The sequence below is a fragment of the Epibacterium sp. MM17-32 genome, from assembly GCF_022348205.1.
Taxonomy (GTDB): Bacteria; Pseudomonadota; Alphaproteobacteria; order Rhodobacterales; family Rhodobacteraceae; genus Epibacterium.
In genome coordinates this window covers 394820-449855 of sequence record NZ_JAKRFC010000001.1, presented here as the reverse complement: position 1 = coordinate 449855, position 55036 = coordinate 394820, and the positions used below count along the sequence as shown (strand labels likewise).

Annotated in this window: 56 protein-coding genes and 3 tRNA genes (2 of these 59 cut by a window edge); 32 read left to right on the top strand and 27 right to left on the bottom strand. The window is 62.7% G+C overall.

What is annotated here, in order from left to right:
• The 4 genes from MHM88_RS02170 to fabI form a co-directional block, all read right to left on the bottom strand.
• A protein-coding gene (locus MHM88_RS02170) for a peptidylprolyl isomerase (protein WP_239359493.1) crosses the window boundary here: on the bottom strand, positions 1 to 1834 show its 5' portion. It extends 2 nt beyond the left edge of the window; only the first 1834 of its 1836 coding nucleotides appear in the window; its start codon is at positions 1832 to 1834; its stop codon straddles the left edge of the window (only 1 of its three bases is visible, at position 1).
• A 158-nt stretch (positions 1835 to 1992) separates the two neighbouring features.
• Positions 1993 to 3168, bottom strand: coding sequence for an aminotransferase (locus MHM88_RS02165; protein ID WP_239359492.1), 1176 nt, complete (start codon positions 3166 to 3168; stop codon positions 1993 to 1995).
• 150 nt (positions 3169 to 3318) lie between these two features.
• A complete protein-coding gene (gene gpt / locus MHM88_RS02160; RefSeq protein WP_239359491.1) occupies positions 3319 to 3849 on the bottom strand; it encodes a xanthine phosphoribosyltransferase in 531 nt (176 codons plus the stop codon).
• Between the two features lie 5 nt (positions 3850 to 3854).
• Positions 3855 to 4661: an enoyl-ACP reductase FabI gene (gene fabI / locus MHM88_RS02155; RefSeq protein ID WP_009179101.1), complete on the bottom strand. Its 807-nt coding sequence runs from the start codon at positions 4659 to 4661 to the stop codon at positions 3855 to 3857.
• Positions 4662 to 4805: 144 nt separating this feature from the next.
• Between fabI and pdxH the strand changes: the two genes are divergently transcribed.
• The 4 genes from pdxH to MHM88_RS02135 all read left to right on the top strand — a co-directional run bounded on the left by pdxH (position 4806) and on the right by MHM88_RS02135 (position 6673).
• Positions 4806 to 5411, top strand: a complete 606-nt coding sequence (pdxH, locus tag MHM88_RS02150) for a pyridoxamine 5'-phosphate oxidase (protein ID WP_239359490.1) — start codon at positions 4806 to 4808, stop codon at positions 5409 to 5411.
• Positions 5412 to 5540: 129 nt separating this feature from the next.
• Positions 5541 to 6083: a cold-shock protein gene (locus MHM88_RS02145; protein WP_239320007.1), complete on the top strand. Its 543-nt coding sequence runs from the start codon at positions 5541 to 5543 to the stop codon at positions 6081 to 6083.
• Positions 6080 to 6553: a DUF192 domain-containing protein gene (locus tag MHM88_RS02140; RefSeq protein WP_239359488.1), complete on the top strand. Its 474-nt coding sequence runs from the start codon at positions 6080 to 6082 to the stop codon at positions 6551 to 6553. Before MHM88_RS02145 ends, MHM88_RS02140 begins: the two co-directional genes overlap by 4 nt.
• Before the next feature lie 43 nt (positions 6554 to 6596).
• Positions 6597 to 6673 (top strand) — tRNA-Pro (locus MHM88_RS02135).
• Positions 6674 to 6967: 294 nt separating this feature from the next.
• Here the strand turns inward: MHM88_RS02135 and MHM88_RS23090 are convergent.
• A complete protein-coding gene (locus tag MHM88_RS23090) occupies positions 6968 to 7102 on the bottom strand; it encodes a hypothetical protein (RefSeq protein ID WP_255734115.1) in 135 nt (44 codons plus the stop codon).
• Positions 7103 to 7482: 380 nt separating this feature from the next.
• Between MHM88_RS23090 and MHM88_RS02130 the strand changes: the two genes are divergently transcribed.
• Positions 7483 to 11136 carry a vitamin B12-dependent ribonucleotide reductase gene (locus tag MHM88_RS02130; RefSeq protein ID WP_239359486.1) on the top strand — a complete coding sequence of 1218 codons (3654 nt, stop codon included), beginning with the start codon at positions 7483 to 7485 and terminating at the stop codon, positions 11134 to 11136.
• 322 nt (positions 11137 to 11458) lie between these two features.
• On the opposite strand, the gene MHM88_RS02125 is transcribed toward MHM88_RS02130, so the two are convergent.
• Complete coding sequence (locus tag MHM88_RS02125) at positions 11459 to 13006, bottom strand: trimethylamine methyltransferase family protein (protein ID WP_239359484.1); 1548 nt, start codon at positions 13004 to 13006, stop codon at positions 11459 to 11461.
• A gap of 469 nt (positions 13007 to 13475) precedes the next feature.
• Between MHM88_RS02125 and MHM88_RS02120 the strand changes: the two genes are divergently transcribed.
• From MHM88_RS02120 to MHM88_RS02105, 4 genes are all read left to right on the top strand, one after another.
• Positions 13476 to 14012, top strand: coding sequence for a hypothetical protein (locus MHM88_RS02120; protein WP_239359482.1), 537 nt, complete (start codon positions 13476 to 13478; stop codon positions 14010 to 14012).
• A gap of 291 nt (positions 14013 to 14303) precedes the next feature.
• Positions 14304 to 15677 carry a cysteine--tRNA ligase gene (gene cysS, locus MHM88_RS02115; protein WP_239359480.1) on the top strand — a complete coding sequence of 458 codons (1374 nt, stop codon included), beginning with the start codon at positions 14304 to 14306 and terminating at the stop codon, positions 15675 to 15677.
• On the top strand, positions 15674 to 17302 hold the full coding sequence (gene cimA, locus MHM88_RS02110; RefSeq protein WP_239359477.1) for a citramalate synthase: 1629 nt from the start codon (positions 15674 to 15676) through the stop codon (positions 17300 to 17302). Before cysS ends, cimA begins: the two co-directional genes overlap by 4 nt.
• Positions 17292 to 18068 carry a squalene/phytoene synthase family protein gene (locus MHM88_RS02105; protein WP_239359475.1) on the top strand — a complete coding sequence of 259 codons (777 nt, stop codon included), beginning with the start codon at positions 17292 to 17294 and terminating at the stop codon, positions 18066 to 18068. Before cimA ends, MHM88_RS02105 begins: the two co-directional genes overlap by 11 nt.
• 22 nt (positions 18069 to 18090) lie before the next feature.
• Here MHM88_RS02105 and MHM88_RS02100 read toward each other — a convergent pair whose 3' ends face one another.
• Entirely contained in the window at positions 18091 to 19314 is a 1224-nt protein-coding gene (locus MHM88_RS02100; protein WP_239359473.1) for an MFS transporter, read from the bottom strand.
• 78 nt (positions 19315 to 19392) lie between these two features.
• On the opposite strand from MHM88_RS02100, the gene MHM88_RS02095 reads away from it, so the two are divergent.
• Both MHM88_RS02095 and MHM88_RS02090 read left to right on the top strand, forming a co-directional pair.
• Positions 19393 to 20025: a DNA-3-methyladenine glycosylase gene (locus tag MHM88_RS02095; protein WP_239359795.1), complete on the top strand. Its 633-nt coding sequence runs from the start codon at positions 19393 to 19395 to the stop codon at positions 20023 to 20025.
• Complete coding sequence (locus tag MHM88_RS02090; protein WP_005659799.1) at positions 20022 to 20687, top strand: alpha/beta hydrolase; 666 nt, start codon at positions 20022 to 20024, stop codon at positions 20685 to 20687. The genes MHM88_RS02095 and MHM88_RS02090 overlap by 4 nt, the downstream gene beginning before the upstream one ends.
• 7 nt (positions 20688 to 20694) lie before the next feature.
• Here the strand turns inward: MHM88_RS02090 and MHM88_RS02085 are convergent, their stop codons facing one another.
• The gene (locus MHM88_RS02085) at positions 20695 to 21114 is read right to left on the bottom strand and encodes an Lrp/AsnC family transcriptional regulator (protein ID WP_239359471.1); all 420 of its coding nucleotides are present in this window, start codon (positions 21112 to 21114) and stop codon (positions 20695 to 20697) included.
• Positions 21115 to 21238: 124 nt separating this feature from the next.
• Between MHM88_RS02085 and MHM88_RS02080 the strand changes: the two genes are divergently transcribed.
• Positions 21239 to 21553: a cupin gene (locus MHM88_RS02080; protein ID WP_239359469.1), complete on the top strand. Its 315-nt coding sequence runs from the start codon at positions 21239 to 21241 to the stop codon at positions 21551 to 21553.
• A 5-nt stretch (positions 21554 to 21558) separates the two neighbouring features.
• Here MHM88_RS02080 and MHM88_RS02075 read toward each other — a convergent pair whose 3' ends face one another.
• Positions 21559 to 22224, bottom strand: coding sequence for a pseudouridine synthase (locus MHM88_RS02075; protein ID WP_239359467.1), 666 nt, complete (start codon positions 22222 to 22224; stop codon positions 21559 to 21561).
• Between the two features lie 245 nt (positions 22225 to 22469).
• Between MHM88_RS02075 and MHM88_RS02070 the strand changes: the two genes are divergently transcribed.
• Positions 22470 to 23054: an HNH endonuclease gene (locus tag MHM88_RS02070; RefSeq protein WP_239359465.1), complete on the top strand. Its 585-nt coding sequence runs from the start codon at positions 22470 to 22472 to the stop codon at positions 23052 to 23054.
• 50 nt (positions 23055 to 23104) lie between these two features.
• On the opposite strand, the gene MHM88_RS02065 is transcribed toward MHM88_RS02070, so the two are convergent.
• From MHM88_RS02065 to rocF, 3 genes are read right to left on the bottom strand one after another with little or no spacing between them, the layout of a single operon-like run.
• Positions 23105 to 24151 (bottom strand): ornithine cyclodeaminase, encoded by a 1047-nt coding sequence (locus tag MHM88_RS02065; RefSeq protein ID WP_239359463.1) that lies wholly within the window; start codon positions 24149 to 24151, stop codon positions 23105 to 23107.
• On the bottom strand, positions 24148 to 25077 hold the full coding sequence (gene ctlX, locus MHM88_RS02060; protein ID WP_239359462.1) for a citrulline utilization hydrolase CtlX: 930 nt from the start codon (positions 25075 to 25077) through the stop codon (positions 24148 to 24150). The genes MHM88_RS02065 and ctlX overlap by 4 nt, the downstream gene beginning before the upstream one ends.
• Positions 25074 to 26003, bottom strand: coding sequence for an arginase (gene rocF, locus MHM88_RS02055; RefSeq protein WP_239359461.1), 930 nt, complete (start codon positions 26001 to 26003; stop codon positions 25074 to 25076). Before rocF ends, ctlX begins: the two co-directional genes overlap by 4 nt.
• A gap of 109 nt (positions 26004 to 26112) precedes the next feature.
• Here rocF and MHM88_RS02050 point away from each other — a divergent pair, with 109 nt between their 5' ends.
• A complete protein-coding gene (locus MHM88_RS02050) occupies positions 26113 to 26544 on the top strand; it encodes an Lrp/AsnC family transcriptional regulator (RefSeq protein ID WP_239320041.1) in 432 nt (143 codons plus the stop codon).
• A 19-nt stretch (positions 26545 to 26563) separates the two neighbouring features.
• Here MHM88_RS02050 and MHM88_RS02045 read toward each other — a convergent pair whose 3' ends face one another.
• Both MHM88_RS02045 and MHM88_RS02040 read right to left on the bottom strand, forming a co-directional pair.
• Positions 26564 to 27028, bottom strand: a complete 465-nt coding sequence (locus tag MHM88_RS02045; protein WP_239359460.1) for a disulfide bond formation protein B — start codon at positions 27026 to 27028, stop codon at positions 26564 to 26566.
• Entirely contained in the window at positions 27025 to 27603 is a 579-nt protein-coding gene (locus MHM88_RS02040; protein WP_239320044.1) for a YqaA family protein, read from the bottom strand. The genes MHM88_RS02045 and MHM88_RS02040 overlap by 4 nt, the downstream gene beginning before the upstream one ends.
• Before the next feature lie 166 nt (positions 27604 to 27769).
• Between MHM88_RS02040 and MHM88_RS02035 the strand changes: the two genes are divergently transcribed.
• Positions 27770 to 27855 (top strand) — tRNA-Leu (locus MHM88_RS02035).
• Between the two features lie 209 nt (positions 27856 to 28064).
• On the opposite strand, the gene MHM88_RS02030 is transcribed toward MHM88_RS02035, so the two are convergent.
• Positions 28065 to 28730: a class II aldolase/adducin family protein gene (locus tag MHM88_RS02030; RefSeq protein WP_239359459.1), complete on the bottom strand. Its 666-nt coding sequence runs from the start codon at positions 28728 to 28730 to the stop codon at positions 28065 to 28067.
• Between the two features lie 247 nt (positions 28731 to 28977).
• Between MHM88_RS02030 and MHM88_RS02025 the strand changes: the two genes are divergently transcribed.
• Positions 28978 to 29814, top strand: a complete 837-nt coding sequence (locus MHM88_RS02025; RefSeq protein ID WP_239359454.1) for a hypothetical protein — start codon at positions 28978 to 28980, stop codon at positions 29812 to 29814.
• Between the two features lie 110 nt (positions 29815 to 29924).
• Here the strand turns inward: MHM88_RS02025 and ugpC are convergent, their stop codons facing one another.
• From ugpC to MHM88_RS02005, 4 genes are all read right to left on the bottom strand, one after another.
• Positions 29925 to 30974, bottom strand: a complete 1050-nt coding sequence (ugpC, locus tag MHM88_RS02020) for a sn-glycerol-3-phosphate ABC transporter ATP-binding protein UgpC (RefSeq protein WP_239320051.1) — start codon at positions 30972 to 30974, stop codon at positions 29925 to 29927.
• A 12-nt stretch (positions 30975 to 30986) separates the two neighbouring features.
• Complete coding sequence (locus MHM88_RS02015) at positions 30987 to 31895, bottom strand: ABC transporter permease subunit (RefSeq protein WP_239359452.1); 909 nt, start codon at positions 31893 to 31895, stop codon at positions 30987 to 30989.
• Positions 31896 to 31908: 13 nt separating this feature from the next.
• Positions 31909 to 32790: an ABC transporter permease subunit gene (locus MHM88_RS02010; RefSeq protein ID WP_239359450.1), complete on the bottom strand. Its 882-nt coding sequence runs from the start codon at positions 32788 to 32790 to the stop codon at positions 31909 to 31911.
• Positions 32791 to 32865: 75 nt separating this feature from the next.
• The gene (locus tag MHM88_RS02005) at positions 32866 to 34173 is read right to left on the bottom strand and encodes an extracellular solute-binding protein (RefSeq protein ID WP_239320059.1); all 1308 of its coding nucleotides are present in this window, start codon (positions 34171 to 34173) and stop codon (positions 32866 to 32868) included.
• A 359-nt stretch (positions 34174 to 34532) separates the two neighbouring features.
• Between MHM88_RS02005 and MHM88_RS02000 the strand changes: the two genes are divergently transcribed.
• Positions 34533 to 35525, top strand: a complete 993-nt coding sequence (locus tag MHM88_RS02000; RefSeq protein WP_239359448.1) for a TAXI family TRAP transporter solute-binding subunit — start codon at positions 34533 to 34535, stop codon at positions 35523 to 35525.
• A gap of 17 nt (positions 35526 to 35542) precedes the next feature.
• Here MHM88_RS02000 and MHM88_RS01995 read toward each other — a convergent pair whose 3' ends face one another.
• From MHM88_RS01995 to MHM88_RS01985, 3 genes are read right to left on the bottom strand one after another with little or no spacing between them, the layout of a single operon-like run.
• Positions 35543 to 36613 (bottom strand): lipocalin-like domain-containing protein, encoded by a 1071-nt coding sequence (locus tag MHM88_RS01995; protein WP_239359446.1) that lies wholly within the window; start codon positions 36611 to 36613, stop codon positions 35543 to 35545.
• A complete protein-coding gene (locus MHM88_RS01990) occupies positions 36603 to 39023 on the bottom strand; it encodes an ABC transporter permease (RefSeq protein ID WP_239359444.1) in 2421 nt (806 codons plus the stop codon). The genes MHM88_RS01995 and MHM88_RS01990 overlap by 11 nt, the downstream gene beginning before the upstream one ends.
• Entirely contained in the window at positions 39020 to 39685 is a 666-nt protein-coding gene (locus MHM88_RS01985; protein ID WP_239359442.1) for an ABC transporter ATP-binding protein, read from the bottom strand. The genes MHM88_RS01990 and MHM88_RS01985 overlap by 4 nt, the downstream gene beginning before the upstream one ends.
• Positions 39686 to 39806: 121 nt before the next feature.
• On the opposite strand from MHM88_RS01985, the gene MHM88_RS01980 reads away from it, so the two are divergent.
• The 3 genes from MHM88_RS01980 (at position 39807) to MHM88_RS01970 (ending at position 41485) form a co-directional block, all read left to right on the top strand.
• Positions 39807 to 40262: a potassium channel family protein gene (locus tag MHM88_RS01980; RefSeq protein WP_239320073.1), complete on the top strand. Its 456-nt coding sequence runs from the start codon at positions 39807 to 39809 to the stop codon at positions 40260 to 40262.
• Between the two features lie 25 nt (positions 40263 to 40287).
• On the top strand, positions 40288 to 41151 hold the full coding sequence (locus MHM88_RS01975) for a YihY/virulence factor BrkB family protein (RefSeq protein WP_239320076.1): 864 nt from the start codon (positions 40288 to 40290) through the stop codon (positions 41149 to 41151).
• Positions 41152 to 41275: 124 nt separating this feature from the next.
• Positions 41276 to 41485 carry a hypothetical protein gene (locus MHM88_RS01970; protein ID WP_239359440.1) on the top strand — a complete coding sequence of 70 codons (210 nt, stop codon included), beginning with the start codon at positions 41276 to 41278 and terminating at the stop codon, positions 41483 to 41485.
• Positions 41486 to 41488: 3 nt separating this feature from the next.
• On the opposite strand, the gene MHM88_RS01965 is transcribed toward MHM88_RS01970, so the two are convergent.
• Complete coding sequence (locus tag MHM88_RS01965; protein WP_239359438.1) at positions 41489 to 42205, bottom strand: RlmE family RNA methyltransferase; 717 nt, start codon at positions 42203 to 42205, stop codon at positions 41489 to 41491.
• Positions 42206 to 42286: 81 nt separating this feature from the next.
• Positions 42287 to 43399: a Ppx/GppA phosphatase family protein gene (locus MHM88_RS01960; RefSeq protein WP_239320108.1), complete on the bottom strand. Its 1113-nt coding sequence runs from the start codon at positions 43397 to 43399 to the stop codon at positions 42287 to 42289.
• A gap of 299 nt (positions 43400 to 43698) precedes the next feature.
• Between MHM88_RS01960 and MHM88_RS01955 the strand changes: the two genes are divergently transcribed.
• From MHM88_RS01955 to MHM88_RS01945, 3 genes are read left to right on the top strand one after another with little or no spacing between them, the layout of a single operon-like run.
• Positions 43699 to 43995 (top strand): virulence factor, encoded by a 297-nt coding sequence (locus tag MHM88_RS01955; protein WP_239320110.1) that lies wholly within the window; start codon positions 43699 to 43701, stop codon positions 43993 to 43995.
• A gap of 29 nt (positions 43996 to 44024) precedes the next feature.
• A complete protein-coding gene (locus MHM88_RS01950) occupies positions 44025 to 44957 on the top strand; it encodes a methylenetetrahydrofolate reductase (RefSeq protein ID WP_239359436.1) in 933 nt (310 codons plus the stop codon).
• A gap of 3 nt (positions 44958 to 44960) precedes the next feature.
• The gene (locus MHM88_RS01945) at positions 44961 to 46022 is read left to right on the top strand and encodes a methyltetrahydrofolate cobalamin methyltransferase (protein WP_239359434.1); all 1062 of its coding nucleotides are present in this window, start codon (positions 44961 to 44963) and stop codon (positions 46020 to 46022) included.
• 94 nt (positions 46023 to 46116) lie between these two features.
• Here MHM88_RS01945 and MHM88_RS01940 read toward each other — a convergent pair whose 3' ends face one another.
• Both MHM88_RS01940 and MHM88_RS01935 read right to left on the bottom strand, forming a co-directional pair.
• On the bottom strand, positions 46117 to 46527 hold the full coding sequence (locus MHM88_RS01940; RefSeq protein ID WP_239359432.1) for a DUF1801 domain-containing protein: 411 nt from the start codon (positions 46525 to 46527) through the stop codon (positions 46117 to 46119).
• A 131-nt stretch (positions 46528 to 46658) separates the two neighbouring features.
• Positions 46659 to 46748 (bottom strand) — tRNA-Ser (locus MHM88_RS01935).
• A 120-nt stretch (positions 46749 to 46868) separates the two neighbouring features.
• Here MHM88_RS01935 and MHM88_RS01930 point away from each other — a divergent pair.
• From MHM88_RS01930 to MHM88_RS01900, 7 genes are all read left to right on the top strand, one after another.
• On the top strand, positions 46869 to 47744 hold the full coding sequence (locus MHM88_RS01930; RefSeq protein ID WP_239359431.1) for a DUF2059 domain-containing protein: 876 nt from the start codon (positions 46869 to 46871) through the stop codon (positions 47742 to 47744).
• Between the two features lie 233 nt (positions 47745 to 47977).
• Positions 47978 to 48586: a 50S ribosomal protein L21 gene (locus MHM88_RS01925; RefSeq protein ID WP_239320121.1), complete on the top strand. Its 609-nt coding sequence runs from the start codon at positions 47978 to 47980 to the stop codon at positions 48584 to 48586.
• 12 nt (positions 48587 to 48598) lie between these two features.
• Positions 48599 to 48868: a 50S ribosomal protein L27 gene (gene rpmA, locus MHM88_RS01920; RefSeq protein ID WP_005611266.1), complete on the top strand. Its 270-nt coding sequence runs from the start codon at positions 48599 to 48601 to the stop codon at positions 48866 to 48868.
• A gap of 213 nt (positions 48869 to 49081) precedes the next feature.
• Positions 49082 to 49618 (top strand): GNAT family N-acetyltransferase, encoded by a 537-nt coding sequence (locus MHM88_RS01915; protein WP_239320123.1) that lies wholly within the window; start codon positions 49082 to 49084, stop codon positions 49616 to 49618.
• 170 nt (positions 49619 to 49788) lie between these two features.
• Positions 49789 to 50835, top strand: a complete 1047-nt coding sequence (gene obgE, locus MHM88_RS01910; protein WP_239359430.1) for a GTPase ObgE — start codon at positions 49789 to 49791, stop codon at positions 50833 to 50835.
• The gene (gene proB, locus MHM88_RS01905; protein ID WP_239359429.1) at positions 50823 to 51929 is read left to right on the top strand and encodes a glutamate 5-kinase; all 1107 of its coding nucleotides are present in this window, start codon (positions 50823 to 50825) and stop codon (positions 51927 to 51929) included. The genes obgE and proB overlap by 13 nt, the downstream gene beginning before the upstream one ends.
• 90 nt (positions 51930 to 52019) lie before the next feature.
• The gene (locus tag MHM88_RS01900; RefSeq protein ID WP_239359427.1) at positions 52020 to 53285 is read left to right on the top strand and encodes a glutamate-5-semialdehyde dehydrogenase; all 1266 of its coding nucleotides are present in this window, start codon (positions 52020 to 52022) and stop codon (positions 53283 to 53285) included.
• Between the two features lie 99 nt (positions 53286 to 53384).
• On the opposite strand, the gene MHM88_RS01895 is transcribed toward MHM88_RS01900, so the two are convergent.
• Entirely contained in the window at positions 53385 to 53981 is a 597-nt protein-coding gene (locus MHM88_RS01895; protein WP_239320130.1) for a histidine phosphotransferase family protein, read from the bottom strand.
• Positions 53982 to 54009: 28 nt separating this feature from the next.
• Here MHM88_RS01895 and MHM88_RS01890 point away from each other — a divergent pair, with 28 nt between their 5' ends.
• Together MHM88_RS01890 and MHM88_RS01885 are read left to right on the top strand one after the other, a co-directional pair.
• Positions 54010 to 54192 carry a DUF3553 domain-containing protein gene (locus MHM88_RS01890; protein ID WP_239320132.1) on the top strand — a complete coding sequence of 61 codons (183 nt, stop codon included), beginning with the start codon at positions 54010 to 54012 and terminating at the stop codon, positions 54190 to 54192.
• Between the two features lie 108 nt (positions 54193 to 54300).
• Positions 54301 to 55036, top strand: the 5' portion of a protein-coding gene (locus MHM88_RS01885) for a GNAT family N-acetyltransferase (protein ID WP_239359426.1). 26 nt of this gene lie beyond the right edge of the window; only the first 736 of its 762 coding nucleotides appear in the window; the start codon lies at positions 54301 to 54303; its stop codon lies off the right edge, out of view.

Below are 55036 nucleotides of genomic sequence, written 5' to 3'. Positions count from 1 at the left end.
ATTGAAAGCTGGCGTGAACGGAATTCACGGCCTGCTGGTTGACCTGGGGCTGGGCGCGCGTCTGCACCGCCTGCATGTAGATCTGGAAGATCTCGTTGGACAGCGACTGGTCCAGCTGCTCGCTCAGGGCCTGCGACAGAAACTGCATGTCCTCGCTGTCATCCGGCGGCAGTGTGTCATCCAGGCGCACGACCACGGTGCCCTCGGCATCGGAGACCACGCGCAGCTCTCCCGCTTCCATCTCGAACACCTGGTTCATGAGATCAACCGGGGTCTGATCGAGGTAGGCCGTGCGGGTCAGGCCGGTCTGTTCGATCACCTCGCGCTCCTCGGGGAATTGACCGTCGGCTGCCTCTGTTGCGGCCATGATCTCTTCGGCCTGGGTGCGCAGCGCCTGCGCGATCCGGTCCTGCTTGAAGGCCGCGGCAACTGCCGGACGCGCGGCGTCGAACGGTTGCGGACGCGGGGCCAGAACCTCGTTGAGGCGCAGGGCAAACAGGCTGCCGTCCTCCAGGAAGCCAACCTCCGGGAAATCCTCCAGCGTCACCGCCTCTGCCGCGTTGCGGAAGGTGTCATAGGCGGCGATGTCATCGGTGGTGTCGGCGGTCCAGTCGATCTGTCCCAGAACCAGGCCGGTTTCCTCTTCGGCCAGCTCTTCCAGCGTGGCACCGCCGGCAAGCGCGTCGTCGATCCCTTCGGACCGGGTCTCGATCACGCGGCGGGCGCGGTCCAGTGCCAGTTCTTCGCGCAGCACCGGCAGCGCGTCTTCAAAGCTGGTGTATTTTGCCTCCAGCATGCCGTTCACGCGATAGAGCGCGGGACCGAGGTCGGAGGGCAGGGGGCCGGCGACATCGCCGATCTCCACCGCAAACACGCCTTCACCCGCGTCCCCCAGATCGCTCTGTGCCACGTCGCCCATGTCGATGTCCGACAGCGACAGGCCCCGGTCCTCGACCAGGGATTCGAAGGTGGTGCCGCCAATGTCCAGTTGCGCCTTTGCGGTTTCGGCGGCGTCCTGATCGGCAAATACGAGACGCTCGACCAGGCGGCGTTCGGGCACGTTGAATTCGGCGTCGCGTTCTTCGTACAGCGCGCGCAGGGCGGTTTCATCCACCTCGACCTCGTCCACCAGCGCATCGGGGCGCAGGGCGACATAGGTGATGACCTTGGTGCGCGGCAGGGTGAAATCCTCGATATTGCTTTCGTAAAAGGCTTTGAGCTCCGCTTCGGTGGGTTCCACCGTGGTCAGGACCACATCGGCCTCGGTCAATTGCACGTAGGAGAAGCTGCGGCGCGCGCCGATGTAATCGGTGAGGGTCTCGCCCAGAACGGCGGGCATGCGGGTGCCGCCGACGATCGCGCCCTGCAACAGGGTGCGGGCGGTTTCGGCACGCATGTCCTCTTCGAACTCGGTTTCGGACAGGCCGGCATTGTCCAGCGCAAAGCTGTAATTGTCGCGGCTGAAGCTGCCGTCGGAGCCCTGGAAGGCGCCAATCTGCGTGATTTCCTGAAGCAGCACCTCATCGCCGACCGACAGGCCGAGGGTCTGGAGCTCATTGTCGAGCGCGGCCGAGGCCACCAGACCGGAGAGAACACCGCGATCAACGCCCATGGAGATCAGCTGCGACAGCGGGATGGACTGGCCCGACTGGGCCTGAATGGCGCGCTGTTCCTGCTGCAGCGCACGGGCGTAATCATCGACGCTGACCTTGGCCTCGCCAACGGTGGCCAGCGTGCGGGTGGTGCCGGATACGTTGATCGCGCCAAAGCCGGCAAGCCCCACGAACAACAGACCCATGAGGATCCAAACGAAGGTCTTTGAAAGGTTTTTCATGCCTGCGGCCCTTTATGTCGTCTTTTGGCGGCGCGCTGCGGCATCGCATGCCGGGCGGCCTTTAGGTCTGCCGAGCGGATCGGCTCATGTCTGTTGCGGCCCTGAATACGCGTCTGCCCGCTGAGGAGCAAGCATGCATGGCGCCGCCCGGATCGCACTTAGCCGGAGAACCCGGCGAGGCGATCAATCATCTCGGATATGCCGCTGCGATCCACATTGGCAAAGGCGATGCGGAACTGACGCTGCCCCTCTGGTGATCCGTCCGGTGTGAACATGCTGCCCGGCAGCATCAGAACACCGATCTCCTGCAACATCTTTTGCGCGAGCTGGTCCGAGGCGGTGTCGAACGGGTGCTGCACATAGGCAAAATAAGCGCCCAGTCCCAACAACTGCCAACCCTGCGCGGCCAGGGGCGCGAATCCCTCCGCGATGGCAGCGCGGCGGTCGAGGATCTCTTGCCGCTCCGCCGCCAGCCACGGGGCGAGGTTCTCGATACCCCAGGCCGCGCCGATCTGACCGACCTGAGCGGGGCAGATGGTGACGGTGTCGAGGAATTTCTCCATCTCCAGCAGTCGTGCGGGGCTGGTGGCAATGGCGCCGACGCGGTGTCCGGTCAGGCGATAGGCCTTGGAGAAGGAATAGAGATGCACCAGCGTGTCCGGCCAGTCCGGGCGCTGAAACAGCCCGTGCGGCGCGCCGGTGCGGCTGTCGAAATCGCGGTAGGTTTCATCCACGATCAACGTCAGCCCGTGCCGCTGTGCCAGGTCGTAGAAGGCATCGAGCAGCTCTGCCGGGTATTCCACGCCACAGGGATTGTTGGGCGTCACCAGCGCGATGGCGCGGGTGCGATCCGTGATCAGCGACTCGGCATGGGCGACATCGGGCAGCATGCCCGTCCCGACCGGCAAGGGCTGGGTCTCCACCCCCTGCATGTCGAGCCACATCTTGTGGTTGAAGTACCAGGGCGTCGGCAGGATCACCGCGTCGCCCTCGGCGCAGAGACTCTGAATGGTAGCGGCAAAGGCCTGGTTGCAGCCGGAGGTGATGGCGACCTCCTCGGCGCTGACCTGCGCCGCGTAGTGGTGGCTGATCTGCGCCGCCAGCGCCGCGCGCAGATCCGGGTTGCCCAGCACCGGACCATAAAGATGGGCGCTGTCCTGATGCAGGACGGCCTCTGCCATGGCGCGGCGCAACCCTTCCGGCGGCGGATCCGCGGGCGCGGCCTGGCTGAGGTTCAACAAGGGCTGGTCGTCCGAGAACTCCACCCCCGACAGCCAGCGGCGGGACTCCACGATCGGCGAGACGAAAGTGGCGGCGGTTCTGGCCAGCGGCATGGGATCATCCTTCACGGTCAAAGCGTCCGCGGCATTAGCGCGATTTCGCAGGGCAGTTGCAAGGGGTGGGCAGAGGTCGGCACCAAAGAAAAAACGCGCCCCGAAAGGCGCGCTTTGTCAACAGTGGCGGGGCCGCCTGGGTCAACCGGATCAATCGGTGCCGCGATAGGGCTCGACATATTGCAGCGCCATATCCCAGGGGAAAAAGATCCAGGTGTCCTGGCTGACGCCGGTGATGAAGGTATCGACCTGCGGCTCACCCTGCGGTTTTGCATAGACGGTTGCCAGATGCGCCTTGGGATAACGGCTGCGCACCAGTTCCAGGGTTTTGCCGGAATCAACCAGATCGTCGACGATCAGGATGCCGGTGCCGTCGCCCATGATGTCAGGATCCGGGCTCTTCAGCACTTCGGCCTCGCGGCGCTGATCGGCCTTGCCGCCGCCGGAGTGATAGGATTTGACGCTGATGGTATCGACGGTGCGAATGTCGAGTTCGCGCGCCACGATCATCGCCGGCGCCATGCCGCCGCGGGTGATCGCCACAACCGCGCGCCAGTGGCCCTCATCGGGCCCGAGCCCGTCCAGACGCCACGCCAGCGCGCGGCTGTCACGGTGGATCTGGTCCCAGGAGATGTGAAACCCCTTTTCATGGGGCAGGCGGTTCGGGTCCTTGGTGCTCATCTGGGTCAGCCTTTCTCGATGTCCGGGGCGTCCACGGCCTTCATGCCGACCACGTGATAGCCCGCATCCACATGCAGGTTCTCGCCGGTCACACCAGAGGCCAGATCCGACAGGAGATACAGCGCGGATTTGCCCACGTCATCGGTGGTCACGTTACGGCGCAGGGGCGAGTTGTACTCGTTCCACTTCATGATGTAGCGGAAGTCGCCGATGCCGGAGGCCGCAAGCGTCTTGATCGGGCCGGCAGAGATCGCGTTGACGCGGATGCCGTCCTTGCCCAGATCCTCGGCCAGGTATTTCACCGACGCCTCCAGGGCCGCCTTGGCGACACCCATGACATTATAGTGCGGCATCACCTGTTCGGCGCCATAGTAGGTCAGCGTCAGCATGGAGCCGCCCGCGTCCATCATCTTCTCCGCGCGCTTCGCAACGGCGGTGAAGGAATAGACCGAGATGTCCATGGTCATCTGGAAGTTGGCGCGGCTGGTGTCGACATAGCGGCCACGCAGCTCGCTCTTGTCGGAAAAGCCGATGGCATGCACGATAAAGTCGAGCTTGCCCCATTTTTCCTCAAGCGCGGCAAACAGCGCGTCGATCGACGCCTCATCCGCCACATCGCAGGGCAGCACGATGTCGCTGCCCAACTGGCCCGCCAAAGGGTCGACCCGCTTCTTCAGCGCTTCACCCTGATAGGAGAACGCAAGTTCCGCTCCGGCCTCGGCGCAGGCTTTGGCAATGCCCCACGCGATGGATTTGTCATTGGCCAGGCCCATGATGAGGCCTCGTTTTCCGGCCATCAGTTGACTAGACATGCAGGTTCTCCGCCTGTGATCGGTTAATGGAACGTCCTTTAGCCCGCTGCGTCAAAGGCATCAAGGGCGGACACTGCTGTCCAGTCTTTCAATCGGGCACAAAGGTCACTAAGTTGACGCGCAACCACGCAGACAGGAACCAAGATGTCAGACCGAGAAGGACTCTTCGCGGGGGAAGACCCGTTTGAAATCGCGCGCCGCTGGTTGGCGGAGGCCGAAACCACCGAACCCAACGATCCCAATGCGATCGCGCTGGCCACCGTGGATGCCAACGGCATGCCCAATTCGCGCATGGTGTTGCTTAAGGAAATCGAAAGCTCCGCCTTCGTGTTCTACACCAATTACGAGAGTGCCAAGGCCCAGGAGATCGCCGCCACAGGCACCGCCGCCTTTGTGATGCACTGGAAGTCCCTGCGGCGCCAGATCCGGGTGCGCGGACATGTGGAAAAAGAAGAAGGCCCGCAGGCGGATGCCTATTTTGAATCGCGCTCTCTGAAGAGCAGGCTGGGCGCCTGGGCCTCGCAGCAATCACGTCCATTGGCCTCTCGAAGCGCTTTGATGGCGGAGGTTGCAAAGGTGACCGCCACCAAGGGGCCGAATCCCAAACGTCCCCATTTCTGGGGAGGTTTCCGACTCACCCCGATCGAGATCGAATTCTGGGCCGATGGCGCGTTCCGACTGCACGATCGCTTTGTCTGGAGACGCGAAGATAGCGCAAACGACTGGAATATAACCCGCTTGAGCCCATGACGTCATTTGGCGTCATGACTTTACATTCCCTGTAACTTCGGAATTTTTTTGCACTTGAATTCTGGTGCCGAAATCGCGCAGTTAGTTGGGCAGCACGGAAATAAACAAACAAACCGGTGGAATTCGCAAATGGCCGAAGATTTGAGCAGTTTGCAACAGGTCCGTGGACTAGTGAAATGGTTTGACCCGACCAAAGGGTACGGCTTCATCGTCTGTCCAAATGGCGGCCCCGACATTCTCTTGCACGTCAATGTTCTGCGGAACTTTGGCCAGAGTTCCGTTGCCGATGGCGCCGGGATCGAGGTTGTCACGCATCGCACGGACCGTGGCGTTCAGGCCGTCGAGGTCATCTCCATCACCCCGCCCGAGCGTGACGACACGCCGGTGCTGAGTGATCTGGCGGAGCTGGATGCGGGCGATATCTCCGCGCATCTGCTGGAGCCCGCGCGGGTGAAATGGTTCGACAAGGCCAAGGGATTTGGCTTTGCCAATGTCTTTGGGCGTGACGAGGATGTCTTCCTCCACGTCGAGATCTTGCGCCAGTCCGGCCTGTCCGATCTGCAATCGGGCGAGGCGCTGGCGATGCGGGTGATCGAGGGCAAGCGCGGCCGCATGGCGGTCGAGGTTCTGGCCTGGGAAGCCGCCGCGTCAGAGCTGAAGGACGATCAGTGATACGCGGAGCGATCACCGCCCTCGGGATCGCTCTGCTCACCAGCGGCGCTGCGCGCGCCGACAGGGCCTGCGCGCCGGACCGTGTGGATCTGCGCGGCGAATGGGGGCAGGCAAGCTTTACCGTTGAACTGGCCGAAACCCCGGATGCGCGGGCGCAGGGGCTGATGCATCGCGCTGAGATGCCGCCGCGCGCTGGCATGCTGTTTGTTTACGAGCATCCGCAACGGGTTGCGTTCTGGATGAAGAACACGCTGATCTCGCTCGACATGATCTTTGTCGGTGCCGATGGGGTCGTCGATCACATCCATGAGAACGCCATTCCGGGCGATCTGACACCGATCCCCGGCGGGGATGAGGTCATGGTCGTGCTGGAAGTGAACGCCGGGGTTGTGGCCGCATATGGCATTTCCGTCGGCAGCCAGATGCGGCACGAAGTTTTTTCATCAGAAACGGCAAAATGGCCCTGTTAGGGCTTTTCAAATCCGAACAGCATCGCTAGGAAGGCGCACGGTCCGGGGCGTGGCGCAGTCTGGTAGCGCACCTGTTTTGGGTACAGGGGGTCGTGAGTTCGAATCTCGCCGCCCCGACCATTTTCTTTCTTTCCCATATCCCATCTGTCCCGCGGTTCTCTCCGCGGGAACGGCGGCGTGCTGGCGCGACAGGCGCAGCCGCGCGCCTGCAGCCGGCACCAGTCAGGGCAGGCGCTGGCGACAGGGGCGGCGCGATTCCAGAATCACCTCACCACCTCGACAGCTGCTCCTGGGCGCCTCGCTAGATTTGGTGTTTACGCTTTGTTAGGGATCTGACGCGAGGGCGCGTCAGTTGCTGCTGTTTTCGGCGGCAGTGTCTTGCGATCCGACAGCGCTTGGCCGGATACCGGTGTTTCACAGCCACAGCGTGTCGCGGATGTTCATCACCGCGCTGAGGCAGGCCCGCGACGCGGATGGTGCGGGCATCGGTTCATCGGTCTGGATGATGTGCTGCGAGCAACCCTCTCGCATCGCGACAGAATTCACCATCCGTTAACCACGACACGCAGCAGGGGGTGTTGGTGTGGCGTCATGTGTGAATCACACCGGGGCGCATGACCCGTGAAACCGTAAAAAGGGTCAACTAAATTCTGTTCCGTTAAAAGTGAAATTTTGCGTTGACCCTCTGGGCCATCTTACGCGAGATTGTGGGTGTCGCTGGGGGCGCCACTAAATCTTGTAGATATTAGGCCGTGTCCCCCACCTCAGTGCTTCGTGCAAAACCGTTAAATTCGGGCCGGTGAAGGGCCTGCGAGTGCGGGGAGACCCCGTGCCGCAATGCGATATTTGCATGCGCCAGAGGGCGACGAACGGGGCCGGTGCAACAGCACCAGATCTTTGACAACGGGACTATTGGGACAGGTGTAGCCATGAAAATCGAACGTCGTTTCACAGAGGCAGGGCAGGATGCTTACGCGTCTTTGGATTTCATCGGAGCGACGTCCGAGATCCGCAATCCGGACGGCACCATCGTGTTCCGCCTGGAGGGCATCGAGGTGCCATCGACCTGGAGCCAGGTGGCCAGTGACGTCATCGCGCAGAAGTACTTTCGCAAGGCCGGTGTCCCGTCCCGCCTGAAGAGGGTCCGCGAGAAGGGCGTGCCGGAATTCCTGTGGCGCTCGGTCCCGGCGGATGACGATGTGGAACTCGGCGGCGAGACCTCCTCCAAACAGGTGTTTGACCGTCTGGCCGGGGCCTGGACCTATTGGGGCTGGAAAGGCGGCTATTTCTCCTCGGAGGAAGACGCGCGCGCCTATTTCGACGAGATGCGCTATATGCTGGCGACCCAGCGCGCGGCACCGAACAGCCCGCAGTGGTTCAACACCGGTCTGCACTGGGCCTATGGCATCGACGGCCCGGCGCAGGGCCACCACAATGTGGATTACAAGACCGGCAAGCTGACCAAATCCAACAGCGCCTACGAACACCCGCAGCCGCATGCCTGCTTTATCCAGTCCGTGTCCGACGATCTGGTGCAGGACGGTGGCATCATGGATCTCTGGGTGCGTGAGGCGCGGCTGTTCAAATATGGCTCCGGCACCGGCACCAACTTCAGCCACCTGCGGGCCGAGGGCGAGAAACTCTCCGGCGGGGGCAAATCCTCGGGCCTCATGGGCTTTTTGAAAATCGGGGATCGTGCCGCTGGCGCGATCAAATCAGGCGGGACAACCCGTCGAGCAGCGAAGATGGTGATCGTGGATGCCGATCACCCGGATATCGAGCAGTTCATCGAATGGAAGGTGATCGAGGAACAGAAAGTCGCCTCCATCGTGGCGGGTTCCAAAATGCACGAAAAGATGCTGAACGGCATTTTTGAGGCTCTGCGCACCTGGGATGGTCTCGCTGAGGATGCCTATGATCCAGCCGAAAATACCGCTCTGAAATCAGCGATCCGCGAGGCCAAGAAGGTCGCGATTCCAGAGACTTATATCAAACGCGTGCTGGATTACGCCCGTCAGGGGTACGACAGCATCGAGTTCCCGACCTACGACACCGATTGGGACTCCGAGGCCTATTCGTCCGTGTCGGGCCAGAACTCCAACAACTCCATCCGCGTCACCAATGCATTCCTGCATGCGGTCGAAAAGGACGCCGATTGGGAGTTGATCAACCGCACCGACGGCAAGGTCGCCAAGACCGTGAAGGCGCGCGATCTATGGGAAAAGGTCGGTCACGCAGCCTGGGCCTGCGCCGATCCGGGCATCCAGTTTCACGACACCGTCAACGAGTGGCACACTTGCCCCGAAGACGGTGAAATCCGGGGCTCAAACCCTTGTTCCGAATACATGTTCCTCGACGACACCGCCTGCAACCTGGCGTCGCTGAACCTGTTGACCTTCTATCAGGGCGGCGTGTTTCAGGCCGAGGATTTCATGCACGCCAGCCGTCTGTGGACGCTGACGCTGGAAATCTCGGTGATGATGGCGCAGTTCCCATCGAAGGAAATCGCGCAGCTATCTTATGACTTCCGCACGCTGGGTCTGGGCTATGCCAACATCGGCGGGCTGCTGATGAACATGGGCTACGGCTACGACAGCGACGAGGGCCGCGCGCTCTGCGGGTCGCTGACCGCGATCATGACCGGCGTGGCCTATGCCACCTCTGCCGAGATTGCCTCCGAACTGGGGCCGTTCCCGAGCTACGCCCGCAATGCCGACCATATGCTGCGGGTGATGCGCAACCACCGCAATGCCGCTTATGGCGCGACCGAGGGCTATGACAAGCTCACCGTGAAGCCGGTACCGCTGGATCTGCAGAACTGCCCCGATGCGCGCCTCACGGAACTGGCGATGAGCGCCTGGGACGAGGCGGTGAGCCTTGGTGAGAAACACGGCTATCGCAACGCGCAATCCACCGTGATCGCGCCCACCGGTACTATCGGGCTGGTGATGGATTGCGACACCACCGGGATTGAGCCGGACTTTGCGCTGGTGAAGTTCAAGAAACTTGCCGGCGGTGGGTATTTCAAGATCATCAACCGCTCGGTGCCCTCGGCGCTGGAAGGCCTCGGCTATTCCTCGGCGCAGATCGAAGAGATCGTCTCTTATGCGGTCGGACATGGCTCCATCGGCAATGCGCCGGGGATCAACCATACTTCGCTGACCGGACATGGCTTTGGCCCCAATGAGCTGGCGAAGGTCGATGCCGCACTCGAAAGCGCCTTTGACATCCGGTTCGTGTTCAACCAGTGGACATTGGGCGAGGAGTTCTGCACCGGCGTGCTGGGCATTCCGGCGGACAAGCTGAATGACACCGCCTTTGATCTGCTGCGCCATCTCGGGTTCACCAAAGCCGACATTGATGCCGCGAACGATCACGTCTGCGGCACCATGACCCTGGAGGGCGCGCCGCACCTCAAGGAAGAGCATTATTCGATCTTTGATTGCGCCAACCCCTGCGGCAAAAAAGGCAAGCGTTATCTGGGCGTTGACAGCCACATCAAGATGATGGCCGCCGCACAGAGCTTTATCTCCGGCGCGATCTCCAAGACCATCAACATGCCCAATGACGCCACCATCGAGGACTGCCAGCGGGCCTATGAGCTGAGCTGGTCGCTGGGTGTAAAAGCAAATGCGCTCTATCGTGACGGGTCGAAACTGAGCCAGCCGCTGGCTGCGGCCCTGGTTGAGGATGACGATGAGGCCGCCGAGATTCTGGAAACAGGCTCGGTGCCGGAAAAGGCGGCAACCCTCGCCGAGAAGATCGTCGAGAAAGTGGTCATCAAGGAGGTGATGAAATCGCATCGCACCAAGATGCCGCAACGCCGCAAGGGCTACACGCAAAAGGCGGTTGTCGGCGGGCACAAGGTATACCTCCGCACCGGTGAGTATGAGGACGGCAACCTCGGCGAGATCTTCATCGACATGCACAAGGAAGGCGCGGGCTTCCGGGCGATGATGAACAACTTCGCCATCGCGGTGTCGGTCGGTCTGCAATATGGCGTGCCGCTTGAAGAATTTGTCGATGCCTTCACTTTCACAAAATTCGAACCCGCCGGCATGGTGCAAGGCAACGACTCGATCAAGAACGCCACCTCGATCCTCGACTATGTGTTCCGCGAACTGGCGGTGAGCTACCTCGACCGCACCGATCTGGCGCATGTGAAGCCCGAAGGCGCGAGTTTTGATGATCTGGGTCGTGGCGAAGCGGAAGAAGGGGTCTCCAACCTCTCCGAGCTGAGCGATGGCGCGGCCTCGAAATCGCTGGAGGTTCTGAAACAGATTTCCTCCAGTGGCTATCTGCGCAAACGTCTGCCGCAGGAACTGGTGGTGCTGCAAGGTGGCCAGACCAGCGTCGCGGTAACCGCGCTGGATGGCAGCGCCGATCCCGTGGCGGCCTTGCAGAAACTGGTGCCGGAGACCTCCGACGCCCCCGCGCCAACGGGCGGCATGGATGCACGCACCAAGGCCAGGATGCAGGGCTACGAAGGCGACCCATGCGGCGAATGCGGCAATTACACGCTGGTGCGCAACGGCACCTGCATGAAATGCAACACCTGCGGCTCCACCTCGGGCTGTAGCTGAAACAACGGGTCGGGCGTGGAACGCGCGCCGGATCCAGGTACCGCATCCGAGGGCACACACCACCTGGGGGATGCGCAGGGGACAGGGCGTCGCAACCGCCGCCACGTCCCCGACGAAACAGGGCAGGTCACAAAGCGTGACTGCCCCCTAGGATCGAAGGCGCGTTCCGGGCCTTTGACCCCTGTCTGGAGTGGGTGCGCTCACTCCACACGCCGAGAAGGACCAGGCAAGAAAAAAACCGGGCGGTCAATGAGAAGAGCCTGATCGGCGAAACTGCCCCCCTCTGAACCGGAGGGGGGCTTTTTGCTTTTGAACCGGGGGCTCAGGCGGGCAGGTGGATCTTGAACCGTGCCCGGATCGCCTGATCGACATCCGGCGGGAACCGGGCTGCGGCGCGCTCCGCCAGGATGCGCTCCTTGCGGGTGGTGGCACTGGCGATCAGATCGGGCTTTTCGCGCTCGACCCATTCCTTGGGCGAGGTCCGGTCCCCAAGCGCGGGGTAGACATAGTCCTTCTGCATGCGGCTCAGGGTCTGGCCGGTGCCGAGGTAGTGGCCCGCGCCGCCGAGACAGACTTCGGCAATCTGGTCCAGTGCGAGGGTTTCATCGGTCACCTCGATGCCGCGCACGCAGCGCATCGCCTGACCGATCAGATCCTCGCCGAGGATCAGGCTTTCGTGGCAGAACCCCAGCAGGGAGGCATGCATGCCGGCGGATTCATAGACCATATTGAGCCCCGACAGACCCGCCATCACGTTGGAGCACATCTGCTCCCACCCCGCTTGCATGTCCGGCAGCTTGCTGTCGGCAATCCCCGCCGCAGCGCCGCCGGGCAGATCGTAGAACCGGTGCATCTGGGCACAGCCCGCGGTCAGCAGCGCCTGTTCGCCCGAGCCGCCGGTCATCGCCCCGGTGCGCAAGTCCAGGCCAAAGGGCCAAGTGCCAAAAATCGCGGGATGTCCGGGGCTTAGCGTGTTGACATAAACCATCCCGGCGAGGCACTCGGCCACCGCCTGCACGATCGCCCCCGCCACGGTGGAGGGCGCGGTGGCCCCGGCCATGCCCGCCGACAGCAGCAGCACCGGCATGCCGGCGCGGATACATTCCTCCATCACCAGACAGGCTTCGGTGGCGAACTTCATCGGCGGCACGACAAAACAGTTGGAGTTCGACACGAAGGGGCGGGCGCGCCACTTGTCCTCGCCGCCGGCAATCATGTGCAGAAGCTCCATCGCCGGGGCGACGTAGGACGGATCGGTGAAGGAGGTGCCCACATGTTTGAAAGTGCCGGAACAACAGGCGTAGATGGTGTTGAGATCCATCTCCAGATTGTCGGCGATGTCGCGGCAGACCATCGGCCGCTGCACAAAGCTGATATTGTCCAGCTGCGCGCAGATCCGCGCCGCATCATGCAGATCCTGAACGGTGCTGTCGCGATAGGCGCGGCCCTGCGCGTCCACCAGATGCACGGCTGCCCCCGCGGTGCCGTAGTGGACCCGCGTGCCCCGCAGGTCGAGATCGCTCTGCCCGTCGCGGCTGAACAGGGTGACAGCGCGATTGGCAACGGCCAGCTTGTCCTCGACCAGGGCGCGCGGAAACCGCAGACGCCCGTCGTCGCCCAGCTGGCACCCGGCCTGGCACAGGAGGTCGATGCCGCTTTGCGGCGCATCCGCAAGCCCGATCTGTTCCAGCGCATCAAGGGCGGCGTGGTGGATGCGCAGGAGTTCGGCATCGGACAGGAGGTTCAACCGGCCGCCCTCCAGACCGGGGTGAATGGCGCGCATCTCCGCGCTGAGCGGTGCCGCGCGGACAGCGCGGCGGGCCGCACGGCCACCGGCGCGCGCAGCAGGTCGTGTTTGAGCTTGTGTCATGGTGTTTTCTCTGTGTGCTGAAGGTGAAACCCGTCGGGTGAAAGCATCACAGACCAGAGGGGCGCCCCCGTGCCGCAAGGCCGCGCGCCGCACCGATGGTGCGCAACACAAGCTGGATCATGCACAGTGGTTCCTGCATGCGCGGCCTCCCTTTGGATCAGGCTAGCCGGGGATTTGCGGGCGATTCTGTCTCGGCAACGACGCATGGCGCAAAAACGACAGGATTCTCGACCGTGCCGACCTCCGTCCCGGGGGGGCGATCAGGGGCGATCGGAAAAACCGCATCAAATTAAGAAAAACCCCGCAGAAGAACGCGACGCATGGGCCGGAAACCCGTCGGACACGGCCGTCGCGCGCGAGACTTGAACGAAGTGTTAAGCATAATGTGGGAGGCTCAAGACAAGGGAGACCAGCGCAAAACGATGCGTTTACTACCGGCGCCAGTGGCGCTGATCGAAAGGGCACCGCCATGGGGAACCATGTACCCACCCGCCACCGAAGTGGCCGCTTCCAACACCTCTGCGGGTGTCTGGTGCTCGCCTGTACACCCGCCACGGCGGGAGAGGCGGACAGCAACTGGTCGGGTAGGTTTCTGGGTGGTTTTGCCCTCTCGCAGCAGGCCATCGTCGCCGCACCTGTCATGCAGCCCGGCTTTGCCGCCCCGTTACCTGCGCCGCAGCCCTTGCCGTCGCCTCAGGCCGGCACGGCGGCTTCGCGCAGCGCCGGCACCGCGCGTCTGTGGCAACATGCGCCCGCCATCGACCTGTCGCTGTCGCCACAAGTGGGCGCACCGTCCCTTGCTCCTGCAGGCCAGAGCGGCCTGCACCTGCTTGCACCGCTCCCCGAGGGCGGCCCGGAGACCGGATTTGGCCTCGGGTGGGGCGTCGAGGTCTCGCCGCGGGTCTATGTGCAGGGCGGTGTTCTGGGCAGTGAGGATCCGGGCGGCAGCTACTCGCTCTCCCGGGAAAACCGCTATCTGTCGCTGAGCGCATCCTTCCGGTTCTGACCCGGTGCGGAGCTTGCCTTTGCAATCTGCGCGGGGCCCCAAAAGTCCATCCTTTCGACCAAAGACAGATCCGGACGGGATAAGGCTTGGCCAATGGGGATCGCTGTGCTATCGGAATGCCATGGCACGTATCGAAACCATCATTACCATTTGTATTGCCTGCTGATCTTCAGCGGGCTGGTTTCTGTCGTTCTCTTTCATGTGACAAGTTGCTAAGCCCGCGCTGCGCGCAGTGCGCATGCTGAGGTATGTGGGGGTCGCCCAAGCCGAGGTGTTGTCGAAGGAGCTGATATGACGACGATCAAATTGCACAACTCAAAGACCCGCAAAAAAGAGGTCTTTACCCCGATTGATCCGGACAATGTGCAGATGTACGTCTGTGGCCCCACGGTCTATGATCGGGCGCATCTGGGCAATGCACGGCCCGTGGTGGTGTTTGACGTGCTGTTCCGGCTGCTGCGCCATGTCTACGGCGCTGAGCATGTCACCTATGCGCGCAACTTCACCGATGTCGATGACAAGATCAACGCGCGCGCAGCCGAAAGCGGGCGCGAGATCGGCGAGATCACCGCGGAGACCACCCAGTGGTTTCTGGACGATATGGGCGCGCTTGGCGCGCTGGAGCCCACGCATATGCCGCGGGCGACGCAGTATATCCCGCAGATGATCGCGATGATCGAGGACCTGATCGCGCGGGGGCACGCCTATGCTGCCGAAGGCCATGTGCTGTTTGCCGTGGACTCCTGGCGCGAGGGCTACGGTCAGCTTTCGGGCCGCTCCGTTGACGACATGATCGCGGGGGCCCGGGTTGAGGTCGCACCTTACAAGAAAAACCCGATGGATTTTGTGCTCTGGAAGCCTTCTGATGCAGCGCAGCCGGGCTGGGACAGCCCCTGGGGGCGTGGGCGTCCGGGCTGGCATATCGAATGTTCCGCCATGAGCCATGATCTCTTGGGCGAGAGTTTTGACATTCACGGCGGTGGCAACGATCTGATGTTCCCGCACCATGAAAACGAGATCGCCCAGAGCTGCTGCGCCAACCCCGAAGGCGAGTTCGCGCGCTATTGGCTGCACAATGAGATGTTGCAGGTCGAGGGCAAGAAGATGTCCAAATCGCTGGGCAATTTCTTCACCGTGCGCGATCTGCTGGAGCAGGGCATTCCGGGCGAAGTGGTGCGGTTTGTGTTCCTGCAAACCCATTACCGCAAGCCGATGGACTGGACCGAGAAGAAGGCCGCCGAGGCGGAGGCGACGTTGCGCAAGTGGCGGGCGCTGACAGCGGGCATCGAGCCCGCCGCCACCGCTGCTGCCGCGGTCGTGGACGCACTGGCGGATGATCTCAATACCGCCGGGGCAATTGCCGAGATGCACAAGCTGGCAGCGGCTGGAGATGCGGCTGGTTTGCTGGCGGCGGGGCAGTTGGTGGGCCTCTTGAGTGATGAGATGGGTGACTGGGCCGCAGCGCCGTCGGTTGATCTCTCGGCGCATGAGGCGCGACTGTTCGCGGCGCGCCAGACGGCCATGGAAACCAAGGATTTTGCCGAGGTAGATCGCCTCAAATCGGCCTACACGGAGGCGGGGCTGGAGGTGCGCATGTCGAAAACCGGTGTGGAACTTGTGCCCGGCACAGGGTATGACGCGGCCAAGCTGGAGGGGCTGGAATGACGGAGCGGCTCTACCTCTATGACACCACCCTGCGCGACGGGCAGCAGACGCAGGGTGTGCAGTTCTCCACGTTAGAAAAAAAGCAGATCGCCCAAGCGCTTGACGACCTAGGTGTAGACTACATTGAGGGCGGCTGGCCCGGTGCCAACCCGACCGACAGCGCCTTTTTCGACGCGGCGCCCGAGACCCGCGCGACGCTGACAGCCTTTGGCATGACCAAGCGGGCAGGGCGCTCGGCAGAGAATGACGATGTGCTGGCGGCGGTGATGAACGCGGGCACCAAGAGCGTCTGTCTGGTGGGCAAGTCGCATGACTACCACGTGACTGCGGCGCTGGGGATCACACTTGAAGAGAACCTCGACAATATCGCCCAGTCGGTGGCGCATATCGCGGCGCAGGGGCGCGAGGCGCTGTTTGATGCCGAGCATTTCTTTGACGGCTACAAGGCCAACCCAGACTATGCGCTGGCGGCCTGTCGCGCGGCGCTCGATGCGGGCGCGCGTTGGGTTGTGCTGTGCGACACCAATGGCGGGACGCTGCCGCATGAGGTTCATCGCATCGTATCCGAGGTGATCGCTGCGGGACTGCCGGGCGATCATCTCGGCATTCACACCCATAACGACACCGAAAATGCAGTTGCCTGTTCGCTGGCGGCGGTGGATGCGGGCGTGCGCCAGATTCAAGGCACGCTCAACGGTCTGGGCGAGCGCTGCGGCAATGCCAACCTCACCACCCTGATCCCTACGCTTTTGCTGAAGGAACCCTATGCCAGCGCGTATGAGACCGGCGTGCCGCAAGGGGCGCTGGCGCAGCTGACCAAGGTGAGCCGGATGCTGGATGAGATCCTCAACCGGGTGCCGCAAAAGCAGGCAGCCTATGTGGGGGCCTCGGCCTTTGCGCATAAGGCGGGGCTGCATGCGAGTGCGATCCTCAAGGACCCCTCGACCTACGAGCATATTGACCCCGCGCTGGTGGGCAACGGCCGCGTTATCCCGATGTCCAATCAGGCGGGGCAGTCGAACCTGCGCCGTCGTCTGGCAGAGGCGGGCCTGACGGTCGAAAAGGGCGACCCCGCGCTTGGCCGGATTCTGGAGCGGGTGAAGGAACGCGAAACCGAAGGCTATTCCTACGACACCGCGCAGGCGTCCTTTGAGCTGCTGGCGCGCGAAGAACTGGGCCAGATGCCGCAGTTCTTTGAAGTCAAGCGCTACAAGGTCACCGTGGAGCGACGCAAGAACAAGTACAACCGGATGGTGAGCCTGTCCGAGGCCGTGGTGGTGGTCAAGGTCGACGGAGAAAAGCTGCTCTCCGTCAGTGAATCCCTCGACGAGACCGGCAGCGACCGTGGCCCGGTGAACGCCTTGGCCAAAGCGCTGCGCAAGGATTTGGGGCGCTATTCCAAGGTGTTGGACGACATGCGGCTGGTCGACTTTAAGGTGCGTATCACCCAGGGCGGCACCGAGGCTGTGACTCGCGTCATCATCGACAGCGAAGACGGCAAGGGGCGGCGCTGGTCCACTGTTGGCGTCAGTCCGAACATATTGGATGCGTCTTTTGACGCGCTGCTCGATGCAATGAACTGGAAGCTGCTGCGCGATGCGGCCGAGGCGGCGGATGCAGTTTGACGATGACCTGATCGCCTGCGCCGAGGCGGTTCAGAAGGGCGATCCGGATCGTTTTCTGGCCGCAATGGCCGCCCCTGTCGAGGCGCGGCCGCTGCTGTTTGCGCTCTACGCCTTTAACATCGAGATGTCGCGTGCCCCCTGGGCCAGTCAGGAGAGCATGATCGCCGAGATGCGGGTGCAGTGGTGGCGCGATGTCGGTGCGGAGATTGCGTCCGGCGGCCAGGTGCGCCGGCATTATGTGGCGACACCATTGGCGCGGCTGGTCAACCATGAGGCCGCGCAGGTGATTGACGCAATGGCCGAGGCGCGGCGTTGGGACATCTACCGCGATCCGTTTGAGGATGAGGCAGCCTTTGACACCTATATCGATGCCACCTCGGGCGGTCTGATGTGGATGGCAGCTGCCTCGCTGGGGCCAGCGGACGAAGGTGTTGTGCGCGACTATGCCTATGCGGCGGGGCTTGCGGCCTATCTGCGTGCCATCCCGGAGCTTGAGGCCCAGAAACGGGTGCCGCTGTTGGATGGCACCAACGCCGGGCTGATCCAACTGGCGGAACGGGGATTGGACCGGCTTGCCGCTGCCAGACGAGGGCGGCAGGCGATCTCCTCTGCGGCAAGCAGTGCCTTGCTGCCCGGCTGGCAGGCGGGTGCCATATTGCGACAGGTCCGGGCAGAACCTGCGCGGGTGGCGGCAGGCGCGCTTGGCCTGAGCGAGTTTCGCAGGCGGGTCTCGCTGATGTGGCAGGCGGGCACCGGGCGCTGGTAGCGCGCCACGGTGCAGCCCGCGATCAGGCGGTGGCGGATTTGGGTTTCAGCACCAGCCAGATCAAGGCACCGCCCGCCAGCACCAGGAAGGGGGCCATGGCCATATTGACGGCGGCCCAACCCTCGACCGGATTGCCGCCCGAGCAGTTCATCAATCCACCGGATGCAACGGAGGCGACGGTCACACCGCCAAAGACCAGCAGGTCGTTGAGACCCTGCATCCGACCGCGCTCATGCGCCTCATGCGCGCCGGCAAGCATGGTGGTCGCGCCGATAAAGCCGAAGTTCCAGCCAACGCCCAGAAGGATCAGCGCGATAAAGAAGTTGCCCAGATCCACGCCCTGCAACGCGACAGCGCCAGCACCTGCGAGGATCACCAACCCGGCGCCAACGACCTTTTCCACGCCGAAACGCGCAATCAGATGCCCGGTAAAGAACGACGGCACATACATCGCCAGAACATGCGAGGTGACCACATCCGCAGCGGTGTTCTGGCTGAACCCACAGCCGACAACCGCCAACGGCGTGGACGTCATCACCAGGTTCATCAGCGCATAAGACACCATGGCGCAGATCACTGCCACGGCGATCGTCGGTGTTTTCAGCAGCTCCCAACGGCTGCGCCCCATGGGGGCGTCTTCCTTCGGTGCGGGCGGGCGCGGAATGCGCAGGAAGGCAAAGAGGCCGACACCCAGCACGTTCACTGCGATCACCGCCAAATAGGTGCCAAGGAAGGGAATGACGAACGCATCGCTGGTGGCCTTGACCAGCTGCGGGCCAACAATCGCCGACAACAGGCCCCCGGCCATCACATAGGAAATCGCCTTGGGGCGAAAGCTGTCAGATGCGGTATCGGCGGCGGCAAAGCGGTAGAATCCTTGCGCGCTCATATAGATACCAGTCAGGGCGCTGCCCACCAGAAACACCGGGAACGAGCCAAGGTAGAGACCATAGCCGCCGATCAGCCCCCCCAGCGCACCGCCGGTGGCGCCTATGGCAAAACCGGCGCGGCGTCCGTACCGCTGCATGATCGCCGAGATCGGTGTGGCCGAGAGCATCGAGCCTGCAACGATCAGCGAAATCGGTAGGGTCGCCAGACAGGGGTTGGTCGCCAGGGATTGACCGGCCAGTCCGCCCACGATGAAGATCATCGGCATCTGCGCGCCCAGAAAGGCCTGCGCGAGCACAAGAATCAGAACATTGCGCTTTGCAATATGGTCGTCGGGGGCGGGAGCGGTCATAGTCATGGCAATGGCGTAGCCCTGAACAGGTGAAGGAACAAGCAGCGTGCAGTGCACCAATACAATTTTCGCGCGGGGCACCAGATGACGGTTGGCCGCATCATCGAGACCCCGGCCTGCGTGGCTGAAGGCGCCGCGTGGCTCTCTGCGCAGGATCCACGCTTTGCCGATGCGCTGAGACTCACGGGGCCGCTGCCGCTCCGGCGCAAGCCCGATGGGTTTGCGCAGCTTCTGAGCGCCATTGTCAGCCAGCAGGTCTCGGTGGCGTCGGCCAATGCGATCTGGAACCGCCTGCGCGCGGCGAAACTGACCGGGCCGCGCAAGATCCTCTGGGCCAGTGATGAGGATCTGCGCGCGGCGGGCCTGAGCCGCCAGAAGATCCGGTATGCCCGCGCATTGGCGGAGGCGCGCATAGATTTCAAGTCCTTACGGGATGCTCCTACAGCAGATGTGGTGGCGGAACTGACACAGGTTTCGGGCATCGGCATCTGGACGGCCGAGATCTACGCGATGTTCTCCCTTGGCCGCGCGGATGTCTTCGCGCCCGGCGATCTGGCCCTGCAGGAAAGCGCGCGGCTGTTGTTTGACCTGCCGGAGCGCCCCAAAGAGCGTGCCCTGCGCGACATGGCCGCGGCGTGGTCGCCGTGGCGGTCGGTTGCGGCGCGGCTTTTGTGGGCCTATTACCATGTGGCAAAGGACAGGGAAGGGATCCGATGACTCGCGTTTTGACTGCCGGCCGCAAAGAGCCGCTCTCCGGTGACACCCGCTCGGCCGTGGTGTTTTTGCATGGCTATGGGGCCAATGGGGCGGATCTCCTTGGTCTCGCTGACCCGCTTGCCGAACATCTGCCGGACACTTTGTTTGTCGCCCCCGATGCGCCCGAGGCCTGCGCCGGTGCGCCGATGGGGTTCCAGTGGTTCCCGATCCCTTGGATTGACGGCTCGTCTGAAGAAGAATCCATGCGCGGCATGATGGCAGCGGTGGATGACCTCAACGCGTTTCTGGATGCTTTCATGGTGGATGAGGATCTGCTGCCGGAGCAGGTGGTTCTGCTGGGTTTCTCGCAAGGCACGATGATGGCGCTGCATGTGGCTCCGCGTCGCGAAGACCCCGTGGCGGGGATCGTGGCGTTTTCCGGTCGTCTGCTGTCGCCGGACACCTTCAGCGATGAGGTCGTAAGCCGGATGCCGGTACTGCTGGTGCATGGGGACGAGGACGACGTGGTGCCGCCGCAATCGCTGCCGCAGGCTGCCGAAGCCCTGCAAGAAGCGGGCTTTCAGGATGTGTTCGCCCATGTGATGAAGGGCACCGGCCACGGGATCGCGCCCGATGGGCTGAGCGTGGCGCTGGCCTTCATGCGCGACAAACTGAGCCTGTGACGCGCGGTCAGCGCTGTTCCTTCAGGACGATCTGAGACTGAGCCCGCTCGATGAGCGGGCTCTTTGCGATCTGGTCGTTGAGTTGCGTCAGCGCATCGGTATCCGCAACCGCAACCATCGCCATCGCGTCCCATTCCCCCGCCAGTGACGCCACATAAGTAATGCCCGGCGCAGCCGCCAACCACTCCAGCGCCGGCGCACAGGGGCGCGTTGCAAATCGCAACAGGATCATCGCCCGCAACGGCGCGGCCGACTCGGTGACGGCAACGTGGTAGCCGGTGATGAGGTTCTGATCCTCCATCGCCCGAATTCGGTCCTGCACCGCCTGACGCGAGAGATTCACCGCACGCCCGATGGCGGCGGTGCTCTGCCGGGCGTTGCGGGTGAGCTCTGCCAGAATGCGTCGGTTTGTCGGGTCCAGATCCACGGTTCAGGTCCTCTTGCGGTTCCCCGGAGCAAAGCGGCGAAACGCCGGTTTCTTCCGGCGGTCTGCGGGCTGTTCGTGCGTCGTTTGATGTCAGATCATGCGCATAATCAGAACGGAGCGAAAGATGAAACTGATTTCACCGCAAGAGTTTACCGCCTCGCGCGCCTGGGAGGCCCTGGACATCGAACGATTTACCGGAGCGACCACGGTGCGGCTGCACTGGACGGATCAGCCCTATGTCTGGCACGTCAATGACGGGGCCGAGGTCTTTGTGGTCCTGAAGGGCGCGGTCGACATGCATGTGCGCGAGAACGGCCAAGTAGAGGTGCACGCCCTGTCCGAGGGGGATATTATCCACGCAGAGGTGGGCGATGAGCATGTGGCGCATCCGCGCGGGGCGGCGCGGGTCCTGGTGATCGAGGCCGAGGGCAGTATCTGAGCGGATCAGCCGTCGCGGCGCTGTCGGGGTTTGCGGGCAGATGTCGCACCGGCGCGCCGTTTTGCAGCATGTTTGCGGTTGGGTTTAGCGGCGGGTTTTGGCGGGCCGGGCACGCGCGGTGGGTCCAGGTCCTGCCATTTGCCCTGCGCCAGCCCCTCCAGTGTCCAAGCGCCAATGGCGTAGCGGATCAGCCGCAAGGTTGGATGCCCGACGGCGGCTGTCATGCGCCGGACCTGCCGGTTCTTGCCTTCGGTGATCTTCAACTCGAGCCACGCGGTGGGCACGGATTTGCGTTCCCGGATCGGCGGCGTGCGGGCCCAGAGCTGAGCAGGCTCATTGATCAGGCGTGCCTTGGCAGGGCGGGTCATTCCGTCTTTTAGTTCAACCCCTTGGCGGAGTAAGTTCAGAGCGTCCTCATCGGGGATACCCTCGACCTGCACCCAATAGGTTTTTTCCAGCTTGTGCTTGGGGTCGCTGATCCAGGCCTGCAGACGGCCATTGTCGGTGAGCAGCATCAACCCTTCACTGTTGCGGTCCAGACGCCCGGCGGGATAGACGCCGGGGCAATCGACATAGTCGCTCAGCGTGGCGCGCGGACTGCCTTCGCTGCCGCGATCAGTGAACTGCGGCAGCACATCAAAGGGTTTGTTGAAACGGATCAAGCGGCTCATGGGGTTGGCTCTACGGGCAGGCGAGCCGTGGTGCAAGCCTGTGCAGATGCCGCGCTGCGGAATGCCTGTTTTGCGGGCTGTGGATAACTGTCACGCTGCTGTAACGGAATCATCCTATCTCACACGACATCTGGTGGCGCTTTGGGGCTTGTCAGGCTCCGGCCACGATATATAGTTAATCTCAAGCTGGGGCGGGTTCCCCGCTCTGGTGCCGATACGAGGCAAGCAGGGCGAGGAAGACGTTGATGGACGGAGACTTCAGGACAGAATTCGTAAGGGAGCCGGGGGCTCTGAAACAACATCCAGCGCTGGTGTTGAACGCGGATTATCGTCCTTTGTCATACTACCCCTTGTCACTCTGGCCATGGCAGGACGCCGTCAAAGCCGCTTGGCTCGACCGGGTTGCCATCGTGGCCGAGTATGACGAGGTTGTGCGCAGTCCCAGCACCGAAATTCGAATACCGTCGGTCGTGGTACTGAAGGATTTTGTCAAACCCCAAAAGCGCGTGGCCTTCACGCGCTTTAATTTATTCTTGCGGGACGAATTCTGCTGTCAGTATTGCGGGGCCAAGGGCGATCTGACCTTTGACCACGTGGTACCACGCGCGGCGGGCGGCGTGACCAGCTGGGAAAATGTGGTGGCGGCCTGTTCGCGCTGCAATCTCAAGAAAGGCTCCAAGCCTTTGCACCGTGCGGGCATGTCCCTGCGCAAGCCCCCGCGCCGTCCCGGGGCGGAGGAACTGCGCAATACGGGCCGCAAGTTCCCGCCCGGCTACCTGCATGAAAGCTGGATGGACTATCTTTATTGGGACAGTGAACTGGAAGCCTGAAGTCTTTGGTTTAAAATCAAAAGCGCGCCCCGAGAGGCGCGCTTTCTGCGTCAGACCTTGGCGCGTTGCACCATGCCAAAGAGGTCACGCGGATCATCCGGATCTGCCAGCATGTCGAGATCGATGAAGTAATCCGTGCCCTTGATGCGGTCGCGAATGTAGCGCAGGGCCGAGAAATCCTCGATCGCAAAGCCGACACTGTCAAAAAGCGTGATTTGACGATCACCGGTCCGGCCCGGTTTGTGACCGGAGATCACTTCCCAGAGTTCCGTCACGGCGAAGTCCTCGGGCATCTGCTGGATCTCGCCCTCGACGCGGGTTTGCGGCGGATATTCCACAAACACGTCAGACCGGTTGAGGATGCCGGGCGCAAGCTCTGTCTTGCCGGGGCAGTCGCCGCCGATGGCGTTGATATGCACTCCGCTGCCGACCATGTTGTCGGTCAGGATGGTGGCATATTGCTTGTCCGCGGTGCAGGTGGTGAGGATCTGTGCGCCCTCGATCGCCTCTTCCGGGGTTTTGCAGATGGTCACATCCACCCCAAGCCCCGCAAGGTTCTGCGCGCATTTCTCGGTTGCCGCCGGGTCCTTGTCATAAAGGCGCACGGCCTTGAGACCGATGATCGCCTTCATCGCCAGCGTCTGAAATTCCGACTGTGCGCCATTGCCGATCATCGCCATGGTATCCGCGCCCTTGGGGGCGAGATGCTTGGCCACCATGGCCGAGGTCGCGGCGGTGCGCAGGGCGGTGAGGATGGTCATCTCTGTCAGCAGCACCGGATAGCCGGTATAGACATCGGCGAGCAGACCAAAGGCCGTCACGGTCTGCAGCCCCTCGGAGGTGTTCTTGGGGTGGCCGTTGACGTATTTGAACCCGTAAGCCTCGCCATCAGAAGTGGGCATCAGCTCGATCACACCGACGTCGGAGTGACTGGCGACACGGGGGGTCTTGTCAAACAGCTCCCAGCGTTTGAAATCGGCCTCGATATAGTCGGCCAGACTGCGCATCACATCCTCGATGCCGACATGATGAATGAGGCGCATCATGTTGTCTACGCTGACAAAAGGAACAAGGGCCTTATCGGAAGGTTGGGTCATTGCATGGTCCTTTGACGGGGGCTGAGGTGAATGCCGGCGAGCATGCAGCGCACTGACCCACCGGCCGTTTCAAGTGTGGGAATGGAGAGCGGCAGCAGCTCTGCCGAGCGTTCGATCACCGCCCGCTGGTCCGGGGTCAGTGCCTGTGCCGCGCGGGCGGACAGCGCCAGCACGCGCCGGTGCCCGGTCAGTTCGAAGGTATTGCCGAGAAAGTTCTGGATCTGCGCGGCGGACAGGTCGATGACGCTGCGCCCGCTTTCTTCGAGCCGCTGCCTGACCTCGGCGCGGCGGGTGGCGTCGCGGATCATGTCCAGGCAGATCAGCGCGTAGTCGGTGCCGATGCCCATCAGGACATTGGTGTGATACACGTCGCGCCCCTGATCGTCGCAGGCTTCGAACACCATCGGTTCATAGTTGAAATGGGTGCAGAACCGCTCCAGCAGCACCGGATCGGCGCGGTTTGATTTGACCGTATAGGCAATGCGCCCGATGTGATCGAGCACCATGGCGCCGGTGCCTTCGAGCGACAGAGCGTCCTGTTCCAGGCCGGAATAATCGATCACGTCCTGAACGCGGTACTCCCGCTTCAGCATCTCGATCACGTCCCAGCGCCGCTCTCGGCGCCGGTTGGCCGCAAACATCGGGTAGACCGCCACATGACCACCGGCGTGGGTGGAGAACCAGTTGTTGGGAAAGACGGAATCCGGGGTGTCGCGGCTGGTGTCCTCGAACACATGGACCGTTACGCCTGCGTCGCGCAGCGCAGCGACCGCGCCGTCGAACTCGGCGATCGCGCGGGCGCTGATGGTGTCGGCATTGGCATCGGCCTGCGCCTGAAACGCATTGTCCCCTCGGGTTTCCGGGTTCGAGGTAAAGTGATGCGGTCGCACCATGACGACTGCCGCAGGAGCCTGAAGCATGCTCATGCGTTGTAGCTCCGGGTTGGGCGGTCAAACACGCGCCGCCCCATGGCAGAGGCACAAAGATCGACCATCAGATGCGCGGTGCGGCCACGCTCATCCAGGAAGGGGTTCAGCTCCACCAGATCCATCGAGGTCATCAGGCCGCTGTCATGCAGGATTTCGCAGACCAGATGACCCTCGCGCACGGTGGCGCCGCCTGGAACAGTGGTGCCAACCGCAGGTGCGACGGCGGGGTCGAGGAAATCCACATCTAGCGAGACATGCAGCATGCCGTTCTGGGCGGCGACCTTTTCCAGAAAGGCGCTCAGCGGGCGGGCGATGCCGTTCTCATCGATATCGCGCATGTCGTGGCGGTGAATGCCGACCTTCTCCATGGCGTCGCGTTCTGCGGTGTCGACGGACCGCAGACCGATCATGCAGACATTTTCCGGCGGCACCGGGTTCGGCACCGGCGGGAAGCCCTCAAACGGTGCCTGACCGGTGAAATAGCGCACCGGGCAGCCATGCAGGTTGCCGGAATCGGTGCTGTCCAGCGAGTGATAGTCGCTATGGGCATCGAGCCAGAGCACAAACAGCGGGCGCCCTTGGGTTGTGGCGTGGTTGGCAACACCGCGAACGGTGCCCAATGCCAGAGCGTGATCGCCGCCGAGGAAAATCGGCATGCCGCGCGCCATGGCGGCTTCTGCGGCTTCGGACAGGCTCTCGGTCCAGGCGCGGGTCAGATTAGGCTCGTGCAGGGGGCCACTGCCATCATCGGGGGCATGCGGGGCAGGTGTGACATTGCCGATATCCTCGACCGTGTGGCCGAGGCTTTCGAGAGCGGGGGCGAGCCCGGCAGTGCGATAGGCATCCGGGCCCATCAGGCAGCCGGTGCGGCGCTTGCCGCTGTCGACGGGCGCGCCGACGAGAATACAGTGTCGAGAGGACATCCGAAATCTCCTTGATTGTGGGTCACTTTGATATTTCTCCGTTTTGAGGTGGAAAACAGAGAGCAAATTGACCATAAGGAGAAGAGACAACGCAAAACGGACGTAGATTATGGACAAAACGGATGAACGCCTGATCTCGGCACTGCGCCATGACGCGCGGGCCTCGCTCTCCGATCTGGCCATGCAGTTGGAACTGTCGCGCACCACGGTGCGCACCCGGATCGAGCGGCTTCAGTCGCGCGGTGATATCCTGGGGTTCACGGTGGTGCTGAAGGAGGACGTGCTGCGCGATCCGGTCCGCGGGCTGATGATGATCGGCATCGAGGGGCGCGGGGCGTCGCGGATCACGCGCCAGCTTCAGGGGCTGCCCGAGGTGCGTGCGATACACACCACCAACGGGCGCTGGGACCTGATCGTGGAGCTGGGGACCGAAACGCTGGAAACCCTCGACGAGGCGCTGGCCAAGATCCGCATGTTCGACGGGGTGGTGTCCAGCGAAACCAATCTGCTGCTGGCCACCAAGAAAGACAGTCGCGCTTGACCGTCAGCGCGCCTGACCGTCAGCGCGCGTGACGGGCTGCCGCGACCCAAATCGCGGCCAGCCCCAGCGAGATCACCGCGTTCCATCCGGCCATGGACAGGCCGAACATCTCCCACGGGATGTCGTCACAGCGCACCAGCGGCGCCGACATGATCTGCGACATCAGTTCATCCGCGCTGAGACCGTCGATCGCGCCCGAGGTGCAGGTGGTCGGACCTTCCCACCAGCCCTGTTCGACGCCGGCGTGAAACGCGCCGATCGCAGCCGTCGTCAGGGCCGCCAAAGCCCCCAGGTAGGGCAGCACCGCACCGGGGATCAGAACCGCAAGAACGCCGAGTCCAACCGCCGCCCCATGCGGGTAGCGTTGCCAGATGCACATCTTGCAGGGGACAAGCTCGCCAATGTACTGAAACCCGAAAGCGCCAAGCAGCAGCGCGGCGGACCCTCCGGCGGCGATCAGGATGAGAAAACGGCTGAATGTCATAGATACCTCAGTGCAAGAAAGCCGCCCAACAGCAGCAGGCAGAAGACGGTGAACACCAGCCCCAGACGCTTTTCAATGAAATCGCGCACCGGGGCGCCGAATTGCCACAACAGACCCGCCACGAGAAAGAACCGCAGCGCCCGCGCCAGGATCGACGTGGCGACGAAAGTGGCGATCGGCATGCCGGTCCAACCGGACATGATGGTGATGACCTTGTAGGGGAAGGGCGTGACCCCGGCGATCAGCACGGCCCAGAAGCCGAAATCGTTGAACCGGGTATTAAACTCGGCCATCTTGTCGGCCTTGCCCATTGCTTCGAGCACCGGCAGGCCGATCCCCTCGTAGAAGAACGCCCCGATCACATAGCCCAGCAGCCCCCCGGCCACCGAAGCCGCAAGCGCCACAAGCGCAATCAGCCAGGCGCGGGACGGGCGCGCCAGGATCATCGGGATCATCAACACGTCGGGCGGTATGGGAAACACGGAGCTTTCGACAAAGGCGACAATCGCCAGCCACCACAGCGCATGCGGGTGGTCCGCCAGGGCCATGGTCCGATCATAAAGAGGGCGCAACATGTCAGAGGGCAATGTCCTTGATGGAAAAGTCCCGGCTGACGTTGCATGCAGGCGCCCGGGGGTCAACTCAACTGTTTGCGACAGCGCTGAATTGGTCAATTTTCTGCGCCTGTGCCCACATTTGGCTCTGGACCTCGGGCAAAAGCAGCGCTAGGACACGCAGCAGGCCCAAGTGGCGGAATGGTAGACGCAGGGGATTCAAAATCCCCCGCTGGTGACAGCGTGCCGGTTCGAGTCCGGCCTTGGGTACCATCGCAAAGCACTGTTTTGCTTGAGAAAGCCGCTGGTTGCGAAACCGGCGGCTTTTCTCGTGGAGGCGGTGACGTCAGAGAAAATCGTCGTCGTCATCCTCGGGGAGGAAATACCACCTCAGCCCAAGACCGATCAGGGCCACGGTGCCCAGGATCAGCAGCAAAGCAAGGGCGTGCGACGCGCTCATGCCATGACCAGCCCCCGGCGCATCAGGACTCGCGCGCCGGGCCGTAGCCGGCAAAGGCCGCCAGCACCTCGGCCATTTCCGCGTCGCTCAGGATATGCGGCGTGCCGATGGAGAGGCTTGCGATATAGCTCTTGGCGAGGGCTTCCAGCTCGCCCATGCGCCACATCGCCTTCTCGAGCGTCTCGCCGCAGACAACGGCGCCGTGATTGGCCATCAGACAGGCAGAGCGCTCCCGCATGGCCGCGGTGATACTGTCCGAGAGCGCGTCGGAGCCGAACAACGCATACTCCGCCAAAGGCACGTCGGTGCCGCCGAACGCAGCCACCATATAGTGGCAGGCCGGTATGCTCTGGCGGTTCATGGCCAATGCACAGCAATGAACCGGATGGGCGTGCACCACCGCCTTCATCTCGGGTTTGGCAACCAGCAGGGCACGGTGAAAGGGCCATTCCGTCGAGGGTTTCATCTGCCCGGGCGCTGCCTGCTGAGTTGGGTCCAGTGGCAGGCGTACGATCAGGTCAGGGGTGAGCCCCTCGTAGGGAACGCCGGACGGGGTGATCAGAAAATCCGCGCCGACGCGCACCGAAATATTGCCGGAGGTGCCCTGGTTGACGCCGCTTTGGTTCAACGCGCGGCAGGCCTCGATCATTGCTTCGCGGGTCTCGAAGCTGTCGCCATAGATGGTCATGGGCACGCATCCCCTTGTTGCTGTCTCCGCTACATAGCGTTTTTACGCGCGCGGCACAAAGCCTTGCGCCAGACCGCAGGGCGCTGGAAAAAGTCGCACACGCCGCGACGGAACCTGCGGGCTGCTGCGTGAGACCAGATGAGACGCAGGTTGTTTCAAAGTTTTGCCGCTCCCGACTGGTGGGACGGCGCGCAGCCCGCTAATCAGATTATTGTGAACAGGCAATTGGCACCAAGGAGGAACGAATATGGCAGTAGAAGCAGGAAGTTGGGCGAAGGAATGGGAACGCGCCAAGACGGCGTTCGAAAAGAACACGAAATCCAAAAAGCCGAGCGATGCCTTTATCAAGGCGATCCAGAAGACAAAGCTGTCCACCAATTTCAAGGCGATGGACAAGGCGTTCACCGACTATCGCAATGGGGCGCGCGATAGGAAGGATCCGTTGGACAAGCAGCTGAAGGCGCTCGAAGATCTGGACAAGGCGCTGTCCTCTGCCAAGAAAGCCTGCGCGGCCTATGTCAAGGTTCTGGACACGGCGTGGAAGGACGAGCTGAAAAAAACCGGCTCCAAGATGAAGCTCGACAGCCTCAACGTGCTGGAGAAGGACCTCGAAGCGATCATCGTCAGCGGTGAAGCGCAGCTCAACATGAACAAGCAGATCGTCGGCAAGCGCGGCAAGGAAATGACCGATGCGGTGCGATCCCTGAATGTTCTGGGAAAAAACCTCGACGCGACCCTGAAAAAAGGCGCGCTGTTTGTGGCGCAGAACCAGCGCAACTCAAACGGCGACGAAACCGAAGCGTTGAAGTTCTTTTCCGAGAACATTCTGAAAGCGGCGCGCGACATCAACCAGAATGTCGGCAATATCGCCAAGCTCTATCCAAAGAGCAGCACCGAGAACAAGACCGGCGAGGCCATATTCAAGGCCATGGCGGACTGGGCGTCCAAGGGGGCCAGCGCACCGGATGTGAAGGCGATGAAAACCGTGAAAGACATGCTGGATCTCAATCAGAAGATGTCGACGCGGATCAAGGCGATTGCCTCCTGGCGCAAGAAACTCGGCCCGCCGCCTGCAACCGTTTGACCCGGAGGCTGTGGGACCCACGCCCGCACCGCGGGCGATGATCTTGCCAATGGGCCGGCGACGTCGCAGTCGCCGGCCTTGTTATTGCTGCACGTTACTCTGCACCGGGATCAGAGACGCGTGCCGCGCTCGGGGTGGAAAAAGTGGACGCGATCCTGGGGCAGGGTGATCGGCTGCGGGCCGACCTGAGCCTGTTCGTCCTTGCCGATGCTGATCGAGAACGCCTGTCCGCCCAGCTGACCATGCAGCAGCCGGTTTGCGCCCAGCTCCTCGATGATCTGCACATCGAGCACCACAGAGCCGTCGCCGCCCAGACGCACATCCTCGGGCCGGTATCCGACAAGCACCTCATCCGTTGCCACAGCAGGCGGGGTGAGGGGCAGTTTCGTCTCGCCCCCGACTTGCAGCTGACCGGAGACCAGCGCCGCCGTCATCAGGTTCATCGGCGGCGCGCCCATGAATCCGGCCACAAAGGTCGAGGCAGGGCGTTCGTAGATTTCGGTCGGGGTGCCGATCTGCTCCACGCGCCCGGCATTCAGCACGATGATGCGGTCCGCCATTGTCATCGCCTCGACCTGATCGTGGGTGACATAGACCGAGGTCACCCCAAGCCGCTGCTGCAACGCCCGGATTTCGATCCGCATCTGGTTGCGCAGCTTGGCGTCCAAATTCGACAGCGGCTCGTCAAACAGGAACAGCTCCGGATCGCGCACGATGGCGCGCCCCATGGCGACGCGCTGGCGCTGCCCGCCCGACAGCTGGCTCGGCCGACGATCAAGATAGTCGCCGAGGTTCAGAATACGCGCGGCCTCTTGCACCTTGGCGTCAATCTCGGCCTTGGAGGCGCCGCGGTTCTTCAGCCCGTAGCCCATGTTTTTTGCAACGCTCATATGGGGATAGAGCGCGTAGTTCTGAAAGACCATCGCGATGTTGCGATCTGCCGGGTCCTTGTCGTTGACCACATCCGTGCCAATCGAGAGCGCCCCATCGGTGATGTCCTCAAGCCCTGCGATCATGCGCAACAAAGTGGATTTCCCGCAGCCCGAGGGGCCGACCAGCACCACCAGCTCACCATCAGGGATCTCGACAGAGCAGGGTTGCACGGCTTCAAAGCCGTTGGGATAGGTCTTGCGGACACGGTCCAGTGTTACCTGTGCCATAGGTTCAGTTCCTTATTTATCGGATTCCGTCAGGCCCTTGACGAACCAGCTCTGGAAGAAAATGACGATGAGGACAGGCGGGATCATGGCGATCAGAGAGAGCGCCAGCGCCTTGCCGTATTCGGGGATCATCGCGCCGGTCTGGCTCAGCACCTGCACGATCTGCTTGATGCCGCGCACCAGGGTGAACATGCCCTCATCGGTGGTGATCAGCGTCGGCCAGAGGTACTGGTTCCAGCCATAGACAAACATGATGATGAAGATCGCCGCGATCATGGTGCGGCTCAGCGGCACCAGAATGTCGATGAAGAACTTGATCGGCCCGGCGCCGTCAATGCGCGCGGCCTCCACCAGCTCTTCGGGGATCGAGCGGAAGAACTGACGGAAGAAGAACGTGCCGGTGGCAGAGGCGATCAGCGGGACAATCAGCCCGGTGTAGGTATTGGCGAGGCCAAGGCTCTGGATCGCCTCGTAAGAGGGCAGGATGCGCACCTCCAGCGGCAGCAGCAGCGTGGTAAAGATGATCCAGAAGGCAAAGGTCGCAAACCGCAGCCGGAAATACACGATGGCATAGGCCGCCATCATGGAAATTACGATCTTGCCGATCGCAAAGCCAAAGCCGAGGATCAGCGAGTTCATCAGCATCCGGGTGCCGGTGATCGCCTTGCTGAACCCGGCGGCCTCGAACATCGCAGCGTCAAAATTCTCCAGCATCTGGCCTTCAAAGCCGAACTGGAGCCCGTTGCGCACGATGTCCGCGTCCTCGAAGCTGGTGGTCATCAGCACCAGGAACACCGGAAACACCATGAAGAACGCGCCCGTGCACAGGATCGCGTGGTCAAACACCTGCGACCAGCGAAAGCGTTTGGAGCGGCGTGGACGCACCGGGGTGGCGATGCTGGCCTGTGTCATATCTGTCATGATCCGACCCTCCTCAGGTGTAGTGAATCCGGCGTTCGATCAGCCGGAACTGGAAAACGGTGAGCAGTAGCACCAGCACCATCAGGATCACCGATTGTGCAGAGGACCCGCCGAGATCATTGCCGCGGAACCCATCGACAAAGACCTTGTAGACCAGTGTCACCGGGTTGTTGCCGGGCTCCGACCGCACCAGCGTGTCGATGATCCCGAAGGTGTCGAACAGCGCATAGGTGATATTGATGATCAGCAGGAAGAACGCGGTCGGCGCGAGCAGGGGAAAGGTCACGTCCCAGAAGCGCCCCGAGGCGGAGCGGTTGTCGATCAATGCGGCCTCGCGCACGGATTTCGGGATCGATTGCAGCCCCGAGAGAAAGAAAATGAAATTGACCGGGATCTGCTTCCACACTGCCACGATCACCATTGCGGTGGCGGTGGAGTTGTAATCCGCACCCAGGCGGAAATCCCAGCCCAGCGCCTGAAACATCTCGGTCATCGGACCATTGCGCTGATCAAAGAACATCAGCCCCAGGAACCCCGCCACCGGCGGGGCGATCGCGTAGACCCACATCAGCAGCGTGCGATAGGACTTTGCGCCCTTGATGACCTTGTCCGCCTTCACCGCCAGCAGCAGGGCGATCGCCAGCGAGAAGAACGTCACCAGCGCGGTATAGATCACGGTGAAACGCGCCACCTTGCCATATTCGGAGTTGGCCATCAGGTCGGTGTAGTTCTCGACCCCGACAAAGGTTGAACCAAACCCAAACGGGTCCTGAAGGTAGAATGACGACTGCACCGCCCAGGCGGCTGGCCAGTAGAAGAAGATCGCAATGATCATCAACTGCGGCAGCAACAGCGCTACGGGCAGCCAGACAGTGGTGAATCCGGCACGTTTCATGAGGGGTCTTCCATCGGCAAAAGAAAATGGGGCAACCCGCGCGGATGACGCGGATTGCCCCGGATATGAGAGAGCTTAGCCCTGGGTCTTGGCAAAGCGCGCCAGCAGGTCGTTGGCTTCTTTCTCGATGTTGTTGAAGGCGTCTTCGACCGAGGTCTCGCCGGTCAGGATGCGGCCATATTCGCGGTTCATCACGTCACGGATCTGGACGTAGAAGCCCATGCGGTAGCCTTTGGTGTTGTCGCCACCGGGCAGGGACAGCTGCTGGATGCCAACTTCGGCCGCCGGGAAACGGTCATAGTGGCCGTCTGCCTTGGCTTGCTCATAGGCTGCTTCGGTGATCGGAACGTAGCCGGTTTCCTTGTGCCAGAAATACTGCACGTCGGAGGAGGTCAGGAACTCGAAGAACTTGGCGGTGGCTTCGTTTTCCTCGGCGTCGTGACCGGACATGGCAAACAGCGATGCGCCGCCGATGAAGGTCTGCTTGGGCTCGGTGGTCACACCTTCCCAATAGGGCAGGTAGGTGGCGGAGAACTCAAAGCCGAGATCCTTGGACATCAGCCCGCCGAAGGAGCCGGAGGAGCCGAGCCAGATGGCGACATCGCCGTCCTCGAAGGGCTGCTGGTTGTCGCCCCAACCGGTGCCATACCATTCAAAGAAGCCGTTTTCCTTCCACTCGGTCAGAGCGGTGAAATGCGCCTTGATGGCGTCGTTGTTGACGAGGATCTCGGTGCCTTCTGCGCCTTCATAGCCGTTGTCGTTGGTGGCAAACGGCAGGTTGTGGCGGCTATGGAAGTTCTCGGTAAAGATCCAGGGCAGGTGCGACTGGCTCAGGCCGATGTAGCCGGCGTCCTTCAGGGCGGGCGCGGTCACGGTCTGGAACTCTTCCCATGTCTTGGGGGCGGAGACGCCTGCTTTTTCCAGCGCGTCCACGTTGAAATACATGATCGGCGAGGAGGAGTTGAACGGCATGCCGATCATCTTGCCATCGCTGTCGGCGTAGAAGTAGCGCACGCCGGAGATGTAGTCGTTGATGTCGAAGTTGACGCCATTGTCGGTCAGCAGGTCCTGAACCGGGATGGTCGCGCCCTTGGCACCGATCACGGTGGCGGCACCGGCGTCGAACACCTGCATGATGTTGGGCTGCTCGCCAGCGCGGAAGGCGGCGATACCGGCGGTCAGGGTCTCTTCATAGGAGCCTTTGAACACCGGTGTGATCTTGTAGTCGTCCTGGGACGCGTTGAAGTCTTCGGCGATCTTGTTGACGGTCTCGCCCAGCTGGCCGCCCATCGCGTGCCACAGGGTGATTTCGGTTTCGGCAAAGGCCGCGGTGGCGGTGATGGCAGCGGCGACGTTCAGCGCTGCGATTTTCCAGATTGTCATCGACATCTCCAAGTCTGTTACCCCGGGAACGGGGTGAATTCACTGTTTCGGACGCCGGGATGCTGCCAGTATTTTGAAATATCTATATGACAGCGTGGCCCCCGTTTTCGCGCCCCCTGATCCATTCCCGCAGCCCGGTTTGAGACCGGAAAGCGGGGCTGGACGTGAGTCCGCGAACACGTGTGCTCAGCTACAAGTCTTTGATAACCTTTTTATGACACAGAACTATTTCCGGACGTCAGCTTTGAAGTCAGGCCGCGGAGCTGACGGTTCCGGGTTTCCATGCCTTGGGGGCATTCACCTTGACAGGCTCTGCCCCCTTTGGAATTTTGCGCGCACAGCGTGGGGGCGGGGACAGTATGGGAAAAATTGCAAGGCGGTGCGCCCGTCTATGGGCAACATGGCTGACCGCCGTGATCGTGGTCGCGGCCCCCGCCCGGGCCGAGGATTTCATTACCATCGGCACCGGCTCTGTCTCCGGTCTGTATTACCCGATGGGCACGGCAATCTGCCGGTTGCTGAACAAGGATCGCCGCCGTCACGGCATTCGCTGCACGGCAGAGGTGACCAATGGATCGGTGGCGAATCTCCAGGCGCTACGCCGGGGCGAACTGGATTTTGCGATCGTCCAGTCCGACTGGCAGGCCCAGGCTGTCGCGGGCACGCCGCTGCTGGCAAACGGGGTTCCGTTCTCGGATCTGCGGGCGCTGTTCTCGCTCCACGGAGAGGTGTTCACCGTGGTGGCGCGGGTCGATGCGGATATCCACAGTTTTTCGGACCTGCGCGGCAAACGGGTCAATATCGGCAATCCCGGATCTGGTCAGCGGGCCACCATGGAGGGGTTGATGGCGGTGCTCGGCTGGAGCAGGGACAGTTTTGCCGAAGTGCATGAATTGCCGGCCGAAACCCAGTCCGAAGCGCTGTGTGCAGATGAAATCGATGCGATGGTGTTCACGGTCGGCCATCCCTCCGCCTCGGTCGAAGCCGCAACCACCGCCTGCGATTCCCTGCTGGTCCCGGTGAATGATCCGCAGATCCGCGCCATCGTGTCGAGCAGCCCGTTCTATGATTTTGCCCAGATCCCGGCCCATCTCTATCGCGGCAATCCCGAGGTGGTGCATTCCTTTGGCTTTGCGGCGACGCTGGTGACCACGCGGCAGCAGAAGCTGAAGGTCGTGCATGAAATGGTGCGCAGCGTCTTCTCCAATCTCGACACGCTTCGCCGTGCCCATCCCGCCTTTGGGGCGCTCAACGCGGCCAGCATGGTGGAGGATTACCAGACCGCTCCGCTGCATCGCGCGGCGCGCGCCTACTACCGCTTTGACGGTCTGCTGGAGCGCAGCTCCCCCTGATCCGGGGCGCGCCGACCCTAGTCGTAGCCGGTCATTTCAAGATAGCCCCGCCCCTGATGCGACCCCGAGACCTCTACCGGCCCCTCCCAATAGGGAAACACGGTGCCCATCCAGGCGTTTGGGTTCAGTGCGCGCACCTCCACCGCGAGATCCCGCTCGGGCAGCGAAACACGCCAGCTGGTCGGGACCTGCCGCCCCGCGACCGCGCTCCAGCCCAGGGGCTCAGCCGCGAGTGACCCAGGCGCCAGCGGGATGGTGGTCCCGTCTGCTTCAATCCAGGTGCCGGAGCTGAAATCCCCGCTGTCGCTGCGCAGCACAAACCCCATCAGCTTGTCGCCGCCATCAAGGTGGAGAGAGAACCAGTCCCAGCCGGATTGATCCGCCGCCAGGGGCTGGCTTGACCATTCCCGATCCAGCCAGGCTTTGCCGGTGACCTCCAGATCCCCCTGCGGCAACCGTACGGTACCACTCACCCGGTAGCCGGGCTGGGCGTAGTAGTAGCTTGCCTGCCCCTGTGCCGATTTCACCGAATAACCGGCCTCTCCATGCAGGACCAGCGGCCCCTCCGCACGCAGGAAGAGATCATAGCCGAACTCCTCGCCACGCGCTTGCAGGCTCAGACCGTCGAGCGTGTTATCCATTGAGGTCATCGCCCAGTCATCGATCCAGGCCTCAAACGGATCAAGCGACACGCCCGCCTGTCCAATCCCGCCGCGCGCCAGGCGCTCCGCATAGTAATGCTGCTGTTGCGTCGTCACGGCGGCGTGCCCCATCCAGACCTGCGGGCTGTTCCAGCCGGGGGCGGTTCCAGGGGCCAGTGCGGATCTGAACAGGGTCCATTGCACCCCAAGCTGCGCGCCGCTTGCGGTTTCAAGCGTTGCGGTGAGATACCACCATTCGATCCGGTAATCGGGATGGGCCGCGTGATCGGCGGGAAATTCCAGGCTCTGCCCCGGAGTGGGAACCGTAAACCCCTCTGCCTGGGTGCCAAGCCCGGCATAGCCTTGCGCCGCGACCACGGTCGGCGCGACCCCAACGAGGACGCCAAGCACAAGGGCGCAGGTCCGGACAACAGCATTAGCGATCATGTGAGAACACCCCCAGAAGACGGGCCGGAGACAGCCGCAGCAGACGCGTCGCCGGTCCCAGCGCCGCCACCGCCGCCGCCAGGAGCGTCAGGGCGAACAGCCGCAGCCAGTCGTCGGGGAACAAGGTCATCGGCACGCGCCATCCAAAGGCCTCCAGGTTGATATGGGCCAGCAGGATCCAGGCCAGCAGCAGCCCCAGCGGCAACGCCAGCAGGAAGGTTCCCGCCGCAAAGCCGAGGCTGCGCAGCACTTCGCACAGTGCCAGCTGACGACGGGTGACCCCCATTGCCCACAGCGGTGACAGCTGCGGCAGGCGTCGGCTCCATTGACTGAGAAAACTGGTCAGCATGGCAAAGCCGGCAACGGCCAGAGTCAGCACATTCAGTGCGCCGGTCACCACGAAAGTACGATCAAAGATCGCCGTCGAAGTTGCCCGGATCGCGTCGCGTCGGATCACGGCACCGGGCGGCAGGGCGAGCGCGGCGCGCAGCTCCTGCGCCAGATCCTCGATGGCTGTGTCCGCCGGTGCCACCAATCCGATCTGCGACAGGGTCATCGGCATATCGCGATCACGCATGGCGTCGATCGACATGTAAGCCTGCCCATCCGGGTTGCCATAGTCGGCATAGACACCGGCAACTCGGGCGCTCCAACCCGGCGCCAGTTCAACCACCGCTCCGGGGGACAGCCCCTGTCGATGTGCCAGTTGTTCGTTGATCAGGATCTCCCCCTGATCGAACAGGCGGGTCCAGACGTCAGGCTGGCTGCGCAAAAGGGGCCACTCTTCGGCGTATCTCGGATCATCGGTGATCCCGAACAGCCGCAGGGGCGCATTGCCGCTGCGGCTGTCGATCTGGTAGCGGGGCAGGGCGCGCACGCCCGCCTGCTGCGCCCAACGCATCAGCTCCGCCTCCATCGTTTCCGTTTCGGGCTGCACATAAAGGTCGGCCAGCAGCCGCTGGTCGATCCAGTCGACGAAGGTCAGCCGGAAGCTGGACACCATGGTTCCAACGCCTATATTGGTGGCTACCGCGAGACACAGCGCCATCAGCGAGAGCGACAGCCCCGGCAATTGCAGGCGGCTGTCGGCGATCAGCCAGGCGCGCAGCGGGCTGTCTGGCCCGGTTGGAATCAGGTGGCTGGCCGCATGCAGGAGCGCCGGCAACAGCAGCGCCGCGCCAACCATAAGACCCGCCAGCCAGACAAACCCGGTCAGAAGCCCGGGCCAGATCCCCCCGATCAACGTCCCGAGGCCCATGAGCACGAGCCCCCCTGCCGCCAGGCGCAGCCAGTGGTGCGCGCCGCGTCTGGCCCCGCTCACGGGCGATTGCGACAGGCTGCGCGCCATGCGGCGCAGCGCCAAAAAGGCCTGAGTGCCCGCCAGCAATGTGCCGCCAACCGACATGGCCAGCCCGGACAGAACCCACCCCGGGCGCAGGGTCAGTTCACCGTCCACCGGCGCCCCATAGAGGCCGCGAAGCGTGGCGGTGACATCCGGCAGCAGCAGCCCGGCCAGACCGTAGCCGATGACGAGGCCGATCAGCCCTGCGACCAAGGCAAACACCACCAGCTCGATCGCCAGCGCCAGCATCAGCTGCGACAGCGGCACGCCGAGACAGCGCAGGGTCTGGATCTGGCCCCGGCGCTGTTCCAGCCCAAGCGTCACGCTGCCCTGCACGATGAACAGACCCACCGCAAACGACAGCAACCCAAAGGCCGAGAGATTGAGGTGAAAACTGCGGGTCAGCCGCTGCGGATCCCCGGCAACCCCGTCCTGCACACGCCCGACGCGCAGACTGGGGGCAAGCTCCGCAAGCGGTGTCAGGCCCATGGGTTGCTGCGGCAATATCAAAAGCCGCGTCAGCGCGTCCGGCCGGTCGAGCAGGGTTGCGACCAGCGCCAGATCGCCGATCACCACATCCGGCGGCAGATGCGGCAGCGGCAGCAGGCGATAGCCGCTGCCCTCCAGATCCGGCAGACGATCGGGGTGCGCAAACAGGGTCTCGCGTTGCATCACCGTCGCAAAGGGAGGCGCATCGGGGTCGGCTTCGGCCTCTGCCGCCACCATCGCCGCTGTCACCGGGTGGCTCAACACATCCACTCCCATCAGCGTGACCGGCCTGCGACCCGGCGACCAGCGCCCCTCCAGCACCGGCGACAGCTGCCAACCGGCGCGCCGTAGGCTGACATAGGTGGCAAGCGGGATGCGCCCGTCCGGAGCGGTCAGCGCGGGCAGTTGCGCACTGCCGAGCTGTTCCACGGCCCGCGCATAAGAGGCCCGCGCCTCGCCATTGATTGCCTGCACCGCCGACCACAGCGCCGTGGCCAGTGCCAGACCCGCGATCATCAAGCCCAGTTGCAACGGCATCCGCCGCCAATGGCGCAACAGCGTGGCCAATGTCAGCCTCATGCGCAGGCGCCCTCGGTTATTTGCCCGCCGCTGAGGTGCAGGTGGCGTTGACACCGGGCGGCAATTTGCTGCGAATGGGTGACCAGCAACAAGGCGCTGCCCGCCTCGCTCACCAGCTCCAGCATCAGCCGCAGCACTTCCTCGCTGGCGTATTCGTCGAGGTTTCCGGTCGGTTCATCCGCCAGCAGCACATCCGGGCGCAGGGCCAGCGCCCGGGCGATCGCCACGCGTTGCTGCTGCCCGCCGGAGATCTGTTCCGGGTAGCGCCGCATCAGGTCCGCCAGTCCCATCCGCTCGGCCAGGTGGTTGGTCCACTCCGCCTCATGGCATTTGCCAAGGCGGGCATGCAGCGCGATATTCTCGGCCACGGTCAGCGCCGGTATCAGATTGAAATGCTGGAACACCAAGGCGATCCGGCGCCGCCGCACGGCGGAGGCGGTGCGATCATCCAGCCTGCTGATGTCCGCGCCATCGAGCAGGATCTGCCCCGCATCGGGCTGGTCCAGCGCGGCCAGCATGTGCAGCAACGTGGATTTACCGGAGCCGCTCTCTCCGGTCAGCGCCACGCTCTCGCCGCGATCCAGCTCGAACCCGGCGCCCTGCAGCACGGCCCTGGTCTGCCCCGGGTATCGGCGTGTCAGGTCCTGAACGCGCAAAAGCAAAAGAAAGCCCCTTGTCCCAATGTCTTGTCTCATGGATGTAATGCGGAGGTTGCACGATCAAGTGACGATTTTTAGGCTGCGTCAATCTGGCCTGTGGCGGTGACAGAAGGAGCAAAGCGAGATGACCCTGATTCAGCAGATCGTCTGGGGCAGTTTCTTCCTCGGCGGTTGTCTGGTGCTGGAGGCGGCAATGCTGGTCTGGTGCGTCGAAGCCCTGCGCCGGCACCAGACGCGTTTTGGCCATCTGTCCGAACGGCCGCGGCAGCTGGGCGTGCTGCTGATTTCGATCGGGTTCATCGTCGGCGCCCATACGGCGCAGGTCTGGATCTGGTCGGCGGCACTGATGTTGAAGGCGGCCAGCTTTGCCACCTGGAACGCCGCCGTCTATTTTTCCATCGCCACCTATACCACCCTGGGATATGGCGACATCGTTCTGGATGAAGGACATCGCATCTTTGCCTCCTTTGCTGCTATGACAGGCATGCTGGCCTTTGGCATCAGCACGGCGTTCCTGGTGGCTGTCATGCGGCCGGGGTTCTCTGAACAGACATCAAGACGCACGCCGAACTCATTGTAATAAAATCATTTCAAGGGAGACACATATGGCAGCGGGACACCAGGCAAGAAGGGCATTTCAGGTCCTGCGCCGTGCCCTCCGGCGCTTCAATTCCAAGAACGCTTGGGTGCTCAGCAGCCATATCGCCATGTCGATGATGATGGCGCTGTTTCCCTTTGTGCTGTTCACCGTTGCACTCAGCGGTGCCATCGCCAGCCTGCTGTCCCACCGCGTGGTGGTCGAGGATGTGGTCGGGCTGGTCTTTGGCAGCTGGCCACAGTCGGTGGCCGCTCCGATCACGCGCGAGGTCTATGCGGTGCTGGAGACCTCTGGCACCGGGCTGATGACGTTGGGCGGGATCCTTGCGCTCTATTTTGCCTCCAACGGGGTTGATGCGATCCGGATCGCGATGCTGCGTGCCTATGGGCAGGAGGAAACGCGGCCGTTCTGGAAACACCGACTGATTTCGCTGGGGCTGGTGATCCTCGGCGGCGTGGGGCTGTTGTTTGCGGCGATTTTCGAGCTGTTCCTGCCGCTGGCGGCGCGGTTTCTGGCCCGGTTCTTTCCGGACCTGGATTTTCTGCGCGGGTGGGAGAACGGCGCCAGTGGCCTGGTTGTCGCCGTCGTGCCGGTGGCGGCGGTGTTTCTCTATCATCTGGTGCTGTTGCCCCGGCGGGCGCCGGTCTCGCTGATCCTGCCGGGGGCGATCACGACCCTGATCCTGTGGTGGGCGGCCGGGTTGGGGTTTGCCTTTTATGTATCGAGCTTTGCCAGCTATTCCGCGACCTATGCGGGTCTCGCGGGGGCAATGGCGGCGTTGATCTTCCTCTACCTCAATGCCGCGATCCTGATCCTCGGCGCCGAGATCAACGGCGTGCTGCAAACCGACCGGCTTGCAGACAAGGCGTGACCCGAATTCCCCGAAAATTGTTACGAGGGGCGCAGGTTTTGCCGCATTTCTGCCGCTGCGGAGCCCCGTCCGGACGGCCCTATGGGACCTCGACATCCATAGGGCACAGGTTTCGGAGACTCACATGGCAAAATCAGCGATGGCAAAGGGCAGGGAGCGGCTGCTGCATCTCAGCCGCGTGCCCGCAGGGGCTGCGGGCCCTGGTGGTGCGACCGCAGCATCTGGCAGCGCGCCGCGTCTGACCGAATCCGAGGCGATCAACGCGCTCAAGGACCGCGCCTTGCGCTCTCTGCGGGCCTCTCGTGCGTCGCGTGTCTGGCCGTTGACGCGGTGACGATCAGCCGCGAAAGCCGCTGGCCACGACGAATTTTTCTGAACTGTCGGACCGCGATGCGGGTGGTTTCACGTTGGCCACGCTTGTGAATTTCTGCTTCAGCAGCTTTTGCAGCTCGCCCTCGGCGCCCCCGGCCAGCACCTTGGCCACGAAGGTCCCGCCTTCTTCGAGCACGTCAAAGGCAAAATAGGCGGCGGTTTCGCACAGCGACATGATCCGCAAGTGGTCGGTCTGCTTGTGACCGGAACTGGACGCCGCCATATCCGACATCACCACATCCGCCTTGCCGCCAAGCCAGTCCTTGACCTTGTCGTCAGCCCCTTCGTCCATGAAGTCCAGCTGATAAAACTCCGCCCCGGCAAGGGGTTCGACCTCTTGCAGGTCCACGCCGATGATACGTCCGATCGCCTTGCCGGTTTTCTCGCCGAGCGCATTGACCCGGGGCACCGCCACCTGCGCCCAGCCGCCCGGCGCACAGCCGAGGTCCACGACACGGGCGCCGGGCACCAGAAACCGGTATTTGTCGTCCAGCTCCATGATCTTGAACGCCGCACGTCCGCGATAGCCTTCGGCCTGGGCCCGTTTAACATAGGGGTCGTTGAGCTGACGTTGCAGCCAGCGGGTCGAGCTGAGCTTACGTCCGCGCGCTGTCTTGACCTTGACGGTCAGATCGCGCTGCCCGCGACCGGAGGTGTTCTTGCCTGTCGGTTTCTTCGCCATGGTCTATCCTCTTTCGCGCGGTCCTGACTGATGTCACAGCTGACGCGCTATAGCCGATCTCGCGCCGCTCAGAAAGGGGCCTCAGAACGGGCCGTCCTCCAGCACGCCATCGGCACTCATCTGCGCATAGAGCAACCCTTCGCGCAGGCCTCGGTCCGCCACTGACAGCCGGTCCGTGGGCCAGCAGCGCAACAGCGCCTGCAGGATCGCGGCGCCGGACATGATGAGCGCCTGACGGTCCTCGCCAATCCGCGGATCGCGGCGGCGTCCCTGCGGCCCCAGTTCCAAATAGCCGCGGATCACCTTGTCGATCTGATCGGAGGTCATCCGCAGCCCGTCGACCTTGGTGCGGTCATAGCGTTTCAGCCCCAGATGCGAGGCGGCCACCGTGGTGACGGTGCCAGAGGTGCCGACGATCTGGAACCCCTCGCGGGCCTGTTCGTCCTTGTAGGGCGCAAAATCCGACAGGTTTTCCTCGAAGAACCAGCTCATCAGCGCAAAACGGGCGGCGTCATCTTCCACGTCGCTGAACTGGTCGCGCAATGTTGCCACGCCAAGCGGGACGGAAATCCAGTCCACCACCTTGGCGGCGGGAAACGGGCTTTCGGTGCTGTGGAACCCGGCGTGCAGCCGCATGATGGCAGAGGGGCGGTCCCGGCGCGCGATCGAGGAGATATCGATCCAGACCAGCTCGGTCGAGCCGCCGCCAATGTCCACGACCAGCAGCTGCTCGGTCTTGGTCGACACCAGCGGCGCGCAGGAAATCACCGCCAGGCGGGCTTCCTCCTCGGGCTGGATAATTTCCATCGTCATCCCGGTTTCACGCTTGATCTGGCGCATGAAGTCACGCCCGTTCTTGGCCCGCCGACAGGCTTCTGTCGCGACAAGCCGCATGCGTTTGACCCGGTTGCGGTTGATCTTCTGCTGGCAGATGCGCAACGCCTGAATGGTGCGCGCCATGGAGGACCGGGACAATCGTCCCGTCTTTTCAAGGCCGGAGCCAAGCTGCACCGACTTTGAAAAACTGTCCACCACATGAAAGCCGCTGCCCTTGGGTTGGGCAATCAGCATCCTGCAACTGTTGGTGCCAAGATCCAGCGCCGCATAGAGCGCATCCGGATCCGGCCGGGCTGGTACAGGGGTCTCAACCGCTTTGGGAAACGCTCCTGCACCTTTGGAACGCCTGGGCGCCATGAATCACGCCCTCCGATTATCGTGTTGAGATGACAGTACGTCCGGCGGGGCGGATCTGCAAGGTACTGCCATCAGCCGATTGTTTGATTTGCCACCGGACCTGGTCCGCGCCGGGTTTCGGGCCTCATGATCTTGTTGAAAAATTTGACGTTGCAATTTCTTGGCATCCAAGGGTGCGAACCCGTAGCATGATCCGCAAAAGGTCGCTCATTCCCCTTGTGTTGTCGAAATCCGACGCACCAAGCGATCTGCGGCGCACTAGAAACACGATACGACAGACGTATCGGAAAGGAACGGCAATGCCCGACGTCACCATCGTATATTGGCGCGACATCCCGGCCCAGGTCATCGTGGGCAAGGGGCGGCGTGGTGCAAAACGCCAGCTGGAAGAACGCTTCGAGCAGGCCATCGACCGCGCAGCCATGAAGGTGAACGCCAAGGACAGCGACGCCTATCTTGCGGAATGGCGCAAGGCCGCCCCCGTGACCATCGAAGGGGATCCGGGGGATATCGCCGAAGCCGAGGCGACCCGTCTGGAAGAGGAATATGATCAGGACCGCCTCAAGGCGCTGATCGCAAACGACGGTTGGGCATGACAGCCCTGAGCTCACTATGGGAGGCCGCCATGGCTTTGCTGAATTTCAAAAAACGCGGTTCCGAGACCGAGACCATCGTCAATCCGCACCTTGAGGCCTTCCTCCAGGATTATTCCATCGAGGTGATGCCGCGCACGGCACAAAAGGTCGAGGATTTCCGCGAGCTGCTGCCCGCCGGCACCCGCGTCTATATCGCCCACATCGAGGGCACCCCGATCGAGGAAATGGTCGCCACCGCCAAACGCCTGAACGACGAGGGCTATCCGGTGATGCCGCATTTCCCGGCGCGTATCATCAAGGATGAGGCCACATTGGCGGACTGGATCGCCCGCTATCAGGGCGAGGCCGACGTCAAGCAGGCGCTGATGCTTGCGGGTGGCGTGGCAACACCGCATGGCGAGTTCGACAGCTCCATGCAGCTTTTGGAAACCGGCCTCTTTGACAAGGCGGGCTTCACCAATCTGCATGTGGCCGGCCACCCCGAGGGCAACAAGGACATCGACCCCGATGGTTCGATGAAGAACGTCTCCGAAGCGCTGTCCTGGAAACAGAAATTCTCCGAGCGCACCGATGCCAAGATGGCGCTGGCGACGCAGTTCGCCTTTGAGGCCAAGCCGATCATCGCCTGGGCGAACGGCCTGAAGGACGCGGGCATCGACCTGCCGATCCACATCGGCATCGCGGGGCCGGCCAAGTTGCAGACGCTGATCAAATTCGCCATCGCCTGCGGTGTCGGCCCGTCGCTGAAAGTGCTGCAGAAACGCGCCATGGATGTGACCAAGCTGATGCTGCCTTACGAGCCTACCGAGGTGCTGACCGAACTGGCGGCCTACAAGGCGGCAAACCCGGATTTCAACATCACCAACGTGCATTTCTTCCCCCTGGGCGGTATCAAGACCAATGCCACCTGGGCAATCAACAATGGCGGCGAGTCCACGCAGCCTGTCAAACAGCAAGGATAAACAATGACCCGTACTGTCGTAGAATCTAAGTCAAAAACCGCCATTCTGGGCTTTGACCAGCCGTTCTGCGTGATCGGTGAGCGGATCAATCCCACCGGTCGCAAGAAGCTGGCCGCAGAGCTGGAAGCAGGTGATTTCTCCACCGTGGAGAAGGACGCGCTGGCACAGGTGATGGCGGGGGCCAACATCCTCGATATCAACGCGGGCGTTGTCTACAACTCCAACCCGAACCCCAACGAGACCGAGCCGCCGCTGATGACCAAGATCATCGAGCTGGTGCAGGGGCTGACCGACACGCCGCTGTGCATCGACTCCTCGGTTCCCGCCGCGCTTGAGGCCGGGCTGCAGGCTGCCGAAGGTCGCCCGCTGCTGAACTCCGTCACCGGCGAGGAAGAGCGTCTGGAGCACGTGCTGCCGCTGGTGAAAAAGTACAATGTTCCGGTGGTGGCGATCTCCAACGACGACACCGGCATCTCCGAGGACCCGGATGTGCGCTTTGCGGTGGCCAAGAAGATCGTCGAACGCGCCGCCGATTTCGGCATTCCCGCGCATGACATCGTTGTCGACCCGCTGGTGATGCCGATCGGCGCCATGGCGACCGCGGGTCAGCAGGTTTTTGCCCTGGTGCGCAGGCTGCGCGAGGAGCTGGGCGTGAACACCACTTGCGGCGCTTCCAACGTGTCCTTCGGCCTGCCGAACCGGCACGGCATCAACAACGCCTTCCTGCCGATGGCCATGGGCGCGGGCATGACCTCTGCGATCATGAACCCGGTGGCACTGCCGGTGACGCAAAAGGCGATTGCCGAGAAGAAGGAACAGGTTGCCGCCGCTGGCATCATCCTGCCCGAAGGCATGGACGACGAGACCTTTGTGACCCTGTTCGGTCTCGGGTCCACTCTGCCGCGCGCCGGCAAGGAGATGGAGGCCATCCGCGCCGCCAACCTGCTGACCAACAACGACCCGCACGGCGGCGACTGGATCAAGTTCAACAAGGCGCCCGCCAAAGAGGGCGAAGAGGCACGCGGCCGGGGTGGCCGCTCCGGTGGCCGTCGCCGCCGCGCCTGACGCATCACAAAACAGCAAGAAAAGCCGGGTCACAGCCCGGCTTTTTCATTTGTGCGCGCAGGATGATGCGCGTGCATCGGCCCCGCGGGTGCGGTTATTTCAGGTGATAGGTCAGGGCGTTGCGCACCAGCAGCCTCAGCACGTCCACAGGCGGATCGCTGTCGGGCAAGAAGTGAATGGCCCGGTTTCCCTCATAACGGAAGGTCTCCGGGAACAGCGCCTGGAAATCCGACATGAGCGTCGTCTGGCAATGGGTGTAGAGGGCAAAGCCACCGCCTTTGGGACGCCCCAATCGGATCGTCGACCCGGATTTGCTGTCAGGTGTCAGATAGGCAGGCTGACCCCATTTCAACGTTTCGTCCAGCCGCCCCACCGCCGGGATCTCCTCTGCGGTTGCAAAGATCATGCGGCGTAACGCCAACAGGCCCTGCCGTTCCGGCTCTGGGTAGGCGGCAAAGACCGCCGCGACAGCCGGCGACAAAAAGGGGGGTGTTGCATTCAGCATGCCGGGCCACTCCAAAACGCTTGAGACCGAGCCTAAAGCCGGCCCCGGCGCGATGCAACGCGGCGGTCAGCGCCGTGTCGTGCAGGCGGTGGAAGATCCTGCAAACGCTGGCGGATGTGGGCGGGGATAAGTGGCGGAGAGACAGGGATTCGAACCCTGGGTGCCCGTGAAGGCACAACGGTTTTCGAGACCGCCCCGTTCGACCACTCCGGCACCTCTCCGCGGGGGGTGTGAGGGCGTTTAAAGGTGATTTTCACCGCGTGCAAGGGGCGATTTCACAGTTATATCAAGAAAGTCGGATTTTGGTTTGCGGATGCGGATCGCGCCCCTACATTTGTGCCATGACCGAACCGTTCTCAGCGCGCCTGCGCCCCGCCTCAGTTGTATCGTTCCTGCTGCACGGTGTCTTTGCCGCCGCATTGAGCGTTGCGGTTTTGCTGCCGGCAAGAGCCGAAGCGGCGGATCGCGACCAGATCAAGGCGTTTCTCGAGGTCACCGGCTTTGACGTGGCGCTGGACAGCATTGCGCAATCTGCGGGCGACGCGCCCATGATCCTCGGCGCCGACGCCGGAGATTTCGGGCTGGAGTGGGAGCGGTTGACCGCAGAAGTGTTCGACACCGACCAGATGCAGGCCACCGCTCTGGACATCCTGGAAGAGACCCTCTCGACCGAGGCGCTGTTCTTTGCGGCGGAGTTTTATGCCAGCGACCTGGGGCAGCGGCTTGTCGCGGTCGAGAATGCCTCGCATATGGCGACCGATGGCGAGGACACCCGCGCCGCTGGTGAACGCATCGTCAGCAACCTGATCGAAGAGGATGATCCGCGGGTTGCGCTCTATCAGGATATGAACCTGGCGATCGGCGGCACCGAGACGGCGCTCCGTGCGGTTCAGGAAATCCAGTTCCGCTTCCTCATGGCGGCCTCGGCTGCCGGCGTCATCGACATGCAGATCGACGCCGAGGGGCTGCGCGCCCTGATGAAGGCCCAGGAGGATCAGATGCGCCGTGAGATGGCAGCCTCCAGCCTGGCGCATTCCGCCTATCTCTATCGCGACTTCACCACCGAGGAGGTTGCAGCCTATGTCGAGGCGCTGGAGCACCCGCTGATGCAGGAGGTCTATGAGCTGCTGAATGCGATCCAGTACGAGATTCAGGCCAATCGGTTCGAGGAGCTTGCACATCGGATGCGGGATTTGCAGCCGGTGCAGGAGCTGTGATCCGGGGCCACGACACTCGCTGTGGATATTTTTCACCTGCGCCCGCACAGAAGGGTTGACTTCAAGCGCCAACAGGGCCAAAAGCCCGCATCCCGGCCCGGACTCTCCGCGCCGGGGTTTTATTGTCATACCGTCCCGTTCTCGGGGCGCGCTGTTCGAGGTGAGGGGGCGAGGCCCCGTCGCAAACACCCGAAAGGGGACCGAAGGACGCGGGTAGAAAAGGAAAGACTGAAATGTTCGCAGTCCTCAAGACCGGCGGCAAGCAGTACAAAGTTCAGGCGGGCGATATGCTCCGCGTGGAAAAACTGGCTGCAGACGCTGGCGAAACCGTTCAATTCAATGACGTTCTGATGATCGGTGGCGATGCCCCCGTCGTTGGTGCTCCGTTTGTGTCCGGCGCTGCCGTGCAGGCGGAAGTGGTCGAACAGATCAAAGGTGACAAGGTCATCAAGTTCGTCAAGCGTCGTCGTAAGCACTCCTCCAAGCGTACTGTCGGTCACCGTCAGAAGCTGACCCTGGTCAAGATCACCGAGATCCTGTCCTCCGGTGCGGATGCGTCCGGCGTCAAAGCGGCAACCGGTAAAGGCGATGCAGCACCCGCTGCCAAAGCCGCGCCGAAAGCCAAGGCTGCCAAAGCCGCTGCCCCCGCAGCTGCTGCCGGTTCCGACGATCTGACCCAGCTGACCGGTGTTGGCCCTGCCGCCGCCAAGAAGCTGGAGGCCGCTGGCCTCACCACCTTCGCTCAGATCGCAGCCTTGTCTGAAGACGACATTGCTGGTATCGACGCCGTCAAGATCAAACCCGAGTGGGTTGAGCAGGCCAAAGAGCTGGCTCAAGGCTAAGGAGAGACAAGAATGGCACATAAAAAAGCTGGCGGTTCGTCCCGTAACGGTCGCGACTCCGCAGGTCGTCGTCTTGGCGTGAAACTTTATGGTGGTCAGTCTGCAATCGCGGGCAACATCATCGTGCGTCAGCGCGGCACCAAGTTCTGGCCGGGCGAAGGCGTTGGTATTGGCAAAGATCACACCATCTTTGCGACCGCCAACGGCAACGTGACCTTCCACAAGGGCCTCAAGGGCCGCACCTTTATTTCGGTTCTCCCGGCGGCGGAGGCCGCTGAGTAAACCGAACCCAAAGGGTAATAAAATCTTCAGGGGGATCGGTTAAAAGACCGGTCCCTCTTTTCGTTTCTGGATGGACCTGTCGGATCGTACCGCAAGTGCGTGAAAACGTGACTTGTTTCCCATTCCGGCGCTTCCCATCTCATTGGCAAGGGGATGGAGGAGCAAAGTCCCAGTCTTGCCGCAGTTTGAGTTTTTTTGAGGAGGAGCGTGGTCATGGGTTTGGATCAGGCAGATCGGCAAACCATCATCGAGGCAGATCGTTTTGATCTGCGGCCGCTGCGGCCGTCGGATGCGGGTTTGATCGAACATTATGCAGGGGACGCGCGGGTCGCCAAGATGACAGCGCCGATCCCGCATCCCTATCCCCCCGGCGCGGCAGAGGCCTATGTAAGCCGGGCGATGGAGGCTGCGCAGGGCGAATTCATCTGGGCGATGGATGGCACCAAGGACGGCAGTCCGGAGCTGATGGGGGTGATTTCCCTGAAATCCATGGACCGCAACCAGTCCGAGGTCGGCTACTGGGTGGCGCCGCCGTTCTGGAACACCGGGCTGGCCTCCAAGGCGGTGCAATTGCTGGTCGAAGCCAACCCCTTGGGGGATGCGACCATGTTCGCCAGCGTGTTTCAGGACAATCCGGCCTCGGCGCGGGTTCTGGCGCATTGCGGGTTCGAATACCTGGGCGATGCGGAGGATTTCTCCGTCGCGCGCAATGCCAATGTCCCGACCTGGACCTACAGCCGCAAGCTGTAACCCTGCGGTCAGCCGGCGACAGACATCGCGGACGCGCTGATGCGGGTCCGCGTTTTTTATGGCCCGCATTCTGTCGACCGCTACCGGCCGCGCCACCACCACAGACGCAGGGTTGAGCCATCCCCTGAATTCAAGTATTGGCGATCCAACTCGAACACAGAGGCCTACTCATGAAATTCCTCGATCTGGCAAAGGTCTACATTCGCTCCGGCGCCGGCGGGAACGGTTGCGTCAGCTTTCGGCGCGAGAAATACATCGAATACGGCGGTCCCGATGGCGGTGACGGCGGCAAGGGCGGCTCGGTCTGGGCCGAGGCCGTGGATGGGCTGAACACGCTCATCGACTTCCGCTATCAGCAGCATTTCTTTGCAAAAAACGGCCAGTCCGGCATGGGGCGCCAGCGCTCCGGCAAGGACGGGGACGAGATTGTACTGCGGGTGCCGGTGGGCACCGAGATCCTCGACGAGGATGAAGAAACGGTGCTGGCGGACCTCACAGAGGTCGGCGAACGCGTGCTGCTCGCCAAGGGCGGCAACGGTGGCTTTGGCAACCTGCATTTCAAATCCTCCACCAACCAGGCGCCGCGCCGCGCCAACCCCGGTCAGGAGGGCGTTGAGCGCACCATCTGGCTGCGGCTGAAGCTGATCGCGGATGCGGGGCTTTTGGGCCTGCCGAATGCGGGCAAGTCGACGTTCCTGTCGTCGACCTCCAACGCGCGGCCAAAGATCGCCGATTATCCCTTCACCACGCTGCACCCGAACCTCGGGGTGGTGGGGATTGATAACACTGAATTCGTGATGGCGGATATTCCCGGCCTGATCGAAGGCGCGCATGAGGGCCGCGGCATCGGTGATCGCTTCCTGGGCCATGTGGAACGCTGCGCGGTGTTGCTGCATCTGGTCGATGGCACATCTGAAACCGTTGCCGAGGACTACCGTACCATCATCAACGAGCTTGAGGCCTATGGCGGTGAGCTTGCCAGTAAGCCCCGGGTGACGGCGCTGAACAAGATCGATGCGCTGGATGACGAGGAGCGCGCCGAGGCACGCGCCGCACTTGAGGCCGAAGTCGGCGCTCCGGTGCGGATGATGTCCAGCGTCAGCCGCGAGGGTCTTGACGAAGTGCTGCGGGCCGTACGGGCCGAGATCGACGATGACCGCCTGCGGATCAAACAGGCGGAGGCGTCCGAGGAGGAGGACACCCCTTGGCAGCCCTGAACACGGCGCGTCGCGTCGTCATCAAGATCGGCTCTGCACTGCTGGTGGATCGCGCCAGCGGCGCGTTGCGGCAGGACTGGCTCCTGTCGCTGGCGCAGGATGTTGCGCGCCTGAAAGAGCAGTGCAAGGATGTGATCCTTGTGTCCTCGGGGTCGATTGCGCTGGGGCGCGGTGCATTGGGCCTGCCGCGTGCGGATCTGCCGCTGGAGCAATCGCAGGCCGCCGCTGCCGTGGGCCAAATCCGTCTCGCGCGCGCCTATGAGGAGGCGCTGGCCCCGCATGGCATCACCACCGCGCAGGTTCTGGTGACGCTGGAGGACAGCGAAAACCGCCGCCGTTACCTCAATTCCCGCGCCACGCTGGAGACGCTGATCGGGCTGGGCGCGGTGCCCATCGTCAATGAAAACGACACTATTGCCACCGACGAGATCCGCTATGGCGACAATGATCGCCTCGCCGCGCAGGTCGCGGTGACGGTGGAGGCGGATGTCTTGATCCTGCTGTCGGATGTGGACGGGTTCTACAGCGCCAATCCGGCGCTTGACCCGCAGGCCAAACGGTTTGATCGCATCGATACCATCACGCCCGAGATCGAGGCGATGGCGGGCGACGGGGTGTCGGGCCTGTCCAAGGGCGGCATGATCACCAAATTGTTGGCCGCCAAGATGGCGACTGCCGCGGGCTGTGCCATGGCGATCACCGAAGGCTCGGTGATGTCGCCGGTCGCAGCACTTGAGGCAGGTGCGCCCTCGACGTGGTTCACCGCCCAAGGGGATCCGCAGGTGGCGCGCAAACGCTGGATCGCCGCAATGAAGACCCGCGGTGTGATCACCGTGGACGAGGGCGCCGCCAGGGCGCTGCAAAATGGAAACAGTCTGCTGCCCGCTGGGGTGCGTCATGTGGAGGGTGACTTTGGCCGCGGGGATCCGCTGGCCATCCTCGGCCCAGACGGGCGCAAACTGGGGCAGGGGCTCAGCCGGTACACGGCAGAGGAAGCCCGCGCCATCCAAGGGCACCGCTCCGCTGATATCGAGGACATCCTCGGCTATGCGGGGCGCGCGGCCTTGATCCATCGGGATGACATGGCGCTTTGATCCTGTCATTCTGAGCATGCGAGATTTCCCACCGCCGCGCGACGTGGCGGTGCGGCTCGGACCCCGCCTGGGGAAACAAAGGGCAAAGACATGAAAGATCTGGAAAATATTCCCGCGCTGATGACAGACATCGGCACGCGCGCCAAAGCGGCTGCGCAACAACTCGCCACCGCCAGCGCGGCACAGAAAGAACAGGCTCTGACCGCTGCCGCAGATGCGGTCTGGGCCAAGCGTGACGACATTATCGCTGCCAATGCCAAGGATCTGGAGTTTGGTCGCGACAAGGGGCTGTCCTCTGCGATGATGGACCGGCTGATGCTGGATGAGGCGCGTATTCAGGGCATCGTGGATGGGTTGCGCGCTGTTGCGGCGCAGGATGACCCCGTCGGTGCGGTGATGGAAGAATGGACGCAACCCACCGGCCTGCGGATCCAACGCGTGCGCACCCCGCTTGGGGTGATCGGCGTGATCTATGAAAGCCGCCCCAATGTGACCGCGGACGCGGGCGCGCTATGCCTCAAATCCGGCAACGCGGTGATCCTGCGCGGCGGTTCCGAGAGCCTGCATTCGGCGCAGGCGATCCATGGCTGTCTGGCCGCCGGGTTGCGGGCTGCGGGTCTACCCGAGGACGCCGTGCAACTGGTGCCGACCCGTGATCGCGCGGCGGTGCAGGAGCTTTTGACCATGACCGACTACGTGGATGTGATCGTTCCGCGTGGTGGCAAGGGGCTGGTGGGGCTGGTGCAGCGCGAGGCCCGCGTGCCGGTTTTTGCCCATCTCGAGGGGATCGTACACATCTACATCGACAAACACGCCGACCGCAAAAAGGCGATCGATGTGGTCCTGAACGCCAAGACCCGGCGCACCGGCATCTGCGGCGCTGCGGAATGTCTGCTGATCCATCAGGATGTGGCCGAAACCATCGGCAAGGACGTGCTGGACCTGCTCGCTATGGGCGGGGTCGAAATCCACGCCGAAGAGGGCTTGCCCGGCCCGGACAGCATGCAGGCCGCGACGTCCGAGGATTGGGGCAAGGAATACCTCGATGCAATCATTGCGGCCAAGAAGGTGGCAAGCATCGACGAGGCGATTGCCCATATCCGCAGCTATCACTCGGCCCACACCGATTGCATCATCACCGAAGACGATACGGCGGTGGCGCAGTTCTTCGCGGAGCTGGACAGCGCGATCCTGATGCACAATGCCTCCACCCAGTTTGCCGATGGCGGCGAGTTCGGCATGGGGGCGGAGATCGGCATTGCCACCGGCAAGATGCATGCGCGCGGTCCGGTCGGGGCGACGCAGCTTACCAGTTTCAAATATCTGGTGCGCGGTGACGGCACCGTGCGCACCTAGCAGGCGGAGACGCCCGAAAAACCAACAACGCCGCGGCAGACTGCGCGGCGTTGTTCAACGTTTCAGACAGGCCTCCCGTGAAGAGGCTGGGTCATCCGCCTAGAAGCTGATCGAGACCTTGTCGACGGTCTGATCGAAACTCACGCGCCGTCCAGCCTCGCGCGCTGCTTCCGGCAGCAGGGCAAACTGAATCAGGGCCGGTGTGATCTCGGCACTGTGGTCCTGGCCGCTCAACCCGGACCAGAGCGCCTCATCGACATTGATCTTGCGCCCTTCGCCCACCACGGTCCAGCTGTCGCTGCTGCGCAGGATCTGCACGGTCCCGCCATAGGGCAGGGCGGTTTCCAGGCACAGCGCCGCCAGAAAGGCCATGCGGACCTCGCGCCGTGCGGCCGCCCCGTCGGAGGACCAGTTGTACTTGATCCGCCCGCCCTTGCTGACATCGGCGAGCACGCTTTCGACTTCTGCGCGGCCCAGTTCCTGTTCACCGGCAGCGCCAAAGGCGACCCGGAAGAAACGGATGCGGGCATTGGCGTTGTTGACGCTGTCCGAGATCAGCTCCAGCTCCGGGCCGTCCAGCGTGTTGGACATGCCCAGCAGCTCCAGGCCGTTGTTGATGGCCCCCACAGGGCTGATCAGATCGTGACAGATCCGAGAGCCTACCAATGCGGCCAAATTGGCGTTATCTACACCCATAACTTTCCTCCAATAGGGTCATCCCGATATGAACGACCTCAACGCGATCCTGGCCCCCGGCATGTTTGTGCGCCATCCCGATCACCCGGAGTGGGGCGTCGGGCAGGTGCAGTCAAACGTGGGCGGCAAGATCACAGTCAATTTTCCCGACCAGGGCAAAGTCGTCTTTGACGGTGCGCGCGTTGCCCTTGTTCCAGTCTTTGATCCGTAAAAACGGTTTATGAAAGGTTAACCAATCACAGACAAGTGTGCATATATCTTGCGCGCGAACATGCCGATGGGCTATTTGCCCGCCACAGATCAGGGGTAGAACAGACTTATGCACGATGGCGCGCCGCAATTCACCGTGAGGATTGCCGAAACGGACGAGGACCTCAGAGCCGCGCAGGCGCTGCGCTACGAGGTCTTTGTGCGCGAACTCGGCGGCAGTGGCGACCTAGTGGACCACGAGGCCGGGCTGGAACAGGACAAGTTCGACCCGTATTTCGATCACATGCTGGTCAGCGACACCAGCACCGACGAGGTGGTCGGCGTGTACCGGCTGTTGCGCAGCGATCAGGCTGCGGCGCTGGGACAGTTCTACTCCGAAGACGAATACGACCTGACCCCGCTGCGACAGTCCGGGCGCAAGCTGCTGGAGCTTGGGCGCTCCTGCCTGCACCGCGACTACCGTGGCGGCATGGCCATGTTCCACCTCTGGAACGGTCTGGCGGAGTATGTGGCCACGCATGACATCGAGGTGCTGTTTGGCGTCGCCTCCTTCCACGGCACCGATCCCGCCGCGCTGGCACAGCCGCTGTCGATGCTGAACGCCAACCATCTAGCGCCCGAGGATCTCCGGGTGCGGTCAACCCGCTATCAGTCTATGGACCTGCTGCCGCCAGAGCAGATCGACCGGCGCACCGCGATGCTGGAGACCCCGGCGCTGATCAAGGCCTATCTGCGGCTCGGGGGCTTTGTAGGCGATGGCGCGTTTGTCGATCATGACTTCAACACCACCGATGTGTGCCTGATCCTTGATACCGCGCGGATGAACGCGCGCCAGAGCCGGATCT

Excerpts from the sequence above, each read along its gene's own strand:
- MHM88_RS02165 (WP_239359492.1), bottom strand. The coding sequence starts at position 3,168 with ATGCCGCTGGCCAGAACCGCCGCCACTTTCGTCTCGCCGATCGTGGAG.
- gpt (WP_239359491.1), bottom strand. The coding sequence starts at position 3,849 with ATGAGCACCAAGGACCCGAACCGCCTGCCCCATGAAAAGGGGTTTCAC.
- fabI (WP_009179101.1), bottom strand. The coding sequence starts at position 4,661 with ATGTCTAGTCAACTGATGGCCGGAAAACGAGGCCTCATCATGGGCCTG.
- pdxH (WP_239359490.1), top strand. The coding sequence starts at position 4,806 with ATGTCAGACCGAGAAGGACTCTTCGCGGGGGAAGACCCGTTTGAAATC.
- MHM88_RS02145 (WP_239320007.1), top strand. The coding sequence starts at position 5,541 with ATGGCCGAAGATTTGAGCAGTTTGCAACAGGTCCGTGGACTAGTGAAA.
- MHM88_RS23090 (WP_255734115.1), bottom strand. The coding sequence starts at position 7,102 with ATGGTGAATTCTGTCGCGATGCGAGAGGGTTGCTCGCAGCACATCATC.
- MHM88_RS02130 (WP_239359486.1), top strand. The coding sequence starts at position 7,483 with ATGAAAATCGAACGTCGTTTCACAGAGGCAGGGCAGGATGCTTACGCG.
- MHM88_RS02125 (WP_239359484.1), bottom strand. The coding sequence starts at position 13,006 with ATGACACAAGCTCAAACACGACCTGCTGCGCGCGCCGGTGGCCGTGCG.
- MHM88_RS02120 (WP_239359482.1), top strand. The coding sequence starts at position 13,476 with ATGGGGAACCATGTACCCACCCGCCACCGAAGTGGCCGCTTCCAACAC.
- cysS (WP_239359480.1), top strand. The coding sequence starts at position 14,304 with ATGACGACGATCAAATTGCACAACTCAAAGACCCGCAAAAAAGAGGTC.
- cimA (WP_239359477.1), top strand. The coding sequence starts at position 15,674 with ATGACGGAGCGGCTCTACCTCTATGACACCACCCTGCGCGACGGGCAG.
- MHM88_RS02105 (WP_239359475.1), top strand. The coding sequence starts at position 17,292 with ATGCAGTTTGACGATGACCTGATCGCCTGCGCCGAGGCGGTTCAGAAG.
- MHM88_RS02100 (WP_239359473.1), bottom strand. The coding sequence starts at position 19,314 with ATGACTATGACCGCTCCCGCCCCCGACGACCATATTGCAAAGCGCAAT.
- MHM88_RS02095 (WP_239359795.1), top strand. The coding sequence starts at position 19,393 with ATGACGGTTGGCCGCATCATCGAGACCCCGGCCTGCGTGGCTGAAGGC.
- MHM88_RS02090 (WP_005659799.1), top strand. The coding sequence starts at position 20,022 with ATGACTCGCGTTTTGACTGCCGGCCGCAAAGAGCCGCTCTCCGGTGAC.
- MHM88_RS02080 (WP_239359469.1), top strand. The coding sequence starts at position 21,239 with ATGAAACTGATTTCACCGCAAGAGTTTACCGCCTCGCGCGCCTGGGAG.
- MHM88_RS02075 (WP_239359467.1), bottom strand. The coding sequence starts at position 22,224 with ATGAGCCGCTTGATCCGTTTCAACAAACCCTTTGATGTGCTGCCGCAG.
- MHM88_RS02070 (WP_239359465.1), top strand. The coding sequence starts at position 22,470 with ATGGACGGAGACTTCAGGACAGAATTCGTAAGGGAGCCGGGGGCTCTG.
- MHM88_RS02065 (WP_239359463.1), bottom strand. The coding sequence starts at position 24,151 with ATGACCCAACCTTCCGATAAGGCCCTTGTTCCTTTTGTCAGCGTAGAC.
- ctlX (WP_239359462.1), bottom strand. The coding sequence starts at position 25,077 with ATGAGCATGCTTCAGGCTCCTGCGGCAGTCGTCATGGTGCGACCGCAT.
- rocF (WP_239359461.1), bottom strand. The coding sequence starts at position 26,003 with ATGTCCTCTCGACACTGTATTCTCGTCGGCGCGCCCGTCGACAGCGGC.
- MHM88_RS02050 (WP_239320041.1), top strand. The coding sequence starts at position 26,113 with ATGGACAAAACGGATGAACGCCTGATCTCGGCACTGCGCCATGACGCG.
- MHM88_RS02045 (WP_239359460.1), bottom strand. The coding sequence starts at position 27,028 with ATGACATTCAGCCGTTTTCTCATCCTGATCGCCGCCGGAGGGTCCGCC.
- MHM88_RS02040 (WP_239320044.1), bottom strand. The coding sequence starts at position 27,603 with ATGTTGCGCCCTCTTTATGATCGGACCATGGCCCTGGCGGACCACCCG.
- MHM88_RS02030 (WP_239359459.1), bottom strand. The coding sequence starts at position 28,730 with ATGACCATCTATGGCGACAGCTTCGAGACCCGCGAAGCAATGATCGAG.
- MHM88_RS02025 (WP_239359454.1), top strand. The coding sequence starts at position 28,978 with ATGGCAGTAGAAGCAGGAAGTTGGGCGAAGGAATGGGAACGCGCCAAG.
- ugpC (WP_239320051.1), bottom strand. The coding sequence starts at position 30,974 with ATGGCACAGGTAACACTGGACCGTGTCCGCAAGACCTATCCCAACGGC.
- MHM88_RS02015 (WP_239359452.1), bottom strand. The coding sequence starts at position 31,895 with ATGACAGATATGACACAGGCCAGCATCGCCACCCCGGTGCGTCCACGC.
- MHM88_RS02010 (WP_239359450.1), bottom strand. The coding sequence starts at position 32,790 with ATGAAACGTGCCGGATTCACCACTGTCTGGCTGCCCGTAGCGCTGTTG.
- MHM88_RS02005 (WP_239320059.1), bottom strand. The coding sequence starts at position 34,173 with ATGACAATCTGGAAAATCGCAGCGCTGAACGTCGCCGCTGCCATCACC.
- MHM88_RS02000 (WP_239359448.1), top strand. The coding sequence starts at position 34,533 with ATGGGAAAAATTGCAAGGCGGTGCGCCCGTCTATGGGCAACATGGCTG.
- MHM88_RS01995 (WP_239359446.1), bottom strand. The coding sequence starts at position 36,613 with ATGATCGCTAATGCTGTTGTCCGGACCTGCGCCCTTGTGCTTGGCGTC.
- MHM88_RS01990 (WP_239359444.1), bottom strand. The coding sequence starts at position 39,023 with ATGAGGCTGACATTGGCCACGCTGTTGCGCCATTGGCGGCGGATGCCG.
- MHM88_RS01980 (WP_239320073.1), top strand. The coding sequence starts at position 39,807 with ATGACCCTGATTCAGCAGATCGTCTGGGGCAGTTTCTTCCTCGGCGGT.
- MHM88_RS01975 (WP_239320076.1), top strand. The coding sequence starts at position 40,288 with ATGGCAGCGGGACACCAGGCAAGAAGGGCATTTCAGGTCCTGCGCCGT.
- MHM88_RS01970 (WP_239359440.1), top strand. The coding sequence starts at position 41,276 with ATGGCAAAATCAGCGATGGCAAAGGGCAGGGAGCGGCTGCTGCATCTC.
- MHM88_RS01965 (WP_239359438.1), bottom strand. The coding sequence starts at position 42,205 with ATGGCGAAGAAACCGACAGGCAAGAACACCTCCGGTCGCGGGCAGCGC.
- MHM88_RS01960 (WP_239320108.1), bottom strand. The coding sequence starts at position 43,399 with ATGGCGCCCAGGCGTTCCAAAGGTGCAGGAGCGTTTCCCAAAGCGGTT.
- MHM88_RS01955 (WP_239320110.1), top strand. The coding sequence starts at position 43,699 with ATGCCCGACGTCACCATCGTATATTGGCGCGACATCCCGGCCCAGGTC.
- MHM88_RS01950 (WP_239359436.1), top strand. The coding sequence starts at position 44,025 with ATGGCTTTGCTGAATTTCAAAAAACGCGGTTCCGAGACCGAGACCATC.
- MHM88_RS01945 (WP_239359434.1), top strand. The coding sequence starts at position 44,961 with ATGACCCGTACTGTCGTAGAATCTAAGTCAAAAACCGCCATTCTGGGC.
- MHM88_RS01940 (WP_239359432.1), bottom strand. The coding sequence starts at position 46,527 with ATGCTGAATGCAACACCCCCCTTTTTGTCGCCGGCTGTCGCGGCGGTC.
- MHM88_RS01930 (WP_239359431.1), top strand. The coding sequence starts at position 46,869 with ATGACCGAACCGTTCTCAGCGCGCCTGCGCCCCGCCTCAGTTGTATCG.
- MHM88_RS01925 (WP_239320121.1), top strand. The coding sequence starts at position 47,978 with ATGTTCGCAGTCCTCAAGACCGGCGGCAAGCAGTACAAAGTTCAGGCG.
- rpmA (WP_005611266.1), top strand. The coding sequence starts at position 48,599 with ATGGCACATAAAAAAGCTGGCGGTTCGTCCCGTAACGGTCGCGACTCC.
- MHM88_RS01915 (WP_239320123.1), top strand. The coding sequence starts at position 49,082 with ATGGGTTTGGATCAGGCAGATCGGCAAACCATCATCGAGGCAGATCGT.
- obgE (WP_239359430.1), top strand. The coding sequence starts at position 49,789 with ATGAAATTCCTCGATCTGGCAAAGGTCTACATTCGCTCCGGCGCCGGC.
- MHM88_RS01900 (WP_239359427.1), top strand. The coding sequence starts at position 52,020 with ATGAAAGATCTGGAAAATATTCCCGCGCTGATGACAGACATCGGCACG.
- MHM88_RS01895 (WP_239320130.1), bottom strand. The coding sequence starts at position 53,981 with ATGGGTGTAGATAACGCCAATTTGGCCGCATTGGTAGGCTCTCGGATC.
- MHM88_RS01890 (WP_239320132.1), top strand. The coding sequence starts at position 54,010 with ATGAACGACCTCAACGCGATCCTGGCCCCCGGCATGTTTGTGCGCCAT.